The 57,671-nt window shown below is 51.7% G+C and carries 48 protein-coding genes (2 of these 48 cut by a window edge); 6 read left to right on the forward strand and 42 right to left on the reverse strand.

Translation table 11 applies throughout. The annotated features are described in order from the left end of the window. From ACI48K_RS10290 to ACI48K_RS10305, 4 genes are all read right to left on the reverse strand, one after another. A protein-coding gene (locus tag ACI48K_RS10290) for a WIAG-tail domain (protein ID WP_475027514.1) crosses the window boundary here: on the reverse strand, window positions 1–3,033 show its 5' portion. The gene continues 1,275 nt to the left of window position 1, outside the view; 3,033 of the gene's 4,308 nt are visible here — the first part of the coding sequence; the start codon lies at window positions 3,031–3,033; the stop codon falls past the left edge of the window. A gap of 304 nt (window positions 3,034–3,337) precedes the next feature. Continuing rightward, complete coding sequence (locus ACI48K_RS10295; protein WP_475027515.1) at window positions 3,338–3,793, reverse strand: disulfide oxidoreductase; 456 nt, start codon at window positions 3,791–3,793, stop codon at window positions 3,338–3,340. 24 nt (window positions 3,794–3,817) lie between these two features. After that, window positions 3,818–4,543 (reverse strand): DsbA family protein, encoded by a 726-nt coding sequence (locus tag ACI48K_RS10300; RefSeq protein ID WP_475027516.1) that lies wholly within the window; start codon window positions 4,541–4,543, stop codon window positions 3,818–3,820. Window positions 4,544–4,708: 165 nt separating this feature from the next. Next, window positions 4,709–5,350 carry a 50S ribosomal protein L25 gene (locus tag ACI48K_RS10305; RefSeq protein ID WP_475027517.1) on the reverse strand — a complete coding sequence of 214 codons (642 nt, stop codon included), beginning with the start codon at window positions 5,348–5,350 and terminating at the stop codon, window positions 4,709–4,711. Window positions 5,351–5,575: 225 nt separating this feature from the next. Here ACI48K_RS10305 and ppk1 point away from each other — a divergent pair, with 225 nt between their 5' ends. Continuing rightward, window positions 5,576–7,675, forward strand: a complete 2,100-nt coding sequence (gene ppk1, locus ACI48K_RS10310; RefSeq protein ID WP_475027518.1) for a polyphosphate kinase 1 — start codon at window positions 5,576–5,578, stop codon at window positions 7,673–7,675. Here ppk1 and ACI48K_RS10315 read toward each other — a convergent pair. From ACI48K_RS10315 to ACI48K_RS10380, 14 genes are all read right to left on the reverse strand, one after another. Then, window positions 7,635–9,167, reverse strand: a complete 1,533-nt coding sequence (locus ACI48K_RS10315) for a Ppx/GppA phosphatase family protein (RefSeq protein ID WP_475027519.1) — start codon at window positions 9,165–9,167, stop codon at window positions 7,635–7,637. The genes ppk1 and ACI48K_RS10315 overlap by 41 nt on opposite strands. Window positions 9,168–9,331: 164 nt before the next feature. Next, complete coding sequence (ptsP, locus tag ACI48K_RS10320) at window positions 9,332–11,047, reverse strand: phosphoenolpyruvate--protein phosphotransferase (protein ID WP_475027520.1); 1,716 nt, start codon at window positions 11,045–11,047, stop codon at window positions 9,332–9,334. Then, window positions 11,040–11,315 carry an HPr family phosphocarrier protein gene (locus ACI48K_RS10325; protein ID WP_475027521.1) on the reverse strand — a complete coding sequence of 92 codons (276 nt, stop codon included), beginning with the start codon at window positions 11,313–11,315 and terminating at the stop codon, window positions 11,040–11,042. Before ACI48K_RS10325 ends, ptsP begins: the two co-directional genes overlap by 8 nt. A 94-nt stretch (window positions 11,316–11,409) precedes the next feature. Continuing rightward, the gene (ptsG, locus tag ACI48K_RS10330) at window positions 11,410–13,467 is read right to left on the reverse strand and encodes a glucose-specific PTS transporter subunit IIBC (protein WP_475027522.1); all 2,058 of its coding nucleotides are present in this window, start codon (window positions 13,465–13,467) and stop codon (window positions 11,410–11,412) included. 233 nt (window positions 13,468–13,700) lie between these two features. Then, a complete protein-coding gene (gene glcT / locus ACI48K_RS10335; protein ID WP_475027523.1) occupies window positions 13,701–14,546 on the reverse strand; it encodes a glucose PTS transporter transcription antiterminator GlcT in 846 nt (281 codons plus the stop codon). Window positions 14,547–14,732: 186 nt separating this feature from the next. Next, the gene (locus tag ACI48K_RS10340) at window positions 14,733–16,310 is read right to left on the reverse strand and encodes a flotillin family protein (protein ID WP_475027592.1); all 1,578 of its coding nucleotides are present in this window, start codon (window positions 16,308–16,310) and stop codon (window positions 14,733–14,735) included. Window positions 16,311–16,322: 12 nt separating this feature from the next. Further along, entirely contained in the window at window positions 16,323–16,865 is a 543-nt protein-coding gene (locus tag ACI48K_RS10345; RefSeq protein WP_475027524.1) for an NfeD family membrane protein, read from the reverse strand. 181 nt (window positions 16,866–17,046) lie between these two features. Next, window positions 17,047–18,210 (reverse strand): iron-containing alcohol dehydrogenase, encoded by a 1,164-nt coding sequence (locus ACI48K_RS10350; protein WP_475027593.1) that lies wholly within the window; start codon window positions 18,208–18,210, stop codon window positions 17,047–17,049. Between the two features lie 107 nt (window positions 18,211–18,317). Further along, window positions 18,318–19,139, reverse strand: a complete 822-nt coding sequence (locus tag ACI48K_RS10355; protein ID WP_475027525.1) for an anti-sigma factor domain-containing protein — start codon at window positions 19,137–19,139, stop codon at window positions 18,318–18,320. A 2-nt stretch (window positions 19,140–19,141) separates the two neighbouring features. Next, window positions 19,142–19,708 (reverse strand): RNA polymerase sigma factor, encoded by a 567-nt coding sequence (locus ACI48K_RS10360; RefSeq protein ID WP_475027526.1) that lies wholly within the window; start codon window positions 19,706–19,708, stop codon window positions 19,142–19,144. A gap of 54 nt (window positions 19,709–19,762) precedes the next feature. Further along, window positions 19,763–20,578 carry a cupredoxin domain-containing protein gene (locus tag ACI48K_RS10365; RefSeq protein ID WP_475027527.1) on the reverse strand — a complete coding sequence of 272 codons (816 nt, stop codon included), beginning with the start codon at window positions 20,576–20,578 and terminating at the stop codon, window positions 19,763–19,765. A gap of 169 nt (window positions 20,579–20,747) precedes the next feature. Continuing rightward, a complete protein-coding gene (locus tag ACI48K_RS10370; protein WP_475027528.1) occupies window positions 20,748–22,325 on the reverse strand; it encodes a UDP-glucose--hexose-1-phosphate uridylyltransferase in 1,578 nt (525 codons plus the stop codon). Window positions 22,326–22,339: 14 nt separating this feature from the next. Continuing rightward, complete coding sequence (galE, locus tag ACI48K_RS10375) at window positions 22,340–23,329, reverse strand: UDP-glucose 4-epimerase GalE (protein ID WP_475027529.1); 990 nt, start codon at window positions 23,327–23,329, stop codon at window positions 22,340–22,342. Window positions 23,330–23,331: 2 nt separating this feature from the next. Beyond that, window positions 23,332–24,510: a galactokinase gene (locus ACI48K_RS10380; RefSeq protein WP_475027530.1), complete on the reverse strand. Its 1,179-nt coding sequence runs from the start codon at window positions 24,508–24,510 to the stop codon at window positions 23,332–23,334. A 159-nt stretch (window positions 24,511–24,669) separates the two neighbouring features. On the opposite strand from ACI48K_RS10380, the gene ACI48K_RS10385 reads away from it, so the two are divergent. Beyond that, window positions 24,670–25,521: a helix-turn-helix domain-containing protein gene (locus ACI48K_RS10385; RefSeq protein WP_475027531.1), complete on the forward strand. Its 852-nt coding sequence runs from the start codon at window positions 24,670–24,672 to the stop codon at window positions 25,519–25,521. Window positions 25,522–25,701: 180 nt separating this feature from the next. Here the strand turns inward: ACI48K_RS10385 and ACI48K_RS10390 are convergent, their stop codons facing one another. Then, on the reverse strand, window positions 25,702–26,478 hold the full coding sequence (locus ACI48K_RS10390; RefSeq protein ID WP_475027532.1) for an NAD-dependent protein deacylase: 777 nt from the start codon (window positions 26,476–26,478) through the stop codon (window positions 25,702–25,704). Window positions 26,479–26,517: 39 nt separating this feature from the next. Then, window positions 26,518–27,300: an HAD family hydrolase gene (locus ACI48K_RS10395; RefSeq protein ID WP_475027533.1), complete on the reverse strand. Its 783-nt coding sequence runs from the start codon at window positions 27,298–27,300 to the stop codon at window positions 26,518–26,520. A gap of 261 nt (window positions 27,301–27,561) precedes the next feature. On the opposite strand from ACI48K_RS10395, the gene ACI48K_RS10400 reads away from it, so the two are divergent. The 3 genes from ACI48K_RS10400 (at window position 27,562) to ilvD (ending at window position 30,841) form a co-directional block, all read left to right on the forward strand. Next, a complete protein-coding gene (locus ACI48K_RS10400) occupies window positions 27,562–28,614 on the forward strand; it encodes an acyltransferase family protein (protein ID WP_475027534.1) in 1,053 nt (350 codons plus the stop codon). A gap of 93 nt (window positions 28,615–28,707) precedes the next feature. Then, window positions 28,708–28,962 (forward strand): KGG domain-containing protein, encoded by a 255-nt coding sequence (locus ACI48K_RS10405; protein ID WP_475027535.1) that lies wholly within the window; start codon window positions 28,708–28,710, stop codon window positions 28,960–28,962. Window positions 28,963–29,155: 193 nt separating this feature from the next. Then, window positions 29,156–30,841, forward strand: coding sequence for a dihydroxy-acid dehydratase (gene ilvD, locus ACI48K_RS10410; RefSeq protein WP_475027536.1), 1,686 nt, complete (start codon window positions 29,156–29,158; stop codon window positions 30,839–30,841). Window positions 30,842–30,924: 83 nt separating this feature from the next. Here ilvD and ACI48K_RS10415 read toward each other — a convergent pair whose 3' ends face one another. The 22 genes from ACI48K_RS10415 to cymR all read right to left on the reverse strand — a co-directional run bounded on the left by ACI48K_RS10415 (window position 30,925) and on the right by cymR (window position 57,078). Beyond that, on the reverse strand, window positions 30,925–32,373 hold the full coding sequence (locus tag ACI48K_RS10415; RefSeq protein ID WP_475027537.1) for a polysaccharide deacetylase family protein: 1,449 nt from the start codon (window positions 32,371–32,373) through the stop codon (window positions 30,925–30,927). A 138-nt stretch (window positions 32,374–32,511) separates the two neighbouring features. Next, the gene (locus ACI48K_RS10420; protein ID WP_475027538.1) at window positions 32,512–34,314 is read right to left on the reverse strand and encodes a peptidoglycan D,D-transpeptidase FtsI family protein; all 1,803 of its coding nucleotides are present in this window, start codon (window positions 34,312–34,314) and stop codon (window positions 32,512–32,514) included. A gap of 330 nt (window positions 34,315–34,644) precedes the next feature. Continuing rightward, window positions 34,645–36,822 (reverse strand): methyl-accepting chemotaxis protein, encoded by a 2,178-nt coding sequence (locus ACI48K_RS10425; protein ID WP_475027539.1) that lies wholly within the window; start codon window positions 36,820–36,822, stop codon window positions 34,645–34,647. Window positions 36,823–37,058: 236 nt separating this feature from the next. Next, window positions 37,059–38,309 (reverse strand): peptidase U32 family protein, encoded by a 1,251-nt coding sequence (locus ACI48K_RS10430; RefSeq protein ID WP_475027540.1) that lies wholly within the window; start codon window positions 38,307–38,309, stop codon window positions 37,059–37,061. Window positions 38,310–38,354: 45 nt separating this feature from the next. After that, the gene (locus ACI48K_RS10435; protein ID WP_475027541.1) at window positions 38,355–39,293 is read right to left on the reverse strand and encodes a peptidase U32 family protein; all 939 of its coding nucleotides are present in this window, start codon (window positions 39,291–39,293) and stop codon (window positions 38,355–38,357) included. Between the two features lie 14 nt (window positions 39,294–39,307). Beyond that, entirely contained in the window at window positions 39,308–40,360 is a 1,053-nt protein-coding gene (gene mltG / locus ACI48K_RS10440; protein WP_475027542.1) for an endolytic transglycosylase MltG, read from the reverse strand. A gap of 85 nt (window positions 40,361–40,445) precedes the next feature. Then, complete coding sequence (locus ACI48K_RS10445; RefSeq protein WP_475027543.1) at window positions 40,446–40,748, reverse strand: DUF1292 domain-containing protein; 303 nt, start codon at window positions 40,746–40,748, stop codon at window positions 40,446–40,448. Next, window positions 40,741–41,058, reverse strand: a complete 318-nt coding sequence (locus ACI48K_RS10450; RefSeq protein WP_475027544.1) for a DUF1292 domain-containing protein — start codon at window positions 41,056–41,058, stop codon at window positions 40,741–40,743. The genes ACI48K_RS10445 and ACI48K_RS10450 overlap by 8 nt, the downstream gene beginning before the upstream one ends. Window positions 41,059–41,069: 11 nt before the next feature. Further along, window positions 41,070–41,486 carry a Holliday junction resolvase RuvX gene (ruvX, locus tag ACI48K_RS10455; protein WP_475027545.1) on the reverse strand — a complete coding sequence of 139 codons (417 nt, stop codon included), beginning with the start codon at window positions 41,484–41,486 and terminating at the stop codon, window positions 41,070–41,072. Window positions 41,487–41,502: 16 nt separating this feature from the next. Continuing rightward, the gene (locus ACI48K_RS10460; protein ID WP_475027546.1) at window positions 41,503–41,763 is read right to left on the reverse strand and encodes an IreB family regulatory phosphoprotein; all 261 of its coding nucleotides are present in this window, start codon (window positions 41,761–41,763) and stop codon (window positions 41,503–41,505) included. Between the two features lie 113 nt (window positions 41,764–41,876). Further along, complete coding sequence (gene alaS / locus ACI48K_RS10465; RefSeq protein WP_475027547.1) at window positions 41,877–44,501, reverse strand: alanine--tRNA ligase; 2,625 nt, start codon at window positions 44,499–44,501, stop codon at window positions 41,877–41,879. A 422-nt stretch (window positions 44,502–44,923) separates the two neighbouring features. After that, the gene (locus tag ACI48K_RS10470) at window positions 44,924–46,003 is read right to left on the reverse strand and encodes an AI-2E family transporter (protein WP_475027548.1); all 1,080 of its coding nucleotides are present in this window, start codon (window positions 46,001–46,003) and stop codon (window positions 44,924–44,926) included. A 178-nt stretch (window positions 46,004–46,181) separates the two neighbouring features. Further along, the gene (locus ACI48K_RS10475; protein WP_475027549.1) at window positions 46,182–47,348 is read right to left on the reverse strand and encodes a mannitol-1-phosphate 5-dehydrogenase; all 1,167 of its coding nucleotides are present in this window, start codon (window positions 47,346–47,348) and stop codon (window positions 46,182–46,184) included. Then, complete coding sequence (locus ACI48K_RS10480; RefSeq protein WP_475027550.1) at window positions 47,345–47,782, reverse strand: PTS mannitol transporter subunit IIA; 438 nt, start codon at window positions 47,780–47,782, stop codon at window positions 47,345–47,347. Before ACI48K_RS10480 ends, ACI48K_RS10475 begins: the two co-directional genes overlap by 4 nt. A 15-nt stretch (window positions 47,783–47,797) precedes the next feature. Next, entirely contained in the window at window positions 47,798–49,939 is a 2,142-nt protein-coding gene (locus tag ACI48K_RS10485; protein ID WP_475027551.1) for a BglG family transcription antiterminator, read from the reverse strand. Window positions 49,940–50,017: 78 nt separating this feature from the next. Beyond that, window positions 50,018–51,457 carry a PTS mannitol transporter subunit IIBC gene (locus ACI48K_RS10490; protein ID WP_475027594.1) on the reverse strand — a complete coding sequence of 480 codons (1,440 nt, stop codon included), beginning with the start codon at window positions 51,455–51,457 and terminating at the stop codon, window positions 50,018–50,020. Between the two features lie 245 nt (window positions 51,458–51,702). Next, window positions 51,703–51,912, reverse strand: a complete 210-nt coding sequence (locus ACI48K_RS10495; RefSeq protein WP_475027595.1) for a hypothetical protein — start codon at window positions 51,910–51,912, stop codon at window positions 51,703–51,705. Window positions 51,913–51,943: 31 nt separating this feature from the next. Beyond that, complete coding sequence (locus tag ACI48K_RS10500; protein WP_475027552.1) at window positions 51,944–52,447, reverse strand: PRC-barrel domain-containing protein; 504 nt, start codon at window positions 52,445–52,447, stop codon at window positions 51,944–51,946. 91 nt (window positions 52,448–52,538) lie between these two features. Further along, window positions 52,539–53,690 carry a cysteine desulfurase family protein gene (locus ACI48K_RS10505; RefSeq protein WP_475027553.1) on the reverse strand — a complete coding sequence of 384 codons (1,152 nt, stop codon included), beginning with the start codon at window positions 53,688–53,690 and terminating at the stop codon, window positions 52,539–52,541. Window positions 53,691–53,904: 214 nt separating this feature from the next. Beyond that, window positions 53,905–54,717, reverse strand: coding sequence for an IucA/IucC family C-terminal-domain containing protein (locus ACI48K_RS10510; protein ID WP_475027554.1), 813 nt, complete (start codon window positions 54,715–54,717; stop codon window positions 53,905–53,907). Window positions 54,718–54,986: 269 nt separating this feature from the next. After that, complete coding sequence (locus ACI48K_RS10515; RefSeq protein ID WP_475027555.1) at window positions 54,987–56,495, reverse strand: beta-N-acetylhexosaminidase; 1,509 nt, start codon at window positions 56,493–56,495, stop codon at window positions 54,987–54,989. Between the two features lie 163 nt (window positions 56,496–56,658). Next, a complete protein-coding gene (cymR, locus tag ACI48K_RS10520; RefSeq protein ID WP_475027556.1) occupies window positions 56,659–57,078 on the reverse strand; it encodes a cysteine metabolism transcriptional regulator CymR in 420 nt (139 codons plus the stop codon). A 268-nt stretch (window positions 57,079–57,346) separates the two neighbouring features. On the opposite strand from cymR, the gene mnmA reads away from it, so the two are divergent. Then, on the forward strand, window positions 57,347–57,671 hold the start of the coding sequence (gene mnmA, locus ACI48K_RS10525) for a tRNA 2-thiouridine(34) synthase MnmA (protein WP_475027557.1). The gene runs 818 nt beyond the window's last position; only the first 325 of its 1,143 coding nucleotides appear in the window; the start codon lies at window positions 57,347–57,349; its stop codon lies beyond the right edge, outside the window.

The raw sequence follows: 57,671 nt of genomic DNA on the forward strand, positions 1-57,671 counted from the left end.
GCCGATATGCCGCCCTTCCACACTCTCTTCCGCCAGATGGCGGGACTGTACGGCGGCATCCGCCAGATGTCGGCTTTCGACGGCCGACGGCTGCAAATGGCCTCCCAACACGGATTGCGGCTGCAGATGCGAAGCGCCCACAGAACCGCCCCGCAGCACCGCTTCATCCACCGCTCCGGCCTGCAGATGCGTTCGACCGATAGACGACGGCTGAATATCCGTACCTGAGATCCCACCCTCCGGCAGAAGCCCGCCCTGCTGCAGTTCTGAGGATAAATGGTCGATCTCGATCGCTCCTGGCCGGATGTGCGAGCCCTCCAGCACCGCTTCGCCGATATGCCGCCCTTCCACACTCTCTTCCGCCAGATGGCGGGACTGTACGGCGGCATCCGCCAGATGTCGGCTTTCGACGGCCGACGGCTGCAAGTGGCTCCCTTCAATGGAACCTGCCCGCAAATGCGAAGGACCTACGGAGCCGCCCCGCAGCACCGCTTCATCCACCGCTCCGGCCAACAGATGTGCGCGCCCGATGGACGACGGCTGAATGTCCGTACCGCTGATGCCGGTTTCCGGAAGCAGACCTTCCCGCTGCAGCTCTTCGGACAGATGGTTAATCGTCACTGCTCCCGGACGGATATGCCGGCTCTCAAGTTCCGCTTCGCCGATATGCCACCCTTCCACGCTTTCCTCCGCCAGATGGCGGGATTGTACGGCGGCATCCGCCAGATGCCGGCTTTCAACGGCTAACTGCTGCAGGTGGCTCCCTTCAACGGATTCCGCCTGCAAATGCGAAGCGCCTACGGAACCGCCGCGCAATACCGTTTCATCCACGGCTCCGGGCTGGAGATGCGTTCGCCCAATGGACGACGGCTGAATATCGGCCCCCGCGATTCCGTCTTCCGGCAAAAGTCCGCTCCGCTGTACTTCGGCCGATAAATGCCCGATGCCGATCGAACCCATTTGGATGTGTCTTGATTCCAACACGGCCTTGCCGATATGTTTGCCTCTGACGCTCTCTTCTGCCAGATGACGGGGCAGCACTGCGGCGTCCGCCAGCGCTTCCGAGGTTACGCTGCCTTGCTGAAATACACGGCCGGATACGGCCCCGGACGCCAGATGCTGTTCTTCAACCGCGCCGTTTTGCAAATGCGCAGAGGTTACGGAATCAACCGAAAGATGTTCCGGTAGCACCGCACCATACTCAATTCCCTCCGATTGAACGGCTCCCGGCGCCAGATGCCAAGATTGCAGGACATGAGGCATAATTTTGGAGGCGACAACACTGCCTTCCGCCAGCTTGGCGGAGGTTACTGCCAGATCGCCAAGCTTATCGGTGGTTACGCTCTCAGGCGAGAGCTTTAGTGAAGTCACGGCATGATCCTGCAAATGCCTGGAGAACACGGAGCCGGTACCGAGATGCTCTTCATTGATGGCACCCGGCTGTACCAAGCTGCTTTTGATTATGTTCGGCGTAAGATGCGCCTGCTCGATCGATCCGGCTGCAATATGAGAGGATACGATCTGATGGCTTCCAATCGAAGGTCCCGTTACGGCTCCCGGCGCAATGGAGCGGCTTGTGACGCTTCCGGCCGCCAGCTTATCCGTGGTCACGCTGTCCGGCCCGAGATGCTTTGCTCCAACGGCTCCCGCCGCCAAATGTACCGAATCGACCGTTCCTTCAACGATCTTCTCGCCCGTGATCGAATCGGCAGCCAGGTGCCACTCCTCAATCGCTTCCGTCGCAATGTGCTTCCCTTGAACGGAATCATCGGCCAAATGCATGCTTGTCACCGCAGCTTGAGCCAGTTGCGGACCGTGAACCGCCGATTTGGCCAAATGACGAGTCAGCACCGCCTCATCCGCAAGTTTGCTCGGCAAAATACTTTGATCGGCGATTTTGGATGAAGTGACCGCTTGTTCTACGATTTGCGATGTTCCGACGGCCTGATCGGACAGCTTGGTGGAGAGGATCGTTTTATCAGCCAAATGCCGGCCTTTGATTTCACCTTCCCCGATCTGATCCTGTCTGACGCTTCCGGGCTGCAAATGCATGTTTTCGATCGCCCTGGGAGCGATATGAACGGACTCGATTGCCTGGGAAATGATGTGGGAGGAAGTAATGATGCCTTGTTCAAGCTGTTCCGACCCTACGCTGGCGTTAGCCAGCAGCTTTTTGCCGATGATGCCGGGTGCCAGATGGTTCACCGTAATGGCGTTTTCCGCAAGATGCCGGCTTTCGACCGCCCCGTCCTGCAGCTTGCTTCCCGTAACCGCTCCATCGCGAAGCTTCAAGGTCGTGACCGATTCGTCGGCGAGCTTCGAAGAATCCACCGCTTCGTTGGCCAAATTTACGGAATTGATCGCGCCGCTGCGGATTTTCTCGCTGGTTACCGCCTGATCCTGAATCAGGTTGGCCGTAACGATCCATTCGCTGAGGTGGCGGCTTTCGATCGAACCGTCGGCCAATTTCTCCCCGGCGATAACGCGGTCGGCCAGTTTATCCGAAGTAATGCTGCCGTCCGTAAGCTTCTCACCATCAATCGAACGGTCCCGAAGCGATTTCCCTTCGATGGAACCGTCGACCAAATGGGCGGAGGTTACGGATCCTGGAGCAATTTTGGAAGAAGTTACCGACAAATCCGCAAGCTTAATGTTTTGAACCGCATAATCGGCGATCCAGGACGTTCCGATGAGACCGGGTTGAAGCCGTGAAGCATCAATCGTATGTGGAGCGATCTTGTTCCCGGTCACTGCCGAGTCCGTCAAATCATCCGTAAAAATAATGCCTTGGCGGGAACCAGCCGTCTTCTTCTCATTCAGGAGAATCTCCTCAACGATCAGGGCTCTGGGATCCTCCGCCGCCTCAGATTCAAATTCCTCGCCGGTTCCAGCCTCATTGGAAGGCTCCGCCGCTTCCGGAACGGGCAGAACTTGCGGCGCGGACTGGTGAATCAAGATATCCTTTTCCTCCGCCGACCTTCTCCAATTCCCTTCATCCAATAATTTCAACTCGTTTTTATCCGGATTATCCACATAGTAGAGTGATCTTCTCGCTCTGCCGGATTTCGTGGTTTTGATCTTTTTCAGGGCCGCTCTCTCCTTTACCTCAAGATGATCATCTTTGGTATCATATGCGGAGGAATGGGCACTTGTCACAGCCGTTTAGCTTAAGAATTGCGTCCGACAACGCAAAATAACCCCCGCAATTACGGGGGTCATCAGAAGAAGCTTGCAGATTAATGATCGAGTTCAAGGAAGCGTAGTTTGGGGTACATATCCCTTTTCCATGCTGCAGTCCCCGGGAAGCTTAATGAGATCCGCATTCGAAAATGTGCGTTCATGCCTCTGCGGATTCAACGGCTGGGGTACCTATAGCCACAGGTTCCTTGCGCGCTATGATCATCAGCGTAATGATAAGAGCAAAAGCGATCAGCGCCAGAAAAGGGATCGTAATGAACCCGAACCAGTTCAAATAATCCACGTTGCAAGGAACGCCCACTTTGCAGGGAATGATTCCGGACAGCCCCGGTATTTTCTGTTCGGCATAATGATATATCGAAATGGAACCGCCGATAATGCTCAGCGGCAACAAATAGACGGCAATGCCGCGATCGTTGCGGTAGGACGCGATTCCGAGTAAAATCGCTTGCGGGTACATAAATATCCGCTGAAACCAGCACAGCCTGCACGGTTCATAATGCAAAACTTCACTTAAATACAAGCTTCCGGCTGTAGCAACCAGAGAAACCACCCAGGCCAGATAAATGCCGTAATTTCTAAAAAATACACGCACGGACCGTTTTCCCCCTTCACCAAACTATTTGGCGGCAGCTTCCCGATCAATCGTCTGTTTCAGCGCATCGTAATCGCCAAGATCGGCGGCATACTCCACGCCGTTGATGAACAACGTTGGCGTGCTGTCCACCTGCAGCTTGTTCGCTTCCGCATAATGCGTGTCCACTTCGCTTTGATACTTGGCGCCGGTAATGTCCGCTCTCAGTTGATCATAGTCAACCTGCAGTTTTTCCTGCTTAGCCAGATCCACAAGAAAGTCCACCGTTGCCCAGCCTGTATTTTCCTCGCCTTGATGCTTATAAATCGCGTCGAAATAAGTCCAATAAGCGTCTTTATTCTGATGAAATACCGATTGGGCCGCGAGTGCGGCGGTGTTGGAGGCATCTCCTATAAAAGGAAGATTCATAAAGTAAAAAGTTGCTTTTCCCGTGTTAACGTAATCCTGAACAAGTTTGGGCTTGATTAGCTCATTGACATTTTTGCAGGCCGGGCACTGAAAATCCCCGAATTCGACGATTTTGACCGGAGCGTTCGAATTCCCGAGCGCCGGCAAGCTCGCATAGTCAAATTCAGCAGCGGCAACCGTCCCGGTTGTTTTAGGTTGAAATACGACAACCGCGATGACCAGAACGAGCAGAATCCCTACCGTCGTAAACCAGATCAGTCGTCTCATTTTTTGCTTTTGTTTGAGTTTGGCTTGTTCGGCTTTTCGCTGAGCCAAGGCTTTAGTTGCAGTTTTCGGCGGCATGGGGTCCCTTCTTTCTCTCTTAATTATACTGATTTTCATCCTGCAACAATTCTAGTTACAAATAAAGGATTCGTCAAGTTTACGCCCCGCACAGCAAAAAAAGGCTGCAATTGAATCGCAGCCTTTCCCGTCGTTTCCAGTCGTATCTATGATGAACAGTTTTCGTTATTCCCCGTTATGCTTCCCGTTCGAGACAACCGAAGACGGTTCTCCGTCAGCGGCGGCATCCGCGGCCAAATCCGCGTCGGCCACACGCGGCAGAATGATGGAAGCGAGCAGTTCTTCCGCAACGGTATGCAGCTTGATGCCTTCCGGAAGTTTCACATCGCCGGCCAGCAGCTTGTCCCCCGCATCCAGGGAAGAAATGTCGATCTCCAGACTTGCCGGCAAAATATCCGCCATTCCTTCGACATCCAGTTCGGTCGCCTGAACCTGAAGGACCCCTCCGACTTTCGTGCCGGCCGCGGTTCCCGTAAAATGAAGCGGGATATGGACGCGAATCGGCCTGTTTTTGGAGACCCGCTGAAAGTCCACATGCACGATTTTCCCGTCCCGCTGTTGAAATTCTTTAATTAAAGCCGGAAAGCTGGCTCCGCCTTCTACCTTGAGGTCGAAAAATTCCGATCTGCCGGTACGGAATACCTTTACGAGTTCCTTAGCATCAACATGAACCGCTAGATTTCCGGTGTCCGTCCCGTATACAACCGCCGGAACTCGACCGTCTTGTCTAAGCTGGCGCAGCGAAGAACGAGTCGTGTCCGTTCTTGGCTTGGCGTCCAAATGCAACGTTTGATGGTTCACACTCATTTTGCAGCATCCTCCTCAAAATAGTACTCTTTTGTATATTACCCATTTTTCATGCCTAGTTAACAAGCTAGCAAAAAAATCGGGCATAAATTTTACATAGAGTTATAATTTTTACACTGCGTTTACAAAACGATGCGCCACCTTTTTCCGCTGCATAGTAAAATGGAGATATGCACATAAAAACATTAGTCAGCGTTCTTGATGAACATCGGAGGTTGTGTAGATATGGCACTTGTTGAACAAAAGGAAAACGGCTCCAGGTATTTGAACCGCGATTTGAGTTGGGTCGAATTTAACCGCCGCGTTCTTATGGAAGCGAAGGACAGCTCAACGCCTTTGCTGGAACGGGCAAAATTTCTTTCCATCGTCTCAAGCAACTTGGATGAGTTCATGAGCGTTCGCGTAGCCGGAATCCAGGACCAGATCCGTGCCGGATACACTAAAAAGGATTTTTCGGGTTATACGCCCGCAGGCTTGTACAAACGTCTGATTTCCCGCATTTCTTCCATGGTTGCCGAACAGTATCGGACCTACCGGGAAATATCGCGTTTGATGATGAAAGAAAATATTTGCTTCCTTAAATACGAAGAGTTAAATTCGACGCAGCGGAAATCGATGGAGACTTATTATCACGATATCATTTTCCCAGTACTCACCCCGATGGCCGTTGATCAAAGCCGTCCGTTTCCGCTAGTACATACCGGTTTTGTTTATCTTGCCGTTGTCTTGGGGCGGGAAGGATCCCCTTTGGAGGAAGAGGAGGAGCCTTATTTTGCGATCGTGCAGATTCCGTCCAACTTATCCCGGTTCATTGCTCTGCCGCATCATTCCAACAGCAAGAAGCAATCTTTCATTTTAATCGAAGAGCTAATCAGGCACCATATTCAGACGTTGTTCAGCGGTTACGTACCGCTTGCCGTACACGAATTCCGGCTGACCCGCAACGCGGATCTTGCGATCGACGAAGAAGGGGCAGAGGATTTGCTGGAGGAGATTGAAAAAGAACTGCGGAAACGACGCTGGGGAGCCCCCGTGCGCCTGGAAATCCAGAAAGGGATCCACCCTTACGCGCTGGAGGTGCTGGAGGAAGAATTTGAAATTACGGACTCCGTGTTTGAAATCGACGGCCCGCTTGATCTTGGTTTTCTCGGCAAGTTGCCCGGTGCGGTCAAGGGTTATCAACGGCTGAGGTACACGCAAATCGAGCCGGATTACCCGCGGGAATTCGACAACGACGAAGATTATTTCGAGGTGCTTAAACAAAGGGATGTGCTGGTATATCATCCTTACGAAAGCTTTGACGCGGTGACGGATTTCATTAGTCAGGCATCCGAAGACCCCGCGGTGATGGCGATCAAGATGACGCTGTACCGCGTGAGCGGCAACTCGCCGCTCATTAGAGCGCTCGCCCGGGCGGCCGAATCTGGAAAGCAGGTCACCGTCATCGTAGAGCTCAAAGCGCGTTTTGACGAAGAGCGGAACATCGCTTGGGCAAGAACGCTGGAAAAAGCGGGATGCCATGTGGTATACGGCCTCATCGGACTTAAAACGCATGCCAAAATTCTGCTGGTCGTCCGCCAGGAAGGCCGGGATTTGAAGCGGTACGTACATGTCGGAACCGGCAATTACAACGACATTACCGCGCACCTCTATACGGATATCGGTTTGTTCACAACGAATCCGGCAATCGGAGAGGACGCTTCGGAATTGTTCAATCTGATTACCGGCTATTCGGAGGCCGATCGCTGGCAGGCCTTTACGCTCGCTCCGACGGGCATGAAGGACAAGCTGTTCTCGCTCATCGCCCGGGAAGCCGAACACGCCGCGGCGGGACGGCCCGCCAAGATCATCGCCAAAATGAATTCTTTGTCCAACCAGGAAATGATCGATGAATTGTATGAAGCGTCCCTGGCGGGAGTTCACATCGATCTCATCGTGCGGGGCGTCTGCTGCCTGCGTCCCGGAGTCGAGGGAATGAGCGAACGGATTACGGTCCGCAGCATCGTGGATCGTTTTCTGGAGCATTCGCGGATTTACTATTTCGAAAACGGAGGTCAACCGGAGGTCTTCATTTCGAGCGCGGACTGGATGACCCGAAATCTGACGCGCCGGGTCGAACTGATGTGCCCGGTTACCGAAGAGGATACGCGCGATACGCTCATCCAGATCCTGATGTTATGTCTTGCCGATAATGTCAAAGCCAAGCAATTGATTTCCAACGGCAAATATGAGCAGATCGCGAGCGACAAGCCTCCGCTGCGCAGCCAATTTGCCGCCCGAAATATCAATGCCTGGAAGAAGGGTGAATCTGCCACTCCAAACTGACGTTCCATACTTTTTTGAAATTTTTTGCCGCAGCCTCAAGCTGTCTGGTTTCCAGATACGCTTGACTGCAGCATTTTAATTTAAGCAGGAGCGCGCCGTCCGCAAGCTCTCCGTCCAGCTGGTCCACTGGTTGCGTCTCGCTGGCATCCAGTGCAACGGCAATTTGCACGAGCGAACCAAGCCTATGAATCAGCTCCAGATCCCCGTTAGCCAACACCCCTTTATAATCGCCAAGATTCAATCTTTTCCCCTGATTCGATACATAATCGGCCATGTAGGCGCAGAGGACGATTTCCCGGTGGTTTAATCCGCCGATCGGCGCATTTGTCAACCAATACAGCGTATGCTTGTCGTATTGATGGTAACGTACGGCACTGCCGATTTTGTACAGCATGGCAGCGGTATAGACCAATTTGCGCGTTCCCGGCTCGTTTTGCTCGCCGACCATAAGCTGATGCAGCCTAATGGCAAACGAACTGATTTGCTCGAAATGGGCCAGCGGCGCCATCGGATGAAAGGACAAGAGGGACCTTGCTTGCCGCGGCAAAACTTCCTCGGGAGCCGGTACGGTTAGCTCCATCGTATCCATCAATAGCCCTTCTCTAAGGCCCGTTCCGCTCACCAGGCAGGAAGCGGCTCCCATATGGAGATAAACCGACTGCAAAATAATCAGGCCCGGAACGATGATATCGGCGCGGGTTTTGGTCAATCCGTCGACCCGCTTCCGTTTATCCAGCGGCATGAACGGGAGCGTTTCCGCGTAATAAGCGATCGCTTCCAAATCCAGCACATAGTGATGGGCAACGCGAAGTGGATATTTCCGTCTGCGTTGATCCAGCTTGCCCAAAGAGCGAATCGTTCCCCCGAGCCCTACTAACGGCAGGCAGGGAAACGACGATACCCAATCATGTCCGGCCAGCAGTTGGCGCAGCTCTGACTTCAGTTTCGCGACGCCTTCCGCCGTCCAAGGATCCTCCCCGCCGTACATCAATTGAGCGTTTACCGCTCCGATAGGCAGCGACACGCTGTTTACGAGCTTGCGGCCGCGAAACAGCGTAATTTCCGTACTACCGCCGCCGATATCGATAATAAATCCATCCTCGATCTCCATCATTCCCGCGACGCCCAGGAAACCGAAAGCCGCTTCCTGCTCGCCGCTCAGAATTTCAATCTGCAAATCGGTATGACGGTTCAGCACCTCGACGATTTCCGCTCCATTCGCCGCATTGCGAATAGCTGCCGTAGCCGCAACCCGAACCTTATGACAGCCGTAAGCCGTGCAAATTTCCCGAAACTGGCGTAATACCGGAACCACGGATAAAATATCCTCATGTTCCATGTCGCCATCGTTTTTTATCTTTTCGCTGAGACGCGCGGATTCTTTGTTTTCGCTAATCAGACGATACTCTCCCCGATCGGTGACTTCATAAATGGCCAGGCGGATGGAGTTCGATCCGATATCGATAATTCCGATCTTCGTGTAGTTGTTCATCCTGCGTAAACTCCTGTCATTCAAAAATATGTAATACCCTCACTTTATCCTAAACGCCCTGAAAAATAAACCTGATGGCGGCGATGAGGACAAAAAAACCGGCGCCCTAAAGGCGCCGGTCAGTTAAGAAACCCATCATGCAATCGGAAAAGATAATACCCTGTTTACTTACCGCAAGTGCTGTTAACCAGTTCTACGACTTCCCCGGCGGTTTGCATTTGCAGCGCTTTGGCCGCCAGATCTTCCATCTCCGCCTTGGAAAGCTTGGAGATTTGCGAGCGGGCCGGCAGTATGGAAGTTGCGCTCATACTGAATTCATCCAGTCCAAGACCGAGCAGCACGGGGATCGCCGTCGTATCGCCGGCCATTTCGCCGCACATTCCCGCCCAGCGTCCTTCTTTGTGCGCCGCGTCGATGACCATTTTAACCAAACGGAGGATCGACGGGTTGTATGGCTGATACAAATAGGATACGCGTTCGTTCATGCGGTCCGCAGCCATCGTGTATTGAATCAAATCGTTGGTGCCGATACTGAAGAAATCGACTTCTTTGGCAAATTGATCGGCCAGCACCGCGGTCGAAGGAATTTCAACCATGATGCCGAGCTGAATGGAGTCGGAAACCTGAACGCCTTCGGCGGTCAGATTCGCTTTTTCTTCCAGCAGCAGCGCTTTGGCGGCGCGGAACTCGTCCAGCGTGGCAATCATCGGGAACATGATCCGCAGGTTGCCGTATACGCTGGCGCGAAGCAATGCGCGAAGCTGCGTACGGAAAATATCCGTTTGATCCAGGCAAAGGCGGATCGCGCGGAATCCGAGAAACGGGTTCATTTCTTTCGGCAGATCCATATATGGCAATTCCTTATCGCCGCCGATATCAAGCGTTCTTACGACAACGGGCTTGCCTTCCATTTTTTCAAGAACCGTCTTGTAGGCATTGAATTGAACGTCTTCCGAAGGAAGTTCGGTGCGTCCCATGTACAAAAACTCGGTGCGGTACAAACCGACGGCTTCGCCGCCGTTTTCGATTACGCCCGTTACATCGTTTGGCGTTCCGATGTTGGCCGCCAGCTCAACGTGCACGCCGTCTTTCGACGTTGTCGGCAAGTCGCGGAGCTTTTTCCACTCTTCGATTTGCTTCAAATGATTTTCGCGTTTGGTTTTGTATTCGGCTATAACGGCTTCGTCCGGATTTACGATAACGACACCGTCCAGACCGTCCACAATCACCATATCGCCGGAATTCACCTTGCTCAGAACCTCTTTCGTTCCGACAACCGCCGGAATTTCCAGAGAGCGGGCCATAATCGCCGAATGAGAGGTTCTTCCGCCGATGTTCGTGGTGAAACCTTTAACATAAGTGCGGTTCAGTTGAGCCGTGTCCGAAGGAGTCAAATCCTCGGCAATTACGATAACCTCTTCGGTGATTTCCGAAGGGCTCTTGTACGTAAGTCCCAGCAGATGGTTCAGCACCCGCTTGGTTACGTCGCGCATATCGGCTGCGCGCTCTTGAAGATACGCGCTTTTCATATTTTCGAACATCGCGATGAACTCACTCGCCGTTTCATTTAGCGCGAATTCGGCGCACACGCCTTCAGCCGCGATTTTATCGCGCACCGGCGTGAGCAATTCAGGATCGTTCAAAATAAGCAGATGAGATTCGAAAATCTCCGCTTTTTTGGCGCCAAGTTCTTGAAGCGTGCGCTCTTTGATCGCCTCAAGCTCTTGCTGCGATTTGGATAAGGCATCATCCAACCGCGCAAGCTCGGCGGTCGTGTCGGACACATCCCGGCGATGAACCGTGTAGTCGGGGTGCTCCAATTTGAAAGCGGTGGCTATCGCCACACCTGCCGAAGCGGCAATGCCTTCAATCTTAAGCATTCACTTCGCCTAACCCTTCGTTGACCATTACATCCGTTAGCGCTTGAAGAGCTTCTGCCGCATTTTCTCCTTCAACGGACAATGTAATAGAGTCACCTTGTTCCAAACCGAGAGAAAGAACGCCCAAAATGGATTTCAGCGTTACTTTTTTGCCGTTGGCTTCGGCGAAAGATTCTGCGCCTTTGAATTTATTGGCCGTATTTACCAGTGCGGTTGCCGGACGTGCATGGATTCCATCTTCATCCGTAATTTTGAATACTCTTTCCATATTAATCCATCTCGCTTTCTGTTTTCTTTTTATAAACTTGCGATCCCCTCTTTTATTTTAAGGGATCGCAAGTGTTATTACCAATAAGCGGGTCTTACTTGATGTCGATAATATCTTCTTCGCCCTTCGGCAAGGTGCCCGATTTCTTCAGCTCCACGACGGAACCTTCCGGCAGATTGGAGAAAATGATCGGCGAAATAATCGACGGTGCATGCTCTTTCACATAATCCAGGTCAACTTCCATAATCGGTTGACCCGCTGCGACCAGGTCGCCTTCCTTGACCAGCACATTGAAGCCTTGGCCTTTCAATTTCACGGTATTGACGCCGATGTGGACCAGCACTTCTTTACCGCCGTCGGACATAATGCCGATGGCATGTTTGCTTGGAAACACGTTAAACACCTTACCGTAAACCGGGGAAGCGATCGTACCGTCATGCGGCAGAACCGCAAAGCCGTCGCCCGTCATTTTCTCGGAAAATACCGGATCGGGCACTTTCGTAATATCCATCAATTCGCCGTTAATCGGCATGACGATGTCTTCCTTGATGATCGCGTCGCCGTCTTTGGCGGCCTGTGCTTCAGCTTCAGCCGGTTTCGGCTGATTGTTTACATCGACCTTAGGCGCTTTGCCGTTCATAATATCGGCAATTTGCGATTTGATCGTATCGGAACGCGTACCGAAGATCGCTTGAATGTTGTTGCCGACCTCCAGCACGCCGGAAGCGCCCAGTTTTTTGAGGCGATCCTTGCTGACGTTGCCCTTTTCTTTCACTTCCACCCGAAGGCGGGTAATGCAGGCATCCAGATGGACGATATTTTCTTTGCCGCCGAGAGCGGCAAGGATGTTGTGCGGAAGCTCGTCTTGCGTGACCGGCCCTTTCGCCGTCGTATCGTCATCCTCATCGGACGGATCTTCCCGGCCCGGCGTCTTGAGGTTGAATCTGCGGATAACCCACCGGAACCCGAAGTAGTAGATCACGGCGAATACCAAGCCCACGATGATGACGTACCACCACGGCGTACGGTTCGGAATAACCCCGAAGATCAAGAAGTCGATCAGACCGCCGGAGAACGTCATCCCGATTTTTACGCTAAGAAGCTGCATCGTCATGAAGGACAAACCGGCGAAAATCGCGTGTACCGCAAACAATGCCGGAGCTACGAACAGGAATGAGAATTCGATCGGTTCGGTAATCCCTGTCAGGAATGAAGTTAAAGCTGCCGAAGCCATAATCCCGGCAACATATTTCTTGTTCTCAGGTCTGGATTCTTGATAAATCGCCAGCGCAGCTGCCGGAAGACCAAACATCATGAACGGGAATTTACCGGTCATAAACGTACCGGCCGTAAATTGTACGCCATCGCGGAGCTGTGCCATAAAGATTTGTTGATCGCCGCGCACCAGCTGTCCGGACTTATTCACATATTCCCCGAATTCAAACCAGAACGGAGAGTAAAAAATATGGTGCAGCCCGAAAGGAATCAAGGACCGTTCCACGACCCCGAAAATAAATGCCGACAAGGTCTGGTTTTGCTCCAGCATGTAGTGAGAAGCGGAATTCAGTCCCGTTTGGATCGGCGGCCAAATCACAACCATGATCAATCCGAGCAGCACGGAGGTCGCCGCTGTCATGATCGGAACGAACCGTTTCCCCGCAAAGAAACCTAAGTAAGACGGAAGCTCGATTTTGAAAAATTTATTGTACATGTATGCCGCAAGTATACCGACGATAATCCCGCCGAACACCCCCGTTGCCAGCGTCGGAATTCCAAGAACGTTGGCGTAAGCGGCATCCGTGCCAACCATGGATGGAGTAATGCCGATAACCGTACTCATCGTCACGTTCATGACGAGGTAGCCGATGATGGCCGCGAGCCCAGCGACCCCCTCGCCGCCGGCAAGGCCAACCGCAACGCCAACCGCGAACAGCAAGGCCAGGTTGCTGAAAACAATTTGGCCCGCATTCATCATGACGGTTGCGACCGCATGAACGGGGTGATTATTCAAACCTGGCACGAGGTCCAGGAATTCCGGGCTAACCAGCATGTTCCCGATACCGAGCAGCAAACCTGCAGCAGGCAGCAGCGCGACAGGCAACATAAGTGCCTTACCGACTCTTTGTAAAACACCAAAAAACCGTTTAAACATAAACATCCTCCTGTGTCGTATCGTGGTGTACCAAGCAACTAAAAAAGCATGAGCCAATTAAGTTATTTGCTGTAACATTCTGCTTACGGATATAATGCCCCGCAAACCGATGATACAAACAAAAAACCTTATCAACTCATGCCTGATCGAATCAGTCACACATTGTGATTATTCAGTTGTTGTCAGAATGATCATAAGGATTATAGCAGACCATCCAAATAGTTGCAAGCAACCTAATGAATATTTGAAGGTGCCACCCGGTGAAGATGCATCGTCAAATAACTGACTTCCGCTTGATATACGGGTTTGTTCAGTTTCTGCTCCATAATTTTCGTAAGCTTGGTAGCCAGTGAATAGAGAACCGGATATTCTTGTTTCAGCAGCATCTCCAGCTTGTCCACTTCCCCGACTTGTTCTCCGCGGCGAACCCGCTCGATCGCGAACCGGAGATGCGTAAGAAGCCGGGAATAATCCAGCGAATTGCGCAAAATCGAAAACTGCAAATCCTGCTCGACGACCTCGACCAAATCGGCAATCAATTGGGCATGTCCCCTGACCTCGCTGATATGGCGGTTGGTCATGGCGCTGTTGATGTGGAGCGCGACAAAACCGATTTCGTCTTCGCCCAGATCGACCCCCATTTTTCGCCGAATCAGATCGATCGAATACTCGGCGAGTTCATATTCGAGCGGATAAATCTCCTTGGTCTCGAACAAAAAAGGATTGTGAAAAGCGATGTCCTGCTCGGCCCGTTTGATGGCGAACGCCAGGTGATCGGTAAGCGCGATATGAATATGTTCGTTCAGCTCCGTTTGGGTTCTTTGCGAAATGTACGTAATAATCTCGCCGATAACCTCGATCAACTGCTCGTCCACCTGAGGAAGCAGCTGTTTGTACTGTTCCTGCTCGTGCTGGTTCGTAAGAATGAACATTTTCTCAACCGCTTCAAGGGGAATGGAATCGCCCGTTTTTCGGTTAAATCCTATGCCTTTGCCGATGACAACCACTTCGCCATGCCCCGGGTGGTTCGCTATGATGACGTTATTGTTCAACACTTTGGCCACTAGTAGGCTGCTCACAAATTGCACCTCTTTTTGTCCTATTCTCCGAAACGCTTATGCCCATTATAATCGACCGCAAAAGTACTTGCCAGCCATTTTCATAAGCAATAAAAGCGCCTCGCCACGGCAGCGGGACGCTTTCAGCGTTTATCCTATGCAAAATTACAGGTATTGGCGGGAATTGTCAAGTCGTTTGCTATTTTGTCAACCGGATTCCTCCGAGGCGGCGCTTTCCCGGATAGCGGCTTCCGGTCCGGATTGGGAAATGGCACCGGACGGTCCGGCTAAAGCCGGAGATGGCGGAATGGAGGACGCTGCCGGAGCGGATGGCATTCCCTTACCTTTTGCGAACCCTTGGATCAGACGTTCCAGCTCGATGCCCGATACACTCTTCAGCATTTCCGGCGCGGTCGCCATCAATTCAGTTACATAGTTGCTGACTCGGGAGGCTCCTTCCCCTTTCCCCGTATCCACAACCGTCAATTTATCGATGGAGGACAGCGGAGCGGCAATTTTACCGGCCAAATCCGGAAGCATTTTGACGACGATATCGAGAATCGCGGCTTCCCCAAACTTCTGAAACGCTTCGGCGATTTTCTCTTTCGCTTCCGCTTCGGCAAGACCCCGCAGCCGGATGATTTCGGCATCGGCCGTACCTTTGGCCCGTTCGGCGTCGGCGACTGCCAGCCCCTCCAGCCGTTTCTGCTCCGCGGAAGCCCGCGCCTGCGTTTCGATGGAATATTGCAGGGCGTCGGCCTCGCGCATCTTCCGGGCCTTTTCGGCCTCGGCCGCTTGCTCTACCGCATAGCGGTCGGCATCGGCTTTTTTCTTCACTTCGGCGTCATATTGCTTTTGCCGGACCATAATTTCCTTGTCCTGCAGATCGATTTCCCGCTCCTTGCGAACCAGTTCGACCTTCATCTGCTCTTCCACCATAGTCTGTTTGGCCCGGGCCTCCTGAATATGATAAGCCTGGTCCGCTTCGGCCTTGGCGGTATCCTGTTCTTTCTTGAAGGAAGCAACCTTGAGTTCCTTCTCTTTCGAGGCTTCCGCGATATTCGTGTCGCGCAGCAGTTCCGCCTTTTGCCCCGATTCCTCCGCAAGCGCCTTCTGTATGCGCGAATCCCGAATCGCTTCGGCTTCGGCGATTTCGGCGTCCCGCTTTACCGCCGCGATCCGCGGCTTGCCAAGCGCCTCGAGATAACCGTGCTTGTCGCGAACGTCTTTGATCGTAAAGGAAACGATTTGCAGCCCCATCTTTTTCAAATCCCTGGCCGCGACGCCTTGCACTTCCTGGGCGAATTTATCCCGATTGCGGTAAACCTCCTCGACGGTCATCGCACCGAGAATCGAGCGAAGATGGCCTTCCAGCACCTCTTGCGCTTCTCCCTTCAGAGCTTCGATCGGTTTGCCCATAAACTGCTCGGCCGCCGTCGCCACGTCTTCCACGGAGCTGCCGACCTTGATGATGGCTACACCGTCCGCGGACACAGGCACTCCTTGCTCGGTGTAAACCTCCGGAGTCATCACGTCGAGCTTGTGAGAGAGCAAGGACATGAACTCCGCTTTTTGAAAAATCGGCCAGATAAACGCCCCGCCTCCGCGGACGATTTTGATCTTACGGCCGGATTGATCGTCCGAAATGTTTTTTCCGCCAAGAAACGAACCTGTCACGATCATCGCCTCGTCCGGACTTACGGTTTTGTAACGCGCCCAAAACGCGATGCCAAGAACGATAATCACAGCAATCACAATCAGGGGAATCAGCAAAAAATCAGGAATGCTCTCTAGCAATCACAACAGCTCCTTCTCGATTTGGTTTCCATACAGCTCCGATACCCGGGCGACTCCGTCCTTGGTATCCACGACGACGACAACCGTGCCTGCGGGGATATCCCGGCGATCCCAACTGGAAGCGATATGCAGCGTATTGCCGGCAACAAATTTGACCATAACTTCCCCGTACCCCTCCTTCGGAATCGGGATGGTCACCTCCCCCATTTTGCCGGGAAGCTCCGCATCGGAAAATCCTGTGGAATTTTCGCTGTTTTCCATCGGTTTCACATAAGCAAAATATACTCCGACCGACAAAAGAACGGCGATGGCTACGGCCAGCAGAAGCTGAGCTCCAGACCCCAGTGCGGTGTACTTGGCAAGCAGAATTCCCGCTCCGCCAAATGCCGTAACCGCCGAGGCGGTCACAACCGGCTTCAGAAAATCGGCGGACATGAAATCGAACACGCCGTCCAGAAAGCTGCCGATCAAATCCCCGATCACCGCACTGATGACCGCAAACAATGCACCACCGATAAAACAGCCCCAAAAAACGGATAACATGCCGTCATTCCTCTCCGAAGCAATATGTAACTATATGTAATTGATACGTAAAATTGCAGGGTATGTTTCGTTTTTCACAGGAAATATCGGCCAATCGGGGTCAAAAAAACGCCTAACCCATGCCATTTTGACGGGTTAAGCGCTTCATTAAACTTAGCATTCTTAAGGATTCATACGCCTGTTACAAAGACATCCGATAGATCTCCAATACATCCTGTTTGTCCAGGCGGGCAAAATTGCCGAACGCGCCGAATTTAACCGCCTTGTCCGCCATATCTTCCAGCCGGCTGCCGTCGATTCCGTAATCGGAGAGACGGCTTGGAGCGCCGATGGAGGTCCAGAACGAACGCAACCCCGCAATCCCTTCCTCCGCAACGGCTTCGTCGCTTTTGCCTTCCGGATTGACGCGGAAAACGTTGATCGCGAGACGCTTGAAGCGGGCAAGATCGTGATGCATATTATATTTCATCCAGTTCGGGAATAGGATCGCCAGTCCTCCGCCATGCGGGATATCGTATACCGCCGAAACGGCATGCTCAATGTTGTGCGTAGCCCAGTCGCCCGCAAGCCCCATATTCAACACGCCATTCAGCGCAAGGGTGCCGCTGAGCAGAATCGTTTCGCGGTATTCGTAATTTTCGAGATCCGAAATCAGCTTTGGCGCCGTTTCGATGACCGTGCGGAGAATCGTTTCACAGAAACCGTCCTGAACCGGTGTATTGGTGGTTTGGTGGAAATAATGCTCGAATACATGCGACATGATATCAACCATGCCGTATACGGTTTGATCCTTCGGCAAAGAATATGTCAGCTGCGGCTCCAAAATGGAAAATGCGGGATAAACGAGCGGGCTGCCCCAGCCTAATTTTTCTTGAGTTTCGTCGCTTGTAATCACCGAATTGCCGTTCATTTCCGACCCGGTAGCCGCCATCGTCAGGATCGTACCCAGCGGCAGCGCGCTTTGTGGAACAGCTTTGCGCTCCGCGAAATCCCACATGTCCCCGTCGTATTTTGCGCCGGCCGCAATCGCCTTGGAGCAATCCAGTACACTGCCTCCGCCTACGGCAAGCACAAGCTGAATACCGTTCTCCTTGCACAGTTGGACGCCGCGATGAACCGTAGATAAGCGCGGATTCGGCTCAACGCCGGACAATTCCGTCACTTCGGCGCCGATCTCCCGTAAAACAGCGAGGACTTTATCATAAAGACCGCTGCGCTTGATGCTTCCGCCTCCGTAAACGAGCAGCACTTTTTTGCCGTGTACCGGAACTTCCTTCTTTAGAGCTTCCAGCCGGTCCTTCCCGAAAATCAGCTTCGTCGGGTTATGAAACACAAAATCGTTCATCATTAGTTCCTCCCACGTATGTCGGGTTTTGTCATATCCATTTCATTATACTTCGCAACCCTTGGGAAAAACTGTGAAGCCTGTCTCAGCAAATTCTGCGCGGCATCCTAAAGCTGAGATTGTTCGGAGGAGAACATACCCTCACCGCGCGGCTTGCTTCCCTTGTCGTCGGGCTCCAGCGTAATTCCGATCGTATCGAACTCAAGGCTGTCCGAAGAGACCGGCATGGCGAGCACCCCCAGGCCAGGGTTGCCGTCCCCCTCGTTCACCCGGAAAGTTCCGGCGCTTGTGGCGACGCCATCCTTGACAAGCCATACTTGATAAGCCTGTTTGGCCGTGGTTTTCGGAGCGCCGTATACATAGATCACAAACTGCTTGCTTGTGCCGTTGTCAATGATGCAGGCGAAGCCGTATGCCTTGGCGTATTCGGCGGACTCAGGGCGCAAAGGAACGGCCAGCTTGATTTGCGACGCGGACACGTTAAGCGCCTTTTCCACCGGTACCGGCGCAGCGCTTCGTTCAAAATACATCCGGAGATTTAAGGCCGAACTTGCCAGGAACAATATAAAAATAACGGAAGCCGTCGCCGTCATAAACCGGCTTCTTCGCATCGCGCTCCGTTTCGCCTGCTCCGCTGCGACAATCGCCCTGCCGAACTCCTGCGACGGCGGAGACGCTGCTGCCCCCGTTGTCCCCATTCCCGCTGCAAAAGCGGCGTCCAGCACCTGCTGCTTCAAATCTTCAGGCGGGTTCATCCATTCCATATCCGAGCCTAACGCCTCCCAGGTTTCCCGCAGCTCCTTCATTTCGGTCCGGCAGGCTATGCAGCCCGGAAGATGACGTTCAAAAGCAAGTCTTTGTTCTTCCGTGCATTCGCCCGTCAGCACGTCGATAAGCAGATCGCAGGACGGTGTGCGTTCCTTGTTCAAGGTCATCCCTCTCCTTCCGAAATCAGATGCCTGCGCAGTATTTTGAGCGTCTGATGCAATCTGTTTTTAATCGTTCCAAGCGGCTCCCTGTAATGAACCGAAAGCTCCTTCAGGGTGTATCCCTGCCAGTAAAAATGCTCAAGCAATTCGACCTGCTGCCGGGAAAGATAACGGTAAGCGCCGCGGATTTGCCGGATCAGCGACTCGCGCTCCGCGCTTTCCTCCGGCGAAGCTTCGTTGCCCGCAATCCGCTCTAATTGTCCGGAATCGTAAGGGGCGATTTCGTCGCTGGCTCTTCGTTCCTTACGCAGCCAATCCACCGTAATATGGCGGGTGACGGTTACAAGCCAGCTCGTAAACCGGCCCTTGCTTGGGTCATAACCCGATTCCGTCGTCCACAGGCGGATAAATACCGATTGTACGACTTCCCGGGCGGCCTGTTCATTCCGCAGCGATTTGACGGCAAAAGAATAAACAAGCCTCGCATGGCGATCGTACAATATCGATAAAGCTTCCTGCCGCTTTTCTTTAACAAGCAGCATCAGTTCGTAATCGGAGAGATTATGCATCGCGATGCCTCCAGAATCGGCTAGAATGACTTGTCCCCTTATCATACCGGAAAATCAAGCTTTGACCACAATTTTGGCGGTCATGCTCGTATGCAAGGAGCAGTGGTAACCGAATTCGCCCTCCTTATCAAACGTAATCGTTTGGGATTCGTTTTGGCCAAGCAGACCGGTATCAAACGAACCTTCGTCCGCCGTGGCCGAATGCTGGGCCGAATCCAGATTGGTAAAAGTGACCGTATCGCCGGGATGAATCTCCAGCGAATCCGCCGAGAAACTGAAATTGCTGATCTCGATAACATGATTCACGCTCTCGGTTTTGCCGGATTTTGGCGAGTCATCGGATTTGGATGAATTCGGTTGAGACGACGAATCCGGTTTGGCCGATCCGGTTGATGCCGTACCGGATTTGCCCGCGGAAGCCTTCGGTCCGGCAGTACCAGTTGCCGGTTTGCCGCCTGCTTTTGAAGCGGAGTCATCATGAGGCGAAGACATATCCATGCCGCTCATATCATCTTTGGATCCCGCGGATTTATCCGGGCTTTTCACCGGCTGTCCCTGCTGCTTCGCGGCTACGGATGAGGAGGAAGCTGTGCCGGAAGATGCGGATGTATCCGTTGAGACGGAAGCGGAAGTATCCGACGAAGAAGAATAATCCGTCTCAGCGGAAGGGCTGTTGCCGGTTCCGGTTGCGGCTGTCTCCTCGGAAGTATCCGTCGGTGTTGTGGCTGTGTTATTCATTTGCTCGGCAGAAATGTTTCCCGATGACGTTTCATTGGTCGAATTGACGGAGGGACCGGCGCTGTTTGAATTGCCGCAAGCCGATAAGACCAGCATAGCGGCGAAAATACCGATGAGAGCTGTTTTTTTCAATTTGTATCATTCCTTTCGTTTGGATTACCCATTATGTATTAGCTAACGCTCATCCCCGAAAGACGGTTTGAATTTTATTTATAAAAATTTAAAAAAACAAAAACAGCATTACCAAGGTTTTACCCCTGGCACTGCTGTTTTGTTCTGTACAAATTCAAACGATTGTAAATCAAATTTCTTGATACCCGGCGGAGAACACGAAGCGGCGGAAGGCCTGCCGCCCGGATTCGGTCGCCTTGAATACTCCGGAATGCTCCAATATCTGCGAGAACTTGAGGCCCACTTCTTCGCGAAGCAGGACTTCGGCTTCCTCACGGACCAGCTTCGTACCCACTCGATCCGTCAACTCCTTGATCCATGGAGCATGAACTTTTAAGGGAGAAGCGGGGTCGGAAAGCGTCCGCTCCAGCAGCGCTGTGTCGCCGCTAAGGATTCCGGCGATATCCGCGAGTTCTTCCTTTAATCGTCCCGGCAGGATGGCGAGGCCCATGACTTCGATCAGGCCGATGTTTTCTTTTTTGATATGATGCATTTCCCGGTGCGGATGGAAAATACCTTCGGGATGCTGCTCGCTCGTGCGGTTATTCCGCAGAACGATATCGGCCTCATATCCCCCGTCCGCGCTGCGCCGAACGATAGGAGTGACCGTATTATGCGGAACGACTTCGCCGGATTCCTCCGAAAAAGCGTACACTTCCGCATCGGGATCGCTGTAAGCTTTCCATTTCTCGTACAAATCGTCCGCCGCTTCGAGCAGAACGTCAGGATTTTGCCCGTTCAGACGGAGCACCGTCATCGGCCATTTCACGATGCCGACCTTCACACCGGCAAATTCGGGATGCTCGAAGCTGGCCTCAACCGGCGCTTTTTCCAGCGGAAACTGATGTCTGCCGCCCTGGAAATGGTCATGGGTCAAAATCGATCCCCCTACGATCGGCAAATCCGCGTTGGAACCGATGAAATAGTGCGGGAAGCTTGTCGTAAAATCAAACAGCCGTTTGAACGTTTGCCGCGTCAGCTTCATCGGCACATGGTCATGTTGAAACACGATGCAGTGCTCGTTGTAGTAAACGTATGGCGAGTATTGGAAAAACCATGACTCTCCGCTAAGCTCCAGCGGAATCACGCGCAAATTTTGCCGGGCGGGATGGTTGAGCCGTCCCGCGTAACCGACGTTCTCGCGGCAGAGCTGACATTTCGGATAAATCGGTGGAGGAAGCAGCTTGGCCATAGCGATTTCCTTCGGATTTTTCTCCGGTTTGGACAGATTGATCGTAATCTCCATGTCGCCATATGGCGTAGGCTGGCTCCAGTAAATATTTTGCGAGATGCGGTCCATCCGAATGTAGTTGCTGTCGACCGACAGCTTGTAAAACGAATCCGTTGCCGCCTTGATCCCTTTTTCTTTTTCCGTCTTCCGGAAGGCGGCGATCGTCTCGGACGGACGGGGCATCAAGAGGCCCATGATTTTGGCGTCCAGCAAATCCCGATACGTGGACGTATCCTCCGGAATAAGCCCGATCGTGACGCCGTAGTCGATTAATATTTCAAGTGGCTGCTGGGGACCGTTAAGCGGTTCTTCCTCGACTGTTCCGGCAAAGGGTTCGTCAAAGGAGAACAATTCCATCAGGCGATTACGCGAATAATCCACGTCCCACCAGTCCATCATTCCTTGCTCCAGCGCATAGTGAACCAGCCGTTCAATCGCATGCAAAACGTCTTGTATGTTTCTCTCGTCTGCTCCCATCTCGCTTCAGCTCCTTAGTTGTCCTTATACCCGTTCGGATGATTCCGGTGCCACTCCCAAGCACTGCGGATAATATCCTCCAGCTTGCCCAGCGCGGGATTCCATCCCAAAACCGTTCTTGCTTTATCCGAAGAAGCGATCAGCACCGCGGGGTCTCCGGCGCGGCGCGGACTTACCACTACCGGGAAATCGATGCCGGTTACTTCGCGAACGACGGAGATGACTTCTTTGACCGAGAAGCCTTGTCCGTTTCCGAGATTGAACACGTTGCTGTCACCGCCGCCGATCAGATGATCCACCGCCCGAACATGCGCGTCCGCCAGATCGGTAACGTGGATGTAATCACGTACGCAGGTCCCGTCCGGCGTGTTGTAATCGTCTCCGAAAATCTGGATCGAAGGACGTTGCCCCAGCGCCGTTTGCAGAATAAGCGGGATCAGATGGCTTTCCGGCCGGTGATCTTCGCCGATTTTTCCGCTCTCGTGCGCCCCGGCGGCGTTAAAGTAACGCAGCGCCACGTATTTGATGCCAAGCACCCGGTCAAACCAGGCCATCATCCGTTCCATCGTCAGCTTCGTTTCCCCATAAACGTTGGTTGGATTCGTAGGATCGTTCTCCTCGATCGGCACCTTTTCCGGTTCGCCATAGGTTGCGGCCGTGGAAGAGAACACGATCCGGCGCACGTTCGCCTCATCCATCGCTTCCAGCAGGCAAAGGGTACCGTAAACATTGTTGTCGTAATATTTGACCGGCTTCTGCATGCTTTCTCCAACCAGCGAGTTCGCGGCAAAATGAATCACGGCTTCAATCTCGTTCTCCGCAAACAGCTTGGAGAGCAGCGCCTTATCGCGCAAATCGCCTTCGTACAGCTTGCCGCCCAGCAGCGCATCCCGATGCCCGGTTTGCAGATTGTCGAGAACGACGACTTCACGGCCACGGCTAAGCAGCTCCGCCACAGTATGCGAACCGATATAGCCGGCTCCTCCGGTTACCAATATCGCCATAATCAGATCTCTCCTTTCATTTCGTGTACCCCGTCGCCTACGCCGCAGACGTAAAAATCGCCTTCCAGCCCGGTGCGCTTCAGATAAGCTGCTCCGACTTCCTTCACGAAGCGGTCGACATCGTCTTCATGCACCAGCGAAACAGTGCAGCCGCCAAAACCTGCGCCGGTCATCCGCGCGCCCAGCGTACCCGGAATTTTCCGTGCTTCCTCCACCATCACGTCTAGCTCCGTACAGCTAACTTCGTACAAATCACGAAGCGAGTCGTGGGAATCGTTCATCAGCTTGCCAAAAGCCTGCAAGTCACCGCTGCGCATTGCCGCCACCGATTCCAGTACGCGGGCGTTTTCCTCTACGACATGTTTGGCGCGGTTGTACAGTACTTCCTCGTTGAAATCGCCTTTCAATTCCTCAAGCTGCTCCGGCTTCAAATGAGCCAGATAGCTAAGTCCCGGTTCCCGCTTCTGCAAAATTTTCAATGCCGCATCGCATTGCCCGCGGCGCTCGTTGTACTTGGAATCCACAAGGCCTCTGCGTTTATTCGTGTTGCCGATGACGAGCTTATACGCTCCCGCGCGGAACGGAACCCGCTCGTATTCCAGCGTGTCGCACATCAGCAGGATCGCATGATCTTTGGCGCCGTTGGCTACCGCGAACTGATCCATGATGCCACTGTTTACGCCGACGAACCCGTTTTCGGCTCTTTGGGACAGACGAGCGATTTCGACGGTATCCGTTTCTTTGCCTTCAACGCTGAGCAGCGCGTAAGCCGTAACGACTTCGAGCGACGCCGAGGAAGACAAACCGGCCCCGTTCGGGATTTCACCATGGAACAGCAGGTCATACCCGCTCGTCAGCTCTACGCCGAGCTTCTTCAATTCCACGATAACACCAAGCGGATAGTCGATCCATTCCCCGGTTTTGCTTGTGCCGAGTTCTTCGAGACTCAGTTCCGCCGTATAAGGCAAATTCATGGAAATAAATGACACCTTGCGGTCATTCCGTTTCCGAATCGCCAGCGTGGTGCCGAACTCAAGAGCGGCAGGCAGCACATAGCCGCCATTGTAATCGATGTGCTCGCCAATCAGGTTGACCCGGCCGGGCGCATTGAAAATACGCAGTTCTTCCGCGCTTTCGCCATAGCTGGATATAAACAATTGTTTCATTTCATGCTTGTTCATGTCACGTACACCCCATCTTCATGGAATTTTTGTTCCTAGTTCCAGTATAAAAGAAAACGTTGCTCTTTGATAATGCATCTTTGGGAGGAGTATATAGATAAATGTGACTTTAGAGGGTAAAATAGAAATGGGGATGATCCTGGGAGGTGTGTTCATTTGATGGCGGAAAAAGAAACCTATAGCGCGGCTGCCAATCCTGAGGTGCAAATTACGGACGACCTGCATGTCCTCTTTGCCGGGGAAAGCCAAACGCGAGCCGATCATCGGCTTGGTCCGAAAGTATATGATTATTTTCTGCTGCATTTCGTTGAGGCGGGAAAAGGAGTTTTTCACACGGAATACGCTCTGTATGAACTAAGCGAGGGAGACTGCTTTTTGATCCATCCGGAACAGCTCGTCAGTTACGCTTCCGATTCCCGTGAACCCTGGCGCTACCGCTGGATCGCTTTTACCGGGGAAAAAGCGGCCGAACTCGTTCAAAGAGCCGGATTTACTCCCCAAGTGCCTGTATTCCGTTCCGAAAAAGCGGAAAGTCCGATTCCCGGACTGCTCAAAACCGTTTTGACGGCATTCCGGAGTAAAAAAAACAGTGCCCATCTGCTTTCGCTCGGACTGCTTCATCAAATCATGGCGGAAGCGGAGGATTCGCTCGTTAAGGAATTTCCGCTCCATTCGGGTGAATCCGGCGTACAACGGATCGTCAAGCAAATGATCCACTACATGACGAGCCAATATGCGCACCCCGTATCGATTGAACAAATGTGCGCCAGCCTCGGTTATAACCGTGCTTACTTGTCCCGGATTTTCAAGAGAGAAACCGGCATTACGCCCGTTACGTACCTGCTGAAGCTCAGGATCGACAAGTCCCGCCAGTTGCTTCGCGAACGTCAGGAGCTGTCGATCGAGCAAATCGCCGCTTCCGTCGGCATGACGGACCCTCTTTATTTCTCAAGACAGTTCCGCAGACTCCACGGCCAATCTCCCAGCGAATACCGTAAATCGCTGAAATAGCGCGAAAAAATTGAGCTACGGGATGAAAGTATGGAGGCAGCCGTGGGAAATTGTTCTTCCGATCGCTGTTGTTCGCGGATTTCTCTGATCAACTAAATTCATAAGAAGCAGAAATCCGCTCACAAAGGCGACCACTGGCGTTTCTGCCAGAACATTTCCCACTCATGCCGGTTTACTTTTTTAATTCAACTTATTAGTTGGGAGCGGGGAACCGCCGATGAATGCCTGGACTTCGCCTAGCACCTTGCCAATCGGTTCCGTAATCAAGAGATCGGCCCGGCTGTCGTAAGGGGTGGCGGAGGCGTTTAAGAGAACGGTATGCGAACCCCTGAAATAAGTGACCAGATGGGCGGCCGGCTGCACGGTTAACGAGGTACCGCCGATCAGCAGCAAATCCGCTCCCGCGATGGCGGCGACGGTCTCATGTATAACCTGGTCATCCAAATTCTCTCCATATAAGACGACGTCCGGCTTAACGACCCCGCCGCATTTGCCGCACCGGGGAACGGCTTCAGAGCTCGCCATCACTTCGTTTAAGCTGTGGAATTGTCCGCAATCCATGCAGTAATTGCGATGAATCGAGCCATGCAGTTCCAGAACGCGGCGGCTGCCTGCCATTTGATGAAGCCCGTCAATGTTTTGCGTCACGACGGCGTCCAGTTTTCCGGACTGCTCCAGGTTCCCCAAAAATAGATGAGCCGCATTGGGACTGGCTTCCGGATGAATCATTTTCGATTTATAGAAATCGTAAAACACCTCGGGATGCCGGTCAAAAAAGCGCCGGCTCAAAATTTCCTCCGGAGAATAAGGGGAATTGACCTCCGATTGATACAAACCCGCCGCCGAACGAAAATCGGGAATCCCGCTTTCCGTCGAGATGCCTGCCCCGCCGAAAAATACGATTTTCCGGCTTTCCCGTATCCAGGATGCGAGCAGCTCCGTTTTTCTTTCAGTCATGTTCAGGTTCCTCCTTAAAATGAAAAGATATGCAGGCCCTCATAAAGTTGGATTGGCGGCACGAAGTTCGCCGTAACCGGTCACGATCAGATCGGCGTCAAGCAGGTAGGAAGATCCCGCCCGTTCCCCCTCTTCAGCCAGCCCAATCGAAGCAGCAGCTCCTGCATGTTTGCCCATCTGCATATCGGCATTGCTGTCGCCGATTACGATGGCTTCCTCCGGTTCGATGCCAAGCTCGCGGCAGGCCAGAAGCACCATGTCCGGCTCCGGCTTTCCTTTAGAGACCCGATCTCGACCAACGATGCTGCCGAAGTAATCGCGGATGCCCATCCACTCCAAATGAGTTTCGGCCTCACTCGCGGTATCCGATGTCACAACGCCAAGCGCCAACCCTTGATTGCGGCAGGCTTCGAGAAAATCCGCAACCCCTGTAATCGGCCTGGCTTCGCGCCGTTTTCTCACCTCGGCCATCGCGATGGCGCTGAAACCGCGGATCCTCTGCAACGCTTCGTTCCAGGGAACGCCTGCAACATACAGCTGCCAGGCAAGCAAAGCGGTGACCTCCTCCTCTGTACCCATGGCGAGCGGACCGGTTTTATCATAACCGACGCATTGATTTTCAGCATCGTAAATTTGCCCGAGCAACTGCGATTTTTCGCCGAGCCTTCGCCCCCCAAGACAAGCCAGCTCCCGATCCAGCAAGCCGGTAAGGCGATCGGCCCAACTTCCCCATAACGCCATGAAATCAAGCAATGTGCCATCCTTATCGAACAGCACTCCCCGGCAAGGAATCGGCCTTTTTTTTACGAATATCGCAGGCATCCCGCTCCCCCTATCGCGTACAAGTCTATGTTCCTATTTTACCTCAAAACCGAAGCAGGATTAAGGGCTTCATGATGCATCTTCAGGATTCAAAACTTCGTCATAATTCAATAAGCTGACAGCGTTTTCTATTGTGATTATTATCACAAGAAGCTGCATGCAAAAGGAGTATTTTATTCATGGAAGAATTATTTAAAATTTTGAGTTTCACTTGACCTAAATTGCCAAGCAGAAGCGGATGAAGGAGAGCGGACATAAGTCATGACGGACAAAACCATAATCCAGCGTGGAGAGACGTTTTTTCTTAACCTGCGCTTTCTGCTTATCGTTTGCGTGTTTGTCGGCAATGCGATCGAACCTTTAATTACTCGGTTTGACAGCATGCATTCGCTGTACATTTGGATTTTTACCTTTCATATGCCGTTATTCGTATTCGTTACCGGATATTTCGCCAAGTCCAATCTGTCCGGAGAAGCGGGGCGCAAAGTTCTGCTGCAAACCGGGATGCAGTACATTATTTTTCAAAGTTTGTATTCGCTGCTCGATGTCGCCGTTTTCCGAGTAAAGGACATTCATCATTCGTTTTTTGCGCCTTATTTGCTGCTTTGGTTTCTCGCGAGCCATCTTTGCTGGCGTTTGCTGCTGCTCATCATGCGCAGATGGATTCCGCTGCAGCAAATTGCCGCCTCTGTTGCGCTTGGCGTGCTGGTCGGCTATTTGCAGGTCGGCGGCACTTGGTTCAGCGTGTCCCGAACCTTTGTTTATCTTCCCTTCTTTATCGCGGGCTATCATTTTTCCTTTGCATGGTTCCAAAAGAGCTTCACCCGCAAAGTTCGAATCGCCGCCGGCGTCTTTTCGATTCTTTGGCTTGCCGCTATTGCCGGGCTGGGTCAAGGCGTCGAGCCGGGCTGGCTTTACGGAAATATGACTTTTGGCGAACTTGGAAATCCGCAGTGGTATGACGGCGTATTCCGACTAATGTTGTATCCTGTGCAGCTGCTGGCGGGAATCGGATTTCTGGCGTTTGTTCCGAAAAAAGACGGCGCCGTGACTAATCTCGGCCGGCGAACGTTATACGTCTTTCTGCTCCACGGTTTCATTGTCCGCTTTGCCGCAACCTCCCCGATTTACGCGGATGTTCACGGCATTCAGGGCGCGTTTGCCGTCGTTGCCGGGGCCGTTGTGCTTACGCTGGCGCTCAGCCATCCCTGGGTACGGAAATGCGCGGCACCTATCGTCGAACCGCCCGTCCAGTGGCTGCTCAAGCTGGAACGCAAGGCTTCCGGGCAAATCGAAGCGGCGAGCAAGCAATAATTATTTTTCAAGGAGGATTTCTCGTTTCAAAAGGGGCGAACTATGGTGAATAAATCATACGATAGTCCAAACCATTTTGAAGGAGGGATCTGCATGGCCCGGGGCAACGGCAAAATGAGCCGCGAAGAAGCCGGACGTTTAGGTGGACAAGCCACCTCCAAAAACCATGGCAAGGAATTTTATCAAGAAATCGGCCAGAGAGGCGGAGTGGCGACTTCCAAAAACCACAAGCGAGATTTCTATCAGGAAATCGGCCAAAAAGGCGGAGAGGCGACAGCCTTGAAGCAGGACAAAGAATTCTACCAGCGGATCGGCCGCAAAGGCGGAGAATCGCGGGGCAAAGCATAAGAATATGGAATGAACCGCTTTAGTAACTATCACATCGTGACTCATTCCTTTATATGGAGAAATCTTCGGCTGCGCCGGGGATTTCTTTTTTCGTTTGCTAGAAAAACATAACTACATATGATAGACTTTAAAGAAACCTTTAGCGGTGTAAAGCTTCAATTTAACTATATAACTTGATATGGGGGAAGGTCTCATGACAGCCAAAAAAATGCGTTCCGATATGATCAAAAAAGGCTTTGACCGTGCGCCTCACCGCAGTTTGCTGCGAGCCGCCGGGGTAAAGGAAGAGGATTTCGGCAAACCGTTTATTGCGGTATGCAACTCCTACATCGATATCGTTCCGGGGCATGTTCATCTGCAGGAATTCGGCAAAATCGTCAAGGAAGCGATCCGCGAAGCCGGAGGCGTGCCGTTTGAGTTCAATACGATCGGGGTCGACGACGGGATTGCAATGGGCCATATCGGGATGCGTTATTCGCTGCCGAGCCGCGAAATCATCGCCGATTCGCTGGAAACCGTCGTTTCCGCGCACTGGTTCGACGGCATGGTCTGCATTCCGAACTGCGACAAAATTACACCGGGCATGATGATGGGCGCGCTTCGCGTCAACATCCCGACCGTCTTCGTCAGCGGCGGCCCGATGAAAGCCGGCGTAGACAGCAAAGGCCGCAAATTGTCGCTAACCTCCGTATTTGAAGGCGTGGGCGCTCATCAAGCCGGTCAAATCAGTGACGACGACCTCATGGAGCTCGAGCAATACGGCTGTCCGACTTGCGGTTCCTGTTCCGGCATGTTTACGGCCAACTCGATGAACTGCCTCGCCGAAGCGCTTGGGCTTGCATTGCCGGGCAACGGCACAATCCTTGCCGTAGCCGAAGAACGCCGCGAATTCGTCAGAAAGTCGGCCAAACAGCTCATGGAGCTGATCAAGCTTGACCTGAAGCCTCGCGACATCGTTACCAAAGAATCAATCGATAACGCGTTTGCGCTGGACATGGCGATGGGCGGTTCCACCAATACCGTGCTTCATACGTTGGCTCTGGCTCAAGAAGCCGGTATCGATTATCCGCTGGAACGCATCAACGAAGTGGCTAATCGGGTGCCTCATATCGCAAAATTAGCGCCTGCTACCGATATTTTCATCGAGGATGTTCACCGGGCAGGAGGCGTCAGCGCCGTGCTCCACGAATTGCTCAAAAAACCGGGCGCCATTTACGGAGATCAATTGACCGTCTCGGGCAAAACAATTGCCGAAAACGTCGCAGGTTGCGAAATTCTGGATACTTCCGTCATTCATCCGATCGACGCTCCTTATTCCGAAAAAGGCGGCCTGGCGATTTTGTACGGCAACCTGGCCCCCGAAGGCTCCGTCATCAAGGTCGGCGCGGTTGACCCTTCCGTCGGCGGCTATCATAAAGGTCCGGCGGTTTGCTTCGATTCCCAGGAAGAAGCGCTCGAAGGCATCGCCGGCGGCAAAGTCAAAGAAGGCTGCGTTGTCGTCATCCGCTATGAAGGGCCAAAAGGCGGACCCGGCATGCCTGAAATGCTCGCGCCGACTTCCCAAATCGTCGGAATGGGCCTTGGCGCCAAAGTCGGCCTGATTACCGACGGACGTTTCTCCGGCGCTTCCCGCGGCATCAGCATCGGCCATATCTCACCGGAAGCCGCTGAAGGCGGTCCGATCGCGTTCGTTCAGGACGGCGATATCATCGAACTTGATTTGAATAACCGCAAAATCGAGCTGCTGGTCGACGAAAAAGAGCTGGACAGCCGGCGCGCCAACTGGAAAGGGTTTGAGCCGAAGGTGAAGACCGGCTACCTCGCCCGCTATTCCAAACTGGTGACCAACGCCAGCTCCGGCGGCGTTTTGAAAATCTAATCCGGCAAGCCAAAGATCAAAAAGCCGGTTCCCGAGAAGTAAGCGCTACTTCCGGGAACCGGCTTTTCGTATGCTATGCGAGATTAATGATAAGGAAGCGAAGGGGTCAACACCGCTTCTTCTTCCTGCTCCGGCTCGGGCTGCTTTTCTGCAATCAGCTTGTGGTGGGAGCCGACTTTCGAATACTGGCCGACGAGATGATCGATCGGCATCACGATCAGCTTGGGCACCATGGCGCTCGGTTGCGCCGAAGGCTGCTTCAATCTTGAGGTTCCTGCCGGATGAATGACACTCATCAATAGCTTCAAATAAATTTTCGTCGAACTTGCGAACAATCCCTTAGGCAAATCCGCGACCGTAAACCCGAATTGCTCCGGTCCGCGGTTGATCATGCTGACGCCGTAAAGCGCTTTAACATCATGCAGCTCCGGATGGCTGACCACGTACTGAGCCAGCTCGGGCAGCGTCTTCTCAACCCCTCGGATCATTTGAATGGCCACCTGAACCGAGGTTCTGGACCGTGAGCCGATCTGGAACAGCTTCTTATTATCGAAATGAAGCTCAATTACCCGGTCTCCGTTTGTCAATGAAGCTCCGCCGACCAGCATCAGCGTATCGCCATGATAAGAGGTGACCCGAAAATGGAATATCGGATCCTCTTCGTTCGTTGTCTTGAGCCGAAATATCAGATGGAATAATTTCTCCCAAAGCAACCACAAGGCAACGATAATCCGCTTGGTTCTTGATATCGCAGGCGGACGTTTTGATCTCGACTCGGATGGAGCGGATGCGGCTTCCCCGGTTTTTCTAGCCTTTTTTTGTTTAAGCGCTTCGGTTTGTTCCATCAGTTCATCGATACGAATGCTTTTAAGTCCGCGGCTTTGCGCTTCATTCAAAACCCTTTCCAAAGCGATCAGCATTTCTCCCGGCGCTCCGGCGTTTGCGCCAAGCGTCGTTCCGCAATCATGAAGCAAAAAGATTTCTCCGCCCCGCAGCTTCTTCATCATTCGCTGCGTTAACCGGTCGGCTCCGACCTTCTGGCGCCAATCTCCGAACATCGCGGACCAAAGCACAATTTTCGTTTCTCCGCGCTTCGCGAAATCGAATAAATTCACAATTCCCCAAGGCGGACGGTAATAATGCGTATTGGTTCCCGTGATGTCATGGACGATTTTGTTCGTCTTCTGAATTTGTTTCTTCACGGCATCAGGCCCCATGAGCCAATTGGTCTTGTGCACGTAATTATGAATACCGATCAAATGTCCTTCATCATGCATCCGTTTGATCAATTCGGGGTATTTTTCGGCATTGGAGCCCACAACGAAAAATGTGGCCTTGGCTCCGAACCGCTTCAGCAAATCCAGCAGAAGCGGGGTATATGTAGGATCCGGGCCGTCGTCGAAGGTAAGGGAGAAACTTCCTTCCCTAGCTCCGTGCTTAAAAACGTGAAAACCGAATATACGGGTGATCAAACCGGGAATGAAGGCATAAAGGGTCGATATATAAAATAACCACAGCAGCAAAGTCTCCATGCGCTTTCCCCACTTTTCTATGATTCAATGACTTTGGCACGCTCTACAGCATAGCATCTACACTATTTTATCATATACACCCGTGGTTAGGCGCTTTTTTTTGGAAAAGTGCACGGAACATTCGCGCTCGAAATTATGTCACAATCGCTGCAGAGACGCCGATTCATAGGCAGCAAGCATGTCCATCGTCCGCCGAAACATCTGTGTGGCTTGATTCGAAGAACCGGCCGGACGATTCTCCGCGAGCACCGCTACGGCATATTTCGGCGATTGTATCGGGCCGTAGCCAATGAACCATTGGTGATTCATCGGCTTTCCGTTTTTCTTGACCTGAGCGGTCCCTGACTTGCCCGCCAGATCCCAGACTGCCCGATCGAGTTCGCGGCCAGTTCCGTCCGTAACCACCTCCCGCATCCACGACAGCAGCCTTCCCGCGGTTCTACCCGAGATTTGCCCTAAAGGAGAAGGAGAAGTTTGAACCGGAAGCTTGGCCAAAAGGGAACCGTCCTTGTAATCAATCTCGCTGACCAATCGAGGCGACAAGACTTCCCCGCCATGCAAAAGGGTTACGACGAGATTGGCCGCTTGCAGCGGGGATACCAGCACGTTTCGCTGTCCGATTGCGGTCTGAGCGCGAACGCCTCCATCCGCTTGAACCGAATCCTTGAAAATGGCTCCGGCCTCCTCCTGATCGATTTGGCCCAAGGCTTCCACTCCGAGAAAGTTTTCATTCTCCCAGCCGACTTGCCGCCCAAGTCCCAATTTGGACGCCGTTTCCGCTATGCTAGAAGCCGACAAACGTTCGCCTAGCGTGGCAAAAACAACGTTGCATGAATTCGCGAATCCTTGTTCCAGCGTAATATCTCCATGCCCTCCTTCTTTCCAGCAAGAGAGCCCATATTTACCATATTCGCCGGAGCAATAAAAATGCTCGCCCGGATAAGAAACTTTATTGTCCAACGCGGCGGCGGCAATTACCGTTTTGAAGATCGATCCCGGAACCGCTGCTTTTACAGCCCGATTGCTCCAGTTTCCGCCATCCAAATCGATATGTCGCGGATCGTAGAACGGGAGAGAAACCATGGAAACTACATTCCCTGATGCCGCATCCAATACAACGATAGCCCCCTCTTCAATCTTCATTTCCATAGCGAGCTTCTCAATGTCCTGCTGAATTTGCATGTCGATTGTCGTTCTGACTTGCAAGGGGTAATAGCGGCTATTTTCCGCTTTTACCCTCGTTCCGATTCCGGGCAGAGGGCGTTTCTGCCCATCCACCGCATAATAGGCCCTGATTCCGCCATTACCGCGCAGAAAATGGTCAAATGTCCGTTCCAAACCGGAGGCACCCACCTGAAGAGTAATCGGAAGGTCCGGATGCTGATGGTTAACATGCTGAATATTTCGAATCACATCCGGGCGTTGGGCTACATAACCCAACCACTGCATCCCGTTTTCCCCTGCATGGTAGCGAGAGACGTAGGGAAGAATTTCAAACCCTTCGACGGAGGCCAAACGCCCTGCCTCCGCCTCCGTGAGTTTAAGCGGTTCCTTGCCTTTGCTGTCCGGCCAGACATAAGCATTATCCAACCTTTTCCAGGTCTGTCGCAGCTTTTCGGGAGTCGTTTTCAGAAGCTTCGCCATTTGGGCAAGCGTTTTAGAATCAGGGAGTTTTTTAACCGGAAAGAGAATCGGCGACCAAGCCATATTCCCGGTCAAAGGATGCCCATTCCGGTCCACAAAATGACCTCTTCCCGGATCAAGTTCGATGCCTTCCTCCCGCTGCCTGACCGCAAGCTCATTGATTGTTTTCCCGCCGACGGTGACAGGATGCAGCGCAGAGGCCGATTGTATCCAGGCGATTCGTACGGCAAAAAAGGCGAATACCGTCGCAAACCCCAGCATGATGTAAAATATGCGTTTTTTCCGCAATAATGGCATATTGAGCCCTCCATTTCTCTTCCCATTATTTCCTGGGAAAAGCTCCTTCACACCAGCCGTGTAAAATGTTCTTTCGATCGCTGTCCCCGGATTTCTTGGATTGATCCAATTCAAATGGAGTAGAAATCCGGTCACAAAGGCGAACGAAGCCTATGCTTCCGATGCAGCTTTTTTTCAAAAAGCTTTTAGCTTCTGCCAGAACATTTCACACTCTTGCCCAGCTACTTTCTTAGGTTCAATTTATATAAAAAATAAACGTAAATTGGCAGCAAGCAAAAAAAGCCCCCGGATCCGTTTGGATCAGGGGGCTTTTTGAAATCGATTTATAATTTACACCGTGAATTTGGACAACGATTCTTTCAGGCCGGTCGAGACATTTTCCAGCTTGTTCGAGAGTTGCACCAATTGATCTCCGACCGTTTGTTGTTCGCTGCTGAGCGAAGCCACTTCTTCCGAAGTTGCCGAGGATTGCTGGGCAACGGCGCTGACATTGCTCATTGCTTCGGACAGAACGAATTGGGATTGATTCAATTCGTCGATGGAAGACGTCACCGAATCCAAATGCCGGACGAATCCGTCCATTTGCTCTTGCACCGAAACGAAGATTTGGCTTGTTTCTTTGACCGAGCTGATTTGCTCTTGGAACAGCGGAGCCGCATCGGACAAAGCTTTGACGGTTTCGTTCATTTCCTGCTGGATCTTGTCCGTAATTTGTCCAACCATCGTAATCGATTGACGGGATTGATCCGCAAGTTGACGAATTTCGTCGGCGACCACCATGAAGCCTCTTCCCGCGGCGCCTGCCCGGGCCGCTTCGATCGTAGCGTTCAGGGACAAAATATTCGTTTGCTGCGTAATGTTCTGCATCACTTCAAGCACTTTCATAACGGAAGAAGTACTCGCCTTCAAGGAATCGACTTTTTCAGTCAACGCATTGACCATTTCCCCAGTGATATTCGTTTTCTGCAGGAGATTGTTCAAATACTCGGTACCTTGTTGGCTGGACTTTTCTACCTGATGAGCTGAAGCTTCCATCTCTTTGTTCGTTTGAATGACATGCTGCATTTGAACGGAAATATTCTCCGTCAATTCATTGCCGCGTTCGGCCTCGTTGGCTAGGCTCGTAGCTCCGTTGGCGATTTCCTCCGTCGCTACCGCAATTTCCTTCGCCGACAACGCCGTTTTATTGGATGCCTGCGTTAGTTCGGTTGCCGTATCCAGCACATCCTGCGCCGAATCGTTGGTCTGTCTGACGAGCTGCGTAATATTCTCCATCATAATATTGAAGCTTTGCGTCAGCTGTCCGATTTCATCCTGCGTTTTCAATTGCAGACGGACATTCAAATTCCCCTTGGAGCCTTCCTCCATCAGGTTTCTCAGCTTAGCCAGCGGGTGAGCGATCATGCGGACCATCCAAATTCCGATCAGAATGGCGATAATGGCTACAACCAGAAGGGAAACGAAGGTCAGGATCAGGATGCCGTTCGCGTCTTTGGTCAATTCGGCGATTCCAACCGACCCCGCCAGCTTCCAGCCTGAAGTTTCCTGCGTGTTGAATACGGCTAGTACACTATTGCCGCCGGCGTCCTTTGTCCGTACACTTCCGGAAGCTTCATCTTTGGCCAGAGTAAATTCCGACTTTTTGCCTTCGTCTTCGGCAACGGAAGAGGCGACAACGATATTGTCCGGATTGATGATTTGCAGCTTCGATTTGTCTCCCAGCTTAACTTCTTTCAAATAATCGTTCAAAATTTCAAGATTAATGTCGGCGACCAAGATGAAACGTTTCATGCTGTTAACGCTTTGTACCGATCTGGCCAACCGGAATACGGCCGCGCCCGCATTTTTGTCTGCAGGCACATTCATCCAGAGCGTTTTCGTTTCTTTCGACAAATCCTGGAACCAGGCTTCATCTCGCACTTCATCCAAGAATGCCGTATTGGTGCTGCCCGAGCTTACATCTTCAACGATTTTATCGGCCGACAGCATGTATACCGCGGATACGCCTTTCGTCGAGAAGGTCAGTGTATTCAACCGGTTTCTCATTTTGTTGGAAGCCGTGAACCGGTCGTAATCCGAAATATTGGAAAGAGAAGCATCCATGATGGCGTTTTGCATTTCATCATCAAGGAACATTTGCTGCAGATTTTCTTCATACTTTTGTAAAACGATATCGAGCTTTTGAGAAGTCTGAACAATCGTCTGCAAATTCGATTTTTCGGCATTTTTTTGAATCGTGTTTCTGGCCGCTTCGTAAGACAAAATTCCCAGCGCCAATACAAAGATCATGGTCGCAACGAAAAAGATAAGAAACAGCCGCACACCAACCGATTTGGACGGATTGATTTGTTTAGGCAACTTTGCCGTTAGAGATAGCGCTTTCTTTTTCAGTCCCTCTGAATTCACTTTGTTTCTCTTAGGCTGTGTTTCTTGCGAATCCCCTTTCTTCTTTTGTTTTTTCTTGCTGTCAGTTTCTTGTCCTTTCTCTTTCTTTGGAACCAGGCCCATGTTGATCACCCACCACTCTTAATATTGAACGCCCTCTTGGTTATAGGGCAAACTTCCTAAAACAAGTTTCAATTTCTTGACGCCTTCCGTAAGTAAATCATTCGACAATTAATGAGGTTCTCCTCTTTAAATATCGGACTTTTGTTAACTTGATTTGATAAAATTCGCGAATAAAATCAAAAAAGGGCCTTTCGTCCTAGACGAAAGAAAGGCCCTTTTACATATTGCGTTCCCGCTTATTTTCTTTTTCGCATCATATCGAAGTAAGACACCGGCTGATCCACTTTCATTTTGATTTTTTGCAGCGGATGTCTTGCCGCGTCGAGCTCGTTACCCTCCTCATCGTAGATGTTGCCAACGATTTGTTTAAAGAAGGTATTGTTTGGGCCGAAAAACTCGACTTCCTGCCCCGGCTTGAAGTGATTGCGCTGTTGAATCAGCGCCATGCCCGTGGCTTCATCGTAATCCATCACAAGTCCGGCGAAATCATACGGTGCCGCTTTTTCCTCAGGTGCGTAAATATGATCCTCGTGATCCGGAGTATCGTAGAAAAAGCCGGTATTTAGCGGTCGGTTCGCCGCTTTGTTGATCTCATCCACCCACTCCGGCTTCAACTCATAATGCTCCGGATCGGCCATGTAAGCATCGATAGCCTTACGATAGACATTGACGACGGTCGCCACGTAGTGGATCGACTTCATTCGTCCTTCGATTTTGAAGCTGTCCACGCCAACGTCGATTAGATCGGGGATATTCCCGATCATGCACAAATCCTTGGCCCCCATCGTAAACGCGTCGTCGCCTTCCGTGAATAAAGGCTCATCGGCAAATAAATCGTATTTCCAGCGGCAAGACTGGCAGCAGCCCCCGCGATTGGAATCCCGGTCCGTAAAATGATTCGATAATACGCAGCGCCCCGAAAAAGAGGAACACATCGCCCCGTGAATAAACGCTTCGATTTCGACATCGACATGGCTTTTGATTTCCTGAATTTCTTCCAGGCTTGTCTCGCGGCCAAGCACGACGCGCGGCAGGCCTTCTTCCTTCCAGAATTTAACCGCCTGCCAGTTAATCGTCGACTGCTGAGTGCTGAGGTGGACCTCAAGTTCCGGAGCCACGCGATGAGCGGTTTCGACAATAACGGGATCCGCGACAATGATCGCGGAAATTCCAACAGCGGCAAGATTCCGCAAATACTCCTCGATCCCTTCAAGGTCCTCGTTATGAGCGTATATATTGGTGGCGACGAATACTTTTGCGCCGTATTTTTTGGCAAATTCCACGCCTTCCCGCATTTCTTCAAAACTGAAATTATCCGCATTGGAACGAAGGCCGTATTTCTGTCCTCCGATATAAACGGCATCCGCTCCGTAATGGATGGCGAACTTCAGCTTTTCGAGGTTCCCGGCCGGTGCCAACAGCTCGGGTTTCGCCAGACGATGGCGTATCCCCGTATACTTCGGTGCATGCTTCGTTGCAGATTGCATCTTCGTTCACCTCTTTATTTTTGGGATTAACAAACCATCCTTATTTTAAAACACCTGTTCCTTATAGAAAAAGCCGAAGGACAATTCACGATCCGGATCCTGAATCTCCCGGATATCCTCCATCCACGACTCGTTGAACTCATAGCTTTCGGGATCGTTGAAATACGCATCAATCGCTTTCCGGTAAGAAGCAATCACAATTTCGTTATAGCTTGCCGGTTTCAGCAGCGTTTCAATTTTGAGGCTGCTTACCCCGGCTGCGAGCAACAGATGCAAATCTTCCAGAATGCAAATATCGTCCGAACTCATGATATGTGTGCCGTTTTGGTCTTCATAAATCGGAAATTTCTCGTTCGGACGCTCGGCTTCAACCAGGAATAATCCCCGTCCGAGCCCAAGCTGAGTTTCCTCCACGATGGAGCGGCCTTGATGGGTCATGTAGCTCTGGACAAGATGGCGTTTGGAATGATAAATGTTCGTCATGCCATGCACCTGTACTTCCGACTCGATTTGGAGTGCAGGATGCATGCCGATAAGCTCATCCATATTCAGCTCGCGGGCCAAAACAACCCTTGACGCTCCTTTGCTTCCCCAGAAATTGGCCGTGGCGTAATTGGTGGAAGTCATCTCCGCGTTCCAATGCAGCTTGAGCTGCGGAGCGGTCTCTTTGACCGCTCTCAGCACTGCCGGATCGCCGAACTGAACACCGTCCACGCCGCAAGCGGCGAGGCTTCTTACGTAGTCCGCAAGCCCCTCCAGCAATTCATTGCTCATCAAGATGTTAAGGCTAACATAAATATTAGCGCCCTGGCTATGGGCAATTTTTACCGCGTCGGCAATTTCATCGACCGTAAAATCACCGGGAAGCCGCATACCGTATGTGGCTTCCCCAATCAATGCCGCCGTAGCCCCCGCCTTCAAGTAACGCTCCAACTCGGACAACGAACCGGCGGGAACCAGAAGCTCAGGTTTTTGAATCGTCATTGCTTTACACCTCTTTACTGTGCCATCGCTTTGCTTGTTTCGATGTTTTTTAAATGCTCTTTATAGGTTTTTGCAAACAGATGCTCGCCGCTTCCGTCTTTTTTGGTAACATAGAACAGATACTCCGAAGCCTTCGGATTCAGCGCGGCTTCAATCGATTTCAGACTGGGCGAAGCGATCGGTCCGGGCGGAAGCCCTTCATACAGATACGTATTGTATGGACTATCGACGCTTCTCAAATCCGAATTCATCAGCCGTTCCTTCGGCTTATCCAGCACATATTGAACCGTTGCGTCAATTTCCAGCTTCATGTGCTCCTTCAACCGGTTGAAGATAATACCGGCAACGACATTACGTTCCGAATCAACGACAACCTCGCGTTCCACAAGCGCTGCCACCGTCATCAACTCGTTCAAGCTAAGCCCGCTGTGCTTCAACTTTTGGTCGAAATCCGGGATCTCCTTAAGACGTTTGTCGGTCTCTTCCAGCATGCGTGCCACAATCTCGGGCGCTCCGCTGCCTTTCTTCAGTTCGTAGGTTTCGGGAAACAGATACCCCTCAAGCCGGTAAGTAAGTTTCGGATTTGCCGGAATATTCGCAAGCAGCGGGCTTTCGATTCCCGCCGGGTCACCGCATAGCTTGAGAAAAGCCTGCTTATCCACGAAACCTTCCTCGGCCAGCTTGTCGGCCATTTGTTTGACCGTATAACCTTCCGGAATCGTAAAGCGGATCATCTCGGCCTTAACCACGTCGCCGCCGTTCAGCTTGTCGATAATCTCCTCATAAGTCGCCCCGGGTTTAAATTCGTAAGTTCCGGCTTGAAACCGGCTGCCTTCGGACTTCCATTTCAGATACGAAACGAATAAAAACGAGTTTTTGATGAGTCCCTGCTTCTGAAGCAAATCCGCGATGCCTGATGTTCCGGTCCCCGGTTCAATCGTGACTTTAACCGCTTGGTCCGAAGCTTTCACCGGCTGCATGCCTGTGTAAGCATAGATTCCCGCGGCTCCAACCGCCACAACTACTATCAAGATCAATACAACCAGCCATATCAACGCCCTCTTCAACAGCTCAACCCCTTTACAGCCAAAAAGAGCGGTTGTCCCGCCCTTCTTGAGACCATCTATATTGCTTGTGCGAGTCAAATTCCCATTATTCAGGGAAAGTCAATTCGTCATATAACTCCGTCACGTTCTCCCATTCCTCATCGTCATCGATGGTAACGAGTTCCAAATCGCCTTCGGAACCGGTTAGAATTTTGAAAATCTCCGGTTCTTCCGATTCGGAGTCTTCTTCGGAACGCAGAACGGCGTACGACGATCCATCCACGTCAAACTCTTGCTCCACCGCGTAATAAGACGCGTGGCCTTCCTCATCCGACAGCTCCACAACAGGGCCGAAAGCATCGCGCACGCGCGACGTAAAGACCACCTTTTCCGCCGAAAAATCAGTCATTCTCATCTTCTCCATCGAACTCGTCGACCAGGGTGTTGAATGTCTCCTCCACGATTTCCCATTCTTCATCGCTTTCGATCGTATACAGCTTCAAATCGTCGCCGTCTTCCTCGTAACGGAATGCGTATACTTCTTCGCTTTCTTCATCCCCATTATCGCCGGAATCAATTGGAACGACCATCATGTACTTGGCGTCCGAACCGTCTACCTCGAATTTCATGATCACTTCGAATTCTTCTTCGTTGCCCTCTTCATCGGGGATATAAATAATTTCCGGTTCTTCCTCATTGCCGATACGATCTTTAGACATGTCGATCACCCTCACTTTTTACTCTTAGAGTCCAAATAATTTTGCAAAATCAAGCTGGCGGCCATTTTATCAACGACCCCTTTGCGTTTTTTCCTGCTGACATCCGCCTCCAGCAGCGTCCGCTGCGCCGAAACGGTGGTGAGCCGTTCATCCCATAGCTGCACGGGTAAGTTAAGCTTCACCCGCAGGTTATCCGCAAAAGCCATGCATATTTCTCCACGGGGGCCGATAGAGCCGTTCATGTTTTTCGGGAGGCCTACAACGATTTCTTCCACCTCATGCTGTTTCGCCAACTCCGCGATGCGGTCATATTCGTCGCCTTCCCGGCGCCGTTCGATGACCTCAAGGCCTTGGGCGGTCCAGCCGAAAGCGTCGCTGACGGCCACCCCGATTCTCCGGTCCCCGTAGTCCAGACCCATAATTTTCATGAATTTCTCCTAATTCTTAACGATGACCGGCCATATAAAATCGTACCAGTTCTTCGATGAGTTCATCGCGCTCTTTCTTGCGCACCAAACTTCTCGCGTTGTTGTGGCGCGGTATATATGCCGGATCGCCCGACAGCAAGTAGCCGACAATCTGGTTAATAGGATTATATTCCTTCTCCTGGAGCGCTTCGTATACCGAGAGAAGGATTTCCTGTGCCGATGCTTCCTGTTCGTCGCCTTTTACGTTAAACTTGACTGTTTTGTCCATGGAGTCCATGATGACACCTCACTTCTTCAGACATACGTCTTTATGATCGCAGCCGATTTCCTCCGAGCCTTAATCATACTATATCATATCATGGGTTCCATAAGGAAATTTTGTAACGGGAGTCAGGCTTGCGAAGCGATCCACTTCTCGGCAAGCTTCAGCGCTTCATCCAGCTTGGAAGCGTCCTTGCCGCCGGCTTGCGCCATGTCCGGACGTCCGCCTCCGCCCCCGCCGCAAACCGCCGCTACTTCCTTGACGAGTTTCCCCGCGTGCAGGCCCCGTTTGATCTCATCCTGAGGAACGGCAACGACAAAGTTTACCTTGTCCTCCATTTGGGCCCCCAGTACCAGAACGGCATCCGGCAATTTTACCTTAAGCTCGTCGGCCAAGCTGCGCAGCGCGTCCATGCTGCCTGCCTGAACGCGGGCGGCCAGAAGCTTGGTTTCGCCAACCGTAACAACCTGGCTGGTCAATTCACCGGCTTCAATGAAGCTGAGCTTGCTTTGCAGCGATTCGTTCTCGCGGCCCAATTCTTTAAGCTGCTGATACAGAACCTCAATTCGTTTCGGTACATCGGCCACATTTGACTTAAGCATGGATGCGGATTGCTTGAGCAGATCCAATTGCTCATCCATATACAAATACGCGCCTTGTCCGGTGACGGCCTCGATCCGGCGTACCCCGGAGCCGATGCCGCTTTCGCTCACCAGCTTGAAGAGACCGATTTCCGCCGTATTGTTCACGTGGCAGCCGCCGCACAGCTCCAGGCTGTAGTCGCCGACTTTGACGACGCGTACGATATCGCCGTATTTCTCGCCGAACAGCGCCATGGCTCCCAGCGCTCTGGCTTCATCGATCGGTTTCAATTCGATGCTGACCGGCAGGGCTTTCCAAATCTGTTCGTTTACCCGGCGTTCGATTTCCGTCAGTTCCTCCGGAGAAATGCTGCCCAAATGGGAGAAGTCGAACCGGAGGCGCTGCGGTTCCACCAAGGAACCCGCCTGATTGACATGTTCGCCAAGCGTTTCCTTAAGCGCTTTGTGAAGCAAATGAGTCGCCGTATGGTTTTTTACGATATGGCTGCGCAGCTCGCGGCTCACCTCGGCTTGAACGCTTCCGCCTACGCGAAGTTCGCCGGAATCCACCGTGATGAGATGAACATGCTGACCATGCGGAGCTTTGAACAAACCTTCCACGGAAGCAAGGCCGGCTTCACCGCGGATAACGCCGCGGTCGCTTACTTGGCCGCCGCTTTCCGCATAAAACGGCGTTGACTCCAGAATGATCTGCCCCGACTGTCCGGCGCTCAGCACTTCCGCAAACCCATCGTTTACTACGATGGCTACGATTTTGGTAGAAACAACAAGCTCAGTATATCCAACGAACTCGGTTTTAGTCGTAAAATCGGACAATACGCCGCCTTGAACCTTCATGTTGCTGCTCTCGTGACGTGCGGCGCGGGCGCGTTCCCGCTGCTCCTGCATCGCCGCTTCGAAGCCTTCGCGGTCGACGCCGAGCCCATGCTCCGCAGCGAAATCTTCCGTCAAATCGAGCGGGAATCCGTAAGTATCATACAGCTTAAAAGCATCGGCGCCGCTGATCAGCGTACGCCCCTGAGCTTTGGCTTCACCGCTGATATCGGCGAGAATTGCCAGCCCGTCGGTCAGCGTTTCATGGAAACGTTCCTCTTCCGAACGGATCACCTTCTCGATAAACTCGCGTTTGGTCACGATATCGGTATAATAGCTGCCCATAATCTCGCCGACGGTTTCCACGAGGCCGTACATGAACGGTTTATCGAGACCTAACGTTTTCCCGTAACGAACCGCGCGGCGGAGCAAGCGGCGGATAACATATCCCCGGCCCTCGTTGGAAGGCAATACGCCGTCGGCTACCGCAAAGGTCACCGTGCGGATGTGGTCGGCGATGACTTTCATCGCAACGTCGCTGTCTTCGGCGACGCCGTATTTGACGCCGGACAGTTCGGCCGTTTTACCGATGATCGGTTGGAACAGATCGGTATCGAAGTTGGAGTTTACGTCCTGCAGGATCGAAGCAAAACGCTCCAGACCGGCGCCGGTATCTATATTTTTATTCGGCAGCGGCGTATAGCTGCCGTCTTTGTTGTGATTGAACTGCGAGAATACGAGATTCCATACTTCAAGAAAACGTTCGTTTTCGCCGCCCGGATAACATTCCGGATCGGATAAATCTCCATAGGCTTCGCCGCGGTCGTAGAAAATTTCCGTACAAGGTCCGCAAGGGCCTTCGCCGATATCCCAGAAGTTATCCTCAAGCTTCACGATGCGTTCGGCAGGAATGCCGATCTTTTCGTTCCACAACTTGAAGGCTTCTTCATCCTCCGGGTATACCGTAACGGACAAGCGTTCCGGATCAAAGCCGATCCACTCTTTTCCGGTCAGGAATTCCCAGGCCCACGTAATCGCCTCTTCCTTGAAATAATCGCCGATGGAGAAGTTGCCGAGCATTTCGAAGAACGTATGGTGCCGTCTCGTTTTGCCGACATTTTCGATATCATTGGTGCGAATGCATTTTTGGGAATTGGTCAAACGAGGATTTTCCGGCTTTACCCGGCCGTCGAAATAAGCCTTCAGCGGCGCCATGCCGGCATTGATCCACAAGAGCGACGGATCGTTATGCGGGACAAGCGAAGCGCTCGGTTCGATTTTGTGCCCTTTGGCGGCAAAAAACTCCAGCCACTTGGAGCGGATTTCACTAGATTTCATATATACTCCCCCTAAACATGGTTTAAAGAACGGACTTTTTTGCAAATACCGTAATGCCTTAACTGAACGCAAAAAACGCCCCTGAACTTCAGGGACGAATTGTTATCGCGGTACCACCCTGGTTATCGCATTCCGGTACAGCTGCACGCAGGCAGCAGGGAATCGGCGATCGCCTTGTCGATCCGATAACGGGGATCCGCCGGTGAATTTGAACTCACACTCCGAAATCAGCTTTCGGTCCGGTTCATGTTTCGGGTTCTCTCAGCCGACACTCCCCGAGGCTCAACACGCGCTCGGAAGCGAAGGAACACCTTCTCTGGGAAATCGAAACGGACGTACTTTATTTCGTCAACGTTTTACAGTTATGAACATCAGGCTTTTCGAACATACATTGTTAAGTATATAAGGCGGAAATCCTGCTGTCAATCCGGACGATAAACCGTTTTGCGCCGGACGTAGTAGGCATAAAAATGCTGAATAATCACCTTCATGACCGCAAAGAAAGGTACGCCCAGAATCAGCCCCGGAATCCCGGCGATTTCACCCCCTACGAGCAAGGCGAAAATGATCAGCATCGGATGCAAATGAAGAGATCTTCCGACCACCTGGGGCGAAATCAGATTGCTTTCAATGGTCTGGCAAAAAGCGTTCACCAGAAAAACGAACAGGACCATTTTCCAGGATATCGTCGTTGCCATCACGAGTGCGGGTGCGGCTCCGAGAAAAGGCCCCAGATAAGGGATGATGTTGCAAACGGCAACGACACCCGCAAACAGCAGCGCAAACGGCATGCCGATCACCATGTAGCCGATATAAGCCAATACGCCGATGATCACGCAGACGAGCAATTGACCGCGGATATAGTTCCCAAGCGCTTCATCAATTTCCTTGAACAGGGTCACGGTTGATTTCCGTCGTGTACGGGGCAGATAATGCAGGATCATCCGCTCGATCAGTTCAAAATCCTTAAGCATATAGAATATCAGAAACGGCACGATAAAGGCGTTGAACACCAGGCCGATGGTCGTCCCGATATTATTCAGAAAATCGGAAATTGCCGTGGACAGCCGATTCTCGAACTGGTAAAACCAGTTATTCATCCCCGAGCGGATGCTGCCGGGCATTATGCTGTTGTCAAAGCGGCTCATCATCCGCTGTGTATGCATGGTCAGCTCCGGCAAATGCTCTCCAAGCTCTTCGAGCTGTTCGACAAACATCGGAATGACATTCATCAATATGACGGACAAGCTGGTCAAAAACACGGCATATATGAGCAAAACCGCCATCGTTCGCGGTACCTTTCGTCCCCCAAGCATGCGCACGATCGGGTTCAGCACATAGGAAATGATAAGTGCAATGATGAACGGGGCGAAAATGGCCTTCAGAAACCCGTATACGAGTGTGAGCATCGGCCGAAGCAGCCAAATGAAATACAAAATGACAAGCCCCAGAAGAAACCATACCCCATAGCGGAACAATTTCGTTTTATAGATTGGTTCCACGCGCATTCCCTCCTTGGCGGTGGACTAGGCTATAGAACAGTATGTGTCGGTAAAGTGGAATTTAACCGCTTTGCCAAGTTTCCGTCAAAATGCAAAAACAGGTTGCCCCCGGGCCTTGTGAATGGCCGATGGGGCAACCTGTTCGTGCAGATGATCTGCGGATGCGGATCAAATTGATTTATTCTTGTGCGGATTTATTTTTGAGCCACTCGTAATGGCTGAGCGCATCATCATGAATCGGGTGACCCGCTGCGATTCCCGTGTATTTGGCGAGTGCCGCCGATGCGCCGGCTTCGTGCAGGTAAGCCTGCAGTTCAACCGCTTCGGGATCATCCGAAGACACAAACAGCAATGCAGCCGCCATCGTGAGCGCAAGGAAATCGTAGCTCAGGCCCCGATCATAAGCTTGAAGCGCAGGAGACACAAGGCGGTCTCCCGCGGACAGCTTCCGGATTGGGGAACGTCCTACACGGGATACCTCATCCGTCAATGCCGGATTGGCAAACCGCTGAAGAATGGTATCGATATAGGTCTGATGCTCCGCTTCATTAAAGCCGTGCTTCGCGATCAGAACCGCTCCGGTTTCGGACAATACCGATTTAACATGGGCCACCACTTTGGAATCGTTCATCGCTTCCTGGATGGTTTCATGGCCCAGCAGATATCCCATATAAGCGGCGGAGCAGTGGCCGGTATTTACCGTAAACAGCTTCCGTTCGATATAAGGCTCAAGACGGTCAACGTAATGAACGCCTTCCACCTTATGGAAGCCTTCGAACATTTGGGATTGGTCAACGGCCCACTCGTAAAACGGCTCAACGACCACTTCCAGCAGATCTTCATGCTGCTGCAAAGGAACGATCCGGTCGACGGCAGCATCCGGAAACGCCACATGGGAATCTGCCCATTCGCGGGTCTCTTCGTCAAGCAGCGAATACACGTGATTCTTCAACTGCGTGCTGCCGCCGATGGCGTTTTCGCATGCGATGATATGAAGCGGTGAAGTCTCACCGTTATCCTTGCGAAGCTTCAGACCTTGAGCGATGGAGCCGGCAATATGCTTCAGGATCGACACGCCAACGGCCGTAGTCACGAGGTCGGACCCGGCGATGGCCTTAGCGACCTCTTCCGGTTCGCTCGCGCTGCTAAGGGCGGTAACGCCCGTTACGACGATCTTTTCCTTCTTTTCGCTGGCGATGACTACGGGATACTCTTTGCGCTGCTTCAATTCGGATACAACGCGTTCGTTGACGTCTACGAAAACGACTTCGTATCCCGAATTGGACAGCAAGAGCCCGATAAATCCTCTTCCTATATTACCGGCTCCGAAATGAATCGCTCTCATGCTTCCATGCCTCCTTCAAGGATGGCCGCAACTTCTTCTTCTGTCGCAGCGTTCATGATTTTTTCCAGATTTTCTTCTTCGGTAAACACCATGGCAACATTGGTCAGCACTTCCATATGGTCTCCGCCGGCCGCTGCAATGCCGATGACGATAAACGCCGGCTCGTCGCCACCAAAATCTACGCCTTCCGGAAAACGGACGACGGACAATCCCGTGGAAAGAATCATGCCTTTGGCCTCTTTTGTGCCATGGGGAATCGCCAGTCCGTTGCCCATATAGGTCGATACGATCTCTTCGCGTTCCACCATTTTGCCGACGTAATCCGCCGTCACATGGCCCGCGTTAACCAGAAGCTGTCCAGCAAGGCGAATCGCTTCATATTTATCGCCGGCTTTGGCATTAAGAATGATTTTATCTTTAGACAGTACTTTCATCTGTATTCTCTCCCTTTAATGATTATTCGTATATTTGTTGTTTTCAAAAAACTGTAACAGCTCGTTTGCCAAAAAATTCCGGATTTCGATCCGTTCGCCCGTTTCGAGCAGTTCCACCAGCTCCGGCTTAAGCAGCAGGGCGCTGATTTCGCTAAGCACCTCAAGACTTTCCCGGGACAGCTCCCTGGGCGCGAGCATGAACAGAATGGCCCCAACCTCGGTATCCCTATCCAAGACAACGGGCTTCGTCAGCCTGAACAATGCCAGCGTACGATAATTAATGAAGCGGCTTCTCGTATGGAACAAAGCCAGCGATGTGCCCGGAATGACCTGGCTGGCCATTTTCTCCCGCGCCAGCAGCCGTTCGGTCACGGCCTGAACATCCGAAACCGCCGCACGGGTTTGATCAGGCATGTAATGCAGCTTCGGCACGTTTTCTTCTTCCGAGGTACGGTTGTTTACGAGCTCCAAGGAACGTTGAATCGTCTCCGTTAAAGTAAGGTCCGCGTTGTCGAGGGGAATGACGATGAAATCGTCAAGCAAGCTGACCATTTCCTGCAGCGCCGAGCTGAGCGATTGCATCCGGTCATAGGCCTTGGTCTTGATCGATTCTCCCTCGGATGCCGGCTTCCGCGATTTTAAAGTCGTATTCTGCACGTACTGGAGCAGACGTTCGCTATCTTCATCCGTAAGCAGAGGACTTAATCTTACATAACGGTCCGATGGCAGCGGCAGGTCAATCGTTGAAATGATCAGGTCGTAATCTTCTTCCGGCAATCGGGCCGCTTCGTACCAAGAAACATTGCCGAGCACTTCGATCTGCGGCATTTCTTTGGCCAAACGGCTCGCCAGCATTTTCGAAGAACTCAGTCCGCTCGAACATACTAAAATGGCCCTGACGTTGCGGCCAAATTGGTTGAGACGGGCAACGGACGCACCGAAATGCATGACCAGAAAGCCGATTTCTTCATCGGGTATGAACAAATCTCCATGGATGTCATCAATCGATTCCCTGACGATGCCAAATAAATCGTCATAATCTTTCTTGATCGCGCCAAGTAGCGGATTACGGATGCGGGAGCCTTCGCGGATCCGCTTGATAGCGGAGCTCATATGCTCCAGAAGCCCGCTCCGTAGCAGGCGATCTTCTTGAAACGGAATTCCCGTTCGTTTGACGACGTTCTCGGTGAGACGGTAAACCATATCCACCAATCCCAGATCGGCTTCAACCAGCTCCGGAGACACTTCATTCGTTTTATAGAACAGGCGGCACATATACTCGATCTCGCCCTGTGGAAACTGCAAGCCCAGCTTTTCACCGAGATTTTCGGCAAAGAGATGCGCCGCTTCCAGCGTTTCCTTGGCATGATCTCCGGAGCAGGAAGAGTCAATAGTACCGTTGTACTCGACAAACCGGCCATTCTCCGCCCGAATAACGGAAACCGAAAGGGTGATCAGAAGCTCCGTGTAATCCTTCTCGGATAAATGCTCTGTCCAATCCCAGTTCATTTCCCACAGCATGTTTTCAATCGTCATCAGGTTTGACGCGCCAATGACGCGGAGCAAGCGGGCACTTGCCGCCGAATCCAGCCTGTCATGGGTTCTGCCAACCAAATCGGAATAATCCAAATGTTCCGCGGCGAGTTGGCAGAGCGCTTTACGTTTGTTGATTTCGTCTCCGACGATTTCAACGCCGTAACCGCGGCGGCGGACCAACTCAAGTCCAAAACGTTCCACCCAAGGCTGCACCTCGTCAAGATCGCTGCTGACCGTCGCCACCGTAACTTTCAAGGAATGAGCCAGCGTAAACAACTTGAACGGCTCCGGCTCTTCCAGCAAATCGCAAAGCAAAAGAATGGTTCGTTCTTCACTAGAGTAATCAACCGGATTGTCAACCAGCAGCAAACGCCTTGCTTCCTGCAGCCGTTCGCCTTCGTCGCTTGATCCGGCTTCGCTCCAAATTGAAATGCCGGTCCCTGATTTCCGGTGCAGCACAAGACCGAAATAAGCCAACACTTTCTCGATTTCATCCATTTCCCGGTGAACCGTTCTCACGCTGACGCCGATTTCCGCGGCGATTTCCGCCGCAGTCGTACCATTTTTCCGCCCGAGGAGGAGATTGAGGATCTGCTTCTGACGGGCGGTAATTGTCCTCATTAATGATTCCCCCTTGAAAATAACGGCAAAACACCGGCGAAGTTTCGCCAGTGTTTTGCCCCTGTGAGCAAGGAACGATCAGCCTTTCAGCCGTTCAACCAGCTCGTCGTATGCGGGACTCTTCAGGAAATTATCAATCGAAATATGCTCCGCATCCGGTCTGTTCGCTTTTGCGCGATCCGTTAGCGTTTTTTGGGTGATAACGATATCCGCGTCGGCCGGAATCTCACTGACCGCCGAATTTACAACCGTTACATTAACGCCGGCTTCCTGCATTTTCTTTCTCAATACCGAAGCGCCCATCGCGCTGGAGCCCATACCTGCATCGCAAGCAAAGACAATTTTGTTCACATTTTCTTTGCTGACTTGACGAACGGGAGCCGCTACAACAGCGGAAACTTGGTTGTTCGTGCCGGCAGCTTTCATTGCTTTCATTCTGGCTGCAGCTTCTTCCAGTTCGTGCTCATCATCTACTTGTTTGCCCGTTCTGAGCAGCACCGAAGCAACAAGGAAGGATACGACCGTCGCTACCACTACACCGCTGAGCATTGGAATATATCCGCCTCTTGGCGTCATGGCGAAATAGGTAAGGATACTGCCCGGCGACGGCGCGCCTACCAAACCTGCTCCGGTTAATTGGAACATAAACGTACCGGAAACCCCACCTGCAATCGCTGCAAGAATAAGGATTGGTTTCATCAGGATGTAAGGGAAGTAGATTTCATGAATCCCGCCGAGGAAGTGGATAATGATGGCACTAGGCGCCGACTGCTTCGCCATGCCGCGTCCGAACAACCAGTAAGCGAGCAGGATGCCAAGACCTGGACCAGGGTTGGATTCCAGCATGAACAACATCGATTTGCCGAGCCGAAGCGCTTCTTCGGAAGCGATCGGCGTGATAACGCCGTGGTTGATCGCATTGTTCAAGAACAGCACTTTACCAGGTTCAATAATGATGTTGACGAGCGGAAGCAGATGCGCGTTAACCAGGAAGTTTACGCCGGAAGACAACGCTTTGCTGACCGCTTCAACGACCGGACCAATACCGGAGAATGCTCCGAGTGCCATGATGAGGCCAAAAATACCGATGGAGAAGTTGTTGACCAGCATTTCGAAACCGGAGCGGATTTTACCTTCAATCGCCTTGTCGAATTGCTTGAGAATCCAAGCGGACAAAGGACCTACAATCATCGCGCCAAGGAACATCGGAATGTCGGTTCCCACGATAACCCCCATGGTCACAATCGCCGCGATAACGGCGCCGCGTTTGCCGTGAACCATTTGCCCGCCGGTATAACCGATCAGGAGCGGAAGCAAATACGTAATCATAGGGCTTACGAGTTTGCCGAAATATTCACTTGGTATCCAGCCTGTCGGAATAAATAATGCGGTTATTAAACCCCAGGCGATAAAAGCGCCGATGTTCGGCATAACCATGCCGCTCAGCGCACGGCCAAATTGTTGTAATTTTACCCTGATCCCACCGGATCCGGATGCTTTTTCTCTCGCAGTAGCCATAGCCATAAAGAGAAGACCTCCTTAAATATTGTCTGGGGAGCACTTGTATCATGTTCCTTGATTTCATCGTAATTCAAAGCGCTTTCTTACTCAATCAAATGAAAATGCGGTTTCGTCATGATTATTGTTGACAAGATTTAAGAAGGCATCCCTGCCAAACCGAATAAAATAAAAAAAGCCGCCCGTTCATCGTATTGATGAGCGGGACAGCTCTAGGCATTTCCATATCAAAAACCGAATATACATTATGAAGAAGCATGAATTTGCGGAAATTCTTGCGCCATTTCATCGCCGAAAAACAGATCGTCAAGCGAGCTCAGCGTACCGTCTTCCTCAACTTGATAAACGGACATTTTCTCGCCGTTAACGGTTAATTCGATAAAGCAGCCCCAGCAGTAAAATTGATGGGAGCCGATTTTGCCTATATCTTTAGAGTTGCAGTTTGGGCATTTCATCATTCATTAATCACCTATCCGTTATCAGAATTCATGGTCTTTCCAGCATCTGCTCACTGTTCGGGGGCACCATGATGACATTTTCCCCCCAGGTTAATTCAGGCATAAAAGGCAGCATTTTTCGCCCTTCCATCAAGTCGGCAAAAAAACCGTCACTAATTTCCATTCCTGTAATTGTGTTTCCCAATTCATGTTCAAAATAAACATCGGTAACATGACCAATCATCACCCCATCCTCCGTGAGAACGGGTAGTTCTTTCAGTTTTCCGTTACCCGACTGAAAGGTAAGCTGTATATTCTCGGCTTCCCATTTATGGACAGCCTGTTGATTACGAATCATCACGGCATCCTCGCCGTATGCGACGATATCTTCCCAAGGCACCGCTTTAATGTCGGAGGAAAACAATCCTTTGCCGTCCAACTGGATGCCTTTGATCGACCAGTCCTTATCCAGCAGAATGTCGAAGACCTTCCCTATCCGCTTGCCGCTTTCCACATCAAATACGGCCAGGCCGATCATTTCTTGCATTCTCATGCGTTAAGCCACTCCCCGCCTAAACCGGAACCTTCGGCAACCTCCTTTCGCAAAAGAGAATATAGGCCCTTACCTTTAAATAGTCGCCCACTTAACTTTTTTTACGAAGACGGTCCAAAATGGTTCCAATTTTTTCTGCAGTATACTCCATTTCTTGACTAGTATTACCCAATCCGAAGCTAAATCGAATCGCGGAGCGCAAAAGATTTTGCGGCAAATTCATCGCCTCCAAAACATGGGACGGCTCAAGTGAGCCCGAAGTGCAGGCGGAACCGCTGGAAACGGCGATGCCTTCGACGTCCAGATTCATCAGCATCGTTTCGGTATCGCATTCGGGGAAGCTGATGTTGACGATATGGGGAAGACGTTCGGTAGGATGGCCATTGATGTGATAACGGCCTTCTCCCACGTGCCGATTTAAGGCGTCCAGCAGCGTTTGGCAAAGCGCCTCATCCTGGCGAACCCGCTCCTCCCGCTCTGCGGCGGTAAGTTCAGCCGCTTTGGCGAAGCCGGCGATTCCCGCCATGTTTTCGGTGCCGGCACGGCGCTTTTTCTCTTGCAGTCCGCCGTACTGCTGCGGCTCCAGCAGAAGGTTGCGGCGCACATACAAGGCCCCAACGCCTTGCGGGCCGTTGATTTTATGGGATGAGAAGCTCATCAGATCCACCGGCAGCTCGCTGCAGGAAATCGAAAGCGAGCCGAGCGCCTGAACGGCATCGACGTGAAAAACGATATCGCGTTCGGAGGTGATTCGGCCGATTTCGGCGATAGGCTGAATCGTGCCGATCTCGTTATTCCCATACATAACGCTGACCAGGATCGTATCCGGCCGGATCGCCTCGAGGACCTGCTCCGGATGAATCTGCCCATACCGATCGACCGGCAGATACGTGACATCATAGCCGTTTTTCACCAGCCGCTCGCAGGAATGAAGCACGGCATGATGTTCGATTGCGGTTGTGATGATATGCCGTCCCCGTCCCGAGCGGGCAGCCGCCGTTCCGAACAAAGCCAGGTTATCGCTTTCCGTTCCGCCGCCGGTAAAGACCAGTTCCTCGGGACGGCATCCGAGCACGGACGCGAGCCGGTCCCGCGAACCGTTTACCAATCGCTTAGCGGCGCGTCCAAACGCGTGAACGCTGGAGGCGTTGCCGAATTGTTCGGTCATGACCGCCATCATCGCTTCAGCCACCTCGCGGCGAATCGGCGTGGATGCGGCATGATCCAAATATATATTTTTCATGGGGACCACCCTATCCAAAAGTGTTATAAAACGCAATGACCGTCCCGAAGCGGGACGGCTGCAGTTTTCCATATCTGTTTGCATTCGTATTTTACATCATAATCCTAAAGTTCAAATTTGTACAGTTTATAATGCTTTAAAGGGATTAAAGCCGACTCCTTTACCTGAAGGCATGGCTCCCGGCACGCGTCCGATTCGAGCAGCGGGCGAATGATCAGCTTGACCGGCCAGGTGCTCCGCTCGAATTCGTCCCCCCTCTCTCTAAAACTCTTTTGGGACAAACACGGCAGTAGTTTTCTGGTTTATCCGAGGCCTGGTAGTACTGGCAGCAGGTTTTACGGACGCGAATGGGCTTCTCCGAATCCGGAGCCGTTATTTTAGGGCTGTCGTAGACAGCCAGCGGATTTTTCTTTTCGGCAAAAAGATACGCAGGCGCTTCCTTGAGCAAGTAGCCGAAATCCTCCATGATCCGCTCCTTTTCCGTTTCTCCGGACTCGGCCATGAATTTGTTCTCGTAGAACGAATAGATGTAAATCGCCGTGTTTTCCCACAGAACGGCTTTGGAAATAGGTGCCAGACGTGAAACGGTGTCCCAGACCCGAGCGATATTTTCTGCAAACACGGAATAAATGATGCCATCCCGCCACTCTGCTCGGCCGCCCTTCTTCGGCTCCGAGCAGCGCCAGTCGGCCAAGCGCACCTTCGGCAGCCAGGCTTCTCCTTGAAAGCTTGATTCGATATGGCAATTGCCGACGGAGTAATCCAGCCCCTTGTTCAGCACGCTCATCGCATACAGGCTGGATGCGGCGACCAGAAAACTGTACCGCTTGGCAAAAAGAGACACATTTACCGTTTGGGAAGGCCCTTCGTAAATGTCGGCCATTTTATTCAGATAGGCCATGCATTTGTCCGCATCCAGCAAATCGGCGGCCGGTATGGAAAACATCCTGTCTTGGGACGGCTCAAGCGCCAAGCGGTATTCCCTCGTCATCACACCGATTTCATCCGGTTCTATTGCTAGCATCATCGATTTTCCCTCTTTTTTTCTTTTCTGCATTTAAGGCTGTCGCCTTTACTTTAATTTAAAATATTTAGATGTGTCAACGAAATTGATTATTATTATCAAATAATTGTTGAGCACCGCTTTTTTTACTGGCGTAATTCTCGAATCGGGGGAAAGGCATTATCCGAAATGCGTATATGACATATAAAAAAAACTCCTATGGCAGAGCGGCGGATCTTGTTCATCGCCTTTCCATGGGAGCATGTCGACTGCAAATATAAAAGAGCGGGAAATTACGCCAAATTCATTTTATCGTCCGCTTTTTTCAGTTGTTCAAAGCTTTCGTAACGCTTTTCTCCGATCCAAGCCAATTCGGCCATCGCTTTAAGCGGATCGATGATCCCGGCGCTTACCTGCTCTTCGGTTTGAGCGGTCGGAGTGTCGCACCAAATCGCAAAAGAACAACCTATCAAGCCCTCCGGGTACGGCTTTGAATATTCCTGCTTGGCCGTCTCGCTTATTTTAGGGAACAAGCCCGGTTGCCAGGAATCGTATATTTTTTCGCCCATAGGGTATTGGTATCCGGCATTTTCGCCCAAAACATAATAAAAATAGGAATCGTTAAAATTAATGACCTCATGCCCCTTATCGAAGAAGGTTTGCACCTCGGCCATTTGGAAATGCCACTTGGTCCAGTAGCCGATTTGAATGGAGGGCTTCAATTTTACTCGCTGAACTTGATTGGAGCGGTACAGCCCATCATTCCACGCACGCGCCGTAAAGCCTTTATCCTCCAGAAAATCCGCCACCTTATTAATATAATCGATATAGGCGTCGACTCCTGTGCCGTCAGGCAGTCCCAACTCTTTTTGAGCATAAGCGGAAAGCTGCGGAAAGGACTCGAACTGCTCGAAATCGATGAATTCGTCTCCGCCGATGTGAAAATAAGAGCTATTATTAAACAGCTCCGCATATTCGTCGATCAGGTCGAAAACAAATGCTCTGGCGTCCGAATTGGTGATGTCCAAGGCGCCTTTTGCCGCGTTTCCCTCCGAGTCCTTGAGCAGCCAGTCCGGATGCGATTTGAGCGCATATCCCAAATGACCGGGGGAGTCGAGCGAGGGGATAATCGCAATATGGTATTTCGCGGCTTCATCAATAATATCCGAAACCTCTTCCTTCGTTAAGTATGGCTCCGACATCACCTCGGGATGGCGTTTGCTTGCCAAAGTAAAGCCTTCGTTCTCGGAAAAATGAAGCTGCAAGGTGTTCAGTCTTAAAAAGGACATTTCCCTGATCCGTTGTTTTATCCAAGCGCAGGTGAAAAACTTCCTGCCGATATCGATATGCAGCGCCCGTTCGTTCATTACGGGATAATCCGTAATTTTTCCATATTGTATAAAGCCTCTCCGGAGCGCTTGCCGCAAAACCGTTCTCACTCCGTACATCAACGCCCGCTCATTGGGCGCGGTTACCTTGACGTAGTCGCCGATCTCAATGGAATACCCTTCAGGATGATCCGTTTCGGCAGGTTCTCCCAATTCGATAACCAAATCACCCTTGATAGCTTCGGAAATCATCGCTTTATGAATCGGTAATCCGTAATCATCCGGCAGACGCAAGCTTGCCGACTCGGATTGAAGCAGAGAAACCGTTTGATCCAAGCTTGCATTGCCTATTGATCTCGCGTTCTGAACAATCAGCAACCGGGATGCGGCCGTCAGTCGCCATTTTTCGGAAGAAGTCGCCATATATGATTGTACGCCGGGTAAAGAATAGTTCGTCTCATCTTTACTTTGCATTTACATCACCTTTCATACCCTGAGATAATCCGCCTTATTTAACATCGCCCGATCCAATTCTATAATAGATTGTTCCAAATAAAAACAGCCTGCCGAGAAATTCAAGATTTCCCGGAAGGCTGTTTTTGTTTATGCAATCGGCTTGAAGCTCATTGCCCTTGCTTTAGATGTAAAACATATAATTCTCTTTCGCGCCATGCTCCTCAAAGTTGATCAAATTCTCCAAAGTTGTGGAGTCGAGCACTTCGGCGATGCTGTCGCGGATGCGAAGCCACAAGTCGCGCTTGGCCGGGTCGTCCTCTTCCGTAAAATCAACGGGGGAGATTGGACCTTCCAGCACGCGAATGATTTCACCCGCCGTAATTTCGCCGGCATCTCTCGACAAAATATATCCGCCATACGCCCCTCGCACGCTTTTGACAAGGCCGGCGTTGCGCAGCGGAGCAATCAATTGCTCGAGGTAATGTTCGGATAATTGATTTTTTTCGGCGATGCTTTTCAGGGAAGTTGGCCCTTCGCCGAATTTAGCGGCCAACTCCATCATAATCGTTAGGCCATAGCGTCCTTTTGTGGAAATCTTCAAAGAAGCCACCTCTTTCAATTTTCAAATAAACTTTATATAATTGGAGTTCGATTCATTAAAGACGGGATACAGTCCAATTTCGATACAAACCGCCGGAATGCACCAGGTTTTGATGCATACCTCCCTATTCCTATCTTTAACCTCTGTTTATCGTACCATAACAGATGTCATTTGGAAAACAAATGCGAGCAAATACCCTATATCGTATATGGTAGACAACTTATGATAAAATAATGACAGGGCTAAAAGTGCCTAAAGGAGTGATTATATGACTAGCAAGCCCAATAGCGAGACCCGCGTCATCGTCGGCATGTCCGGCGGCGTCGATTCATCCGTGACGGCGCTCCTGTTGAAACAGCAGGGATATGACGTCATCGGCATATTCATGAAAAACTGGGACGATACCGATGAATTCGGACGCTGCACGGCCGAAGAGGACGCCGAAGACGTCCGTCGCGTTTGCGAGCAAATCGATATCCCTTACTATACCGTAAACTTCGAGAAGCAGTATTACGATAAAGTATTTGCCTATTTCCTGGAGGAATATAAGCGCGGCCGCACGCCTAATCCCGATGTCATGTGCAACCGGGAAA

It is taken from the genome of Paenibacillus terrisolis (assembly GCF_056171975.1).

What these genes read in the sequence shown, in the direction of transcription:
- ACI48K_RS10475 (WP_475027549.1), bottom strand. Translation starts at nt 47,348, where the DNA reads ATGAGAGCGATTCATTTCGGAGCCGGTAATATAGGAAGAGGATTTATC.
- ACI48K_RS10360 (WP_475027526.1), bottom strand. Translation starts at nt 19,708, where the DNA reads ATGCATAATCTCTCCGATTACGAACTGATGCTGCTTGTTAAAGAAAAG.
- ACI48K_RS10515 (WP_475027555.1), bottom strand. Translation starts at nt 56,495, where the DNA reads ATGCAAAGTAAAGATGAGACGAACTATTCTTTACCCGGCGTACAATCA.
- ACI48K_RS10370 (WP_475027528.1), bottom strand. Translation starts at nt 22,325, where the DNA reads ATGGGAGCAGACGAGAGAAACATACAAGACGTTTTGCATGCGATTGAA.
- ACI48K_RS10300 (WP_475027516.1), bottom strand. Translation starts at nt 4,543, where the DNA reads ATGCCGCCGAAAACTGCAACTAAAGCCTTGGCTCAGCGAAAAGCCGAA.
- ACI48K_RS10400 (WP_475027534.1), top strand. Translation starts at nt 27,562, where the DNA reads ATGACGGACAAAACCATAATCCAGCGTGGAGAGACGTTTTTTCTTAAC.
- ACI48K_RS10435 (WP_475027541.1), bottom strand. Translation starts at nt 39,293, where the DNA reads ATGACGATTCAAAAACCTGAGCTTCTGGTTCCCGCCGGTTCGTTGTCC.
- ACI48K_RS10460 (WP_475027546.1), bottom strand. Translation starts at nt 41,763, where the DNA reads ATGGACTCCATGGACAAAACAGTCAAGTTTAACGTAAAAGGCGACGAA.
- ACI48K_RS10425 (WP_475027539.1), bottom strand. Translation starts at nt 36,822, where the DNA reads ATGGGCCTGGTTCCAAAGAAAGAGAAAGGACAAGAAACTGACAGCAAG.
- ACI48K_RS10485 (WP_475027551.1), bottom strand. Translation starts at nt 49,939, where the DNA reads ATGAGGACAATTACCGCCCGTCAGAAGCAGATCCTCAATCTCCTCCTC.
- ptsG (WP_475027522.1), bottom strand. Translation starts at nt 13,467, where the DNA reads ATGTTTAAACGGTTTTTTGGTGTTTTACAAAGAGTCGGTAAGGCACTT.
- ACI48K_RS10380 (WP_475027530.1), bottom strand. Translation starts at nt 24,510, where the DNA reads ATGAACAAGCATGAAATGAAACAATTGTTTATATCCAGCTATGGCGAA.
- ACI48K_RS10480 (WP_475027550.1), bottom strand. Translation starts at nt 47,782, where the DNA reads ATGAAAGTACTGTCTAAAGATAAAATCATTCTTAATGCCAAAGCCGGC.
- ACI48K_RS10505 (WP_475027553.1), bottom strand. Translation starts at nt 53,690, where the DNA reads ATGAAAAATATATATTTGGATCATGCCGCATCCACGCCGATTCGCCGC.
- ACI48K_RS10305 (WP_475027517.1), bottom strand. Translation starts at nt 5,350, where the DNA reads ATGAGTGTGAACCATCAAACGTTGCATTTGGACGCCAAGCCAAGAACG.
- ACI48K_RS10450 (WP_475027544.1), bottom strand. Translation starts at nt 41,058, where the DNA reads ATGTCTAAAGATCGTATCGGCAATGAGGAAGAACCGGAAATTATTTAT.
- ACI48K_RS10445 (WP_475027543.1), bottom strand. Translation starts at nt 40,748, where the DNA reads ATGACTGATTTTTCGGCGGAAAAGGTGGTCTTTACGTCGCGCGTGCGC.
- galE (WP_475027529.1), bottom strand. Translation starts at nt 23,329, where the DNA reads ATGGCGATATTGGTAACCGGAGGAGCCGGCTATATCGGTTCGCATACT.
- ACI48K_RS10500 (WP_475027552.1), bottom strand. Translation starts at nt 52,447, where the DNA reads ATGAGAATGCAAGAAATGATCGGCCTGGCCGTATTTGATGTGGAAAGC.
- ACI48K_RS10495 (WP_475027595.1), bottom strand. Translation starts at nt 51,912, where the DNA reads ATGAAATGCCCAAACTGCAACTCTAAAGATATAGGCAAAATCGGCTCC.
- ACI48K_RS10350 (WP_475027593.1), bottom strand. Translation starts at nt 18,210, where the DNA reads ATGAACGATTTTGTGTTTCATAACCCGACGAAGCTGATTTTCGGGAAG.
- ACI48K_RS10315 (WP_475027519.1), bottom strand. Translation starts at nt 9,167, where the DNA reads ATGAACAACTACACGAAGATCGGAATTATCGATATCGGATCGAACTCC.
- ACI48K_RS10405 (WP_475027535.1), top strand. Translation starts at nt 28,708, where the DNA reads ATGGCCCGGGGCAACGGCAAAATGAGCCGCGAAGAAGCCGGACGTTTA.
- ACI48K_RS10345 (WP_475027524.1), bottom strand. Translation starts at nt 16,865, where the DNA reads ATGTTATCCGTTTTTTGGGGCTGTTTTATCGGTGGTGCATTGTTTGCG.
- ACI48K_RS10420 (WP_475027538.1), bottom strand. Translation starts at nt 34,314, where the DNA reads ATGCCATTATTGCGGAAAAAACGCATATTTTACATCATGCTGGGGTTT.
- ACI48K_RS10510 (WP_475027554.1), bottom strand. Translation starts at nt 54,717, where the DNA reads ATGATGCTAGCAATAGAACCGGATGAAATCGGTGTGATGACGAGGGAA.
- ACI48K_RS10325 (WP_475027521.1), bottom strand. Translation starts at nt 11,315, where the DNA reads ATGGAAAGAGTATTCAAAATTACGGATGAAGATGGAATCCATGCACGT.
- ruvX (WP_475027545.1), bottom strand. Translation starts at nt 41,486, where the DNA reads ATGAAAATTATGGGTCTGGACTACGGGGACCGGAGAATCGGGGTGGCC.
- ppk1 (WP_475027518.1), top strand. Translation starts at nt 5,576, where the DNA reads ATGGCACTTGTTGAACAAAAGGAAAACGGCTCCAGGTATTTGAACCGC.
- ACI48K_RS10390 (WP_475027532.1), bottom strand. Translation starts at nt 26,478, where the DNA reads ATGACTGAAAGAAAAACGGAGCTGCTCGCATCCTGGATACGGGAAAGC.
- ACI48K_RS10490 (WP_475027594.1), bottom strand. Translation starts at nt 51,457, where the DNA reads ATGGCTACTGCGAGAGAAAAAGCATCCGGATCCGGTGGGATCAGGGTA.
- ptsP (WP_475027520.1), bottom strand. Translation starts at nt 11,047, where the DNA reads ATGCTTAAGATTGAAGGCATTGCCGCTTCGGCAGGTGTGGCGATAGCC.
- ACI48K_RS10395 (WP_475027533.1), bottom strand. Translation starts at nt 27,300, where the DNA reads ATGCCTGCGATATTCGTAAAAAAAAGGCCGATTCCTTGCCGGGGAGTG.
- ACI48K_RS10430 (WP_475027540.1), bottom strand. Translation starts at nt 38,309, where the DNA reads ATGCAATCTGCAACGAAGCATGCACCGAAGTATACGGGGATACGCCAT.
- alaS (WP_475027547.1), bottom strand. Translation starts at nt 44,501, where the DNA reads ATGAAATCTAGTGAAATCCGCTCCAAGTGGCTGGAGTTTTTTGCCGCC.
- ACI48K_RS10415 (WP_475027537.1), bottom strand. Translation starts at nt 32,373, where the DNA reads ATGGAGACTTTGCTGCTGTGGTTATTTTATATATCGACCCTTTATGCC.
- ilvD (WP_475027536.1), top strand. Translation starts at nt 29,156, where the DNA reads ATGACAGCCAAAAAAATGCGTTCCGATATGATCAAAAAAGGCTTTGAC.
- ACI48K_RS10385 (WP_475027531.1), top strand. Translation starts at nt 24,670, where the DNA reads ATGGCGGAAAAAGAAACCTATAGCGCGGCTGCCAATCCTGAGGTGCAA.